Annotated in this window: 34 protein-coding genes, 3 tRNA genes and 1 other RNA gene (1 of these 38 only partly in view); 34 read left to right on the forward strand and 4 right to left on the reverse strand. The window is 40.7% G+C overall.

Annotated elements, in window-relative coordinates; all coding sequences use genetic code 11:
* Together HT696_RS09980 and HT696_RS09985 are read left to right on the forward strand one after the other, a co-directional pair.
* Positions 1–449: the 3' end of an ABC transporter permease gene (locus tag HT696_RS09980; RefSeq protein ID WP_023942990.1), read on the forward strand. It extends 610 nt beyond the left edge of the window; 449 of the gene's 1,059 nt are visible here — the last part of the coding sequence; its start codon lies beyond the left edge, outside the window; the stop codon is at positions 447–449.
* 2 nt (positions 450–451) lie between these two features.
* A complete protein-coding gene (locus HT696_RS09985) occupies positions 452–1,408 on the forward strand; it encodes an ABC transporter permease (protein WP_000029124.1) in 957 nt (318 codons plus the stop codon).
* 37 nt (positions 1,409–1,445) lie between these two features.
* Here HT696_RS09985 and plsY read toward each other — a convergent pair whose 3' ends face one another.
* Complete coding sequence (plsY, locus tag HT696_RS09990; RefSeq protein WP_173252870.1) at positions 1,446–2,087, reverse strand: glycerol-3-phosphate 1-O-acyltransferase PlsY; 642 nt, start codon at positions 2,085–2,087, stop codon at positions 1,446–1,448.
* 135 nt (positions 2,088–2,222) lie between these two features.
* Here plsY and parE point away from each other — a divergent pair, with 135 nt between their 5' ends.
* The 18 genes from parE to sufB all read left to right on the forward strand — a co-directional run bounded on the left by parE (position 2,223) and on the right by sufB (position 21,417).
* Entirely contained in the window at positions 2,223–4,166 is a 1,944-nt protein-coding gene (gene parE, locus HT696_RS09995; RefSeq protein ID WP_054392735.1) for a DNA topoisomerase IV subunit B, read from the forward strand.
* Positions 4,167–4,193: 27 nt separating this feature from the next.
* Complete coding sequence (locus tag HT696_RS10000) at positions 4,194–5,021, forward strand: aminoglycoside 6-adenylyltransferase (RefSeq protein WP_173217575.1); 828 nt, start codon at positions 4,194–4,196, stop codon at positions 5,019–5,021.
* Between the two features lie 29 nt (positions 5,022–5,050).
* Positions 5,051–5,611 carry a GTP pyrophosphokinase gene (locus HT696_RS10005; protein WP_173217573.1) on the forward strand — a complete coding sequence of 187 codons (561 nt, stop codon included), beginning with the start codon at positions 5,051–5,053 and terminating at the stop codon, positions 5,609–5,611.
* 481 nt (positions 5,612–6,092) lie between these two features.
* Entirely contained in the window at positions 6,093–8,564 is a 2,472-nt protein-coding gene (gene parC / locus HT696_RS10010; RefSeq protein ID WP_173283606.1) for a DNA topoisomerase IV subunit A, read from the forward strand.
* A gap of 134 nt (positions 8,565–8,698) precedes the next feature.
* Positions 8,699–9,721: a branched-chain amino acid aminotransferase gene (locus tag HT696_RS10015; protein ID WP_173253975.1), complete on the forward strand. Its 1,023-nt coding sequence runs from the start codon at positions 8,699–8,701 to the stop codon at positions 9,719–9,721.
* A 21-nt stretch (positions 9,722–9,742) separates the two neighbouring features.
* The gene (locus tag HT696_RS10020) at positions 9,743–11,710 is read left to right on the forward strand and encodes a peptide ABC transporter substrate-binding protein (protein ID WP_173283607.1); all 1,968 of its coding nucleotides are present in this window, start codon (positions 9,743–9,745) and stop codon (positions 11,708–11,710) included.
* Between the two features lie 97 nt (positions 11,711–11,807).
* The gene (locus tag HT696_RS10025; RefSeq protein WP_000037113.1) at positions 11,808–12,038 is read left to right on the forward strand and encodes a DUF2969 domain-containing protein; all 231 of its coding nucleotides are present in this window, start codon (positions 11,808–11,810) and stop codon (positions 12,036–12,038) included.
* 49 nt (positions 12,039–12,087) lie between these two features.
* Positions 12,088–12,168 (forward strand) — tRNA-Tyr (locus HT696_RS10030).
* Positions 12,169–12,177: 9 nt separating this feature from the next.
* Positions 12,178–12,249: transfer RNA gene (locus HT696_RS10035), tRNA-Gln, on the forward strand.
* Positions 12,250–12,410: 161 nt separating this feature from the next.
* A complete protein-coding gene (gene rpsA / locus HT696_RS10040; RefSeq protein WP_050142076.1) occupies positions 12,411–13,613 on the forward strand; it encodes a 30S ribosomal protein S1 in 1,203 nt (400 codons plus the stop codon).
* A gap of 85 nt (positions 13,614–13,698) precedes the next feature.
* Positions 13,699–14,196, forward strand: coding sequence for a GAF domain-containing protein (locus HT696_RS10045; protein WP_173252865.1), 498 nt, complete (start codon positions 13,699–13,701; stop codon positions 14,194–14,196).
* Positions 14,196–15,851, forward strand: coding sequence for a DNA polymerase III subunit gamma/tau (dnaX, locus tag HT696_RS10050; RefSeq protein ID WP_173282932.1), 1,656 nt, complete (start codon positions 14,196–14,198; stop codon positions 15,849–15,851). The genes HT696_RS10045 and dnaX overlap by 1 nt, the downstream gene beginning before the upstream one ends.
* A gap of 27 nt (positions 15,852–15,878) precedes the next feature.
* Positions 15,879–16,073 carry a DUF3272 domain-containing protein gene (locus HT696_RS10055; protein ID WP_173282933.1) on the forward strand — a complete coding sequence of 65 codons (195 nt, stop codon included), beginning with the start codon at positions 15,879–15,881 and terminating at the stop codon, positions 16,071–16,073.
* A gap of 149 nt (positions 16,074–16,222) precedes the next feature.
* Positions 16,223–16,993 carry a Fe-S cluster assembly ATPase SufC gene (gene sufC, locus HT696_RS10060; protein WP_000114489.1) on the forward strand — a complete coding sequence of 257 codons (771 nt, stop codon included), beginning with the start codon at positions 16,223–16,225 and terminating at the stop codon, positions 16,991–16,993.
* 27 nt (positions 16,994–17,020) lie between these two features.
* Entirely contained in the window at positions 17,021–18,283 is a 1,263-nt protein-coding gene (sufD, locus tag HT696_RS10065; protein WP_173282934.1) for a Fe-S cluster assembly protein SufD, read from the forward strand.
* 10 nt (positions 18,284–18,293) lie between these two features.
* Complete coding sequence (locus HT696_RS10070; RefSeq protein WP_173274855.1) at positions 18,294–19,520, forward strand: cysteine desulfurase; 1,227 nt, start codon at positions 18,294–18,296, stop codon at positions 19,518–19,520.
* The gene (gene sufU / locus HT696_RS10075; protein ID WP_023936697.1) at positions 19,507–19,947 is read left to right on the forward strand and encodes a Fe-S cluster assembly sulfur transfer protein SufU; all 441 of its coding nucleotides are present in this window, start codon (positions 19,507–19,509) and stop codon (positions 19,945–19,947) included. The genes HT696_RS10070 and sufU overlap by 14 nt, the downstream gene beginning before the upstream one ends.
* Positions 19,948–20,004: 57 nt before the next feature.
* On the forward strand, positions 20,005–21,417 hold the full coding sequence (gene sufB / locus HT696_RS10080; protein ID WP_000797047.1) for a Fe-S cluster assembly protein SufB: 1,413 nt from the start codon (positions 20,005–20,007) through the stop codon (positions 21,415–21,417).
* 83 nt (positions 21,418–21,500) lie between these two features.
* Here sufB and pbp3 read toward each other — a convergent pair whose 3' ends face one another.
* Positions 21,501–22,742 carry a D-alanyl-D-alanine carboxypeptidase PBP3 gene (gene pbp3 / locus HT696_RS10085; protein ID WP_173282935.1) on the reverse strand — a complete coding sequence of 414 codons (1,242 nt, stop codon included), beginning with the start codon at positions 22,740–22,742 and terminating at the stop codon, positions 21,501–21,503.
* A gap of 102 nt (positions 22,743–22,844) precedes the next feature.
* On the opposite strand from pbp3, the gene cozE reads away from it, so the two are divergent.
* The 3 genes from cozE to HT696_RS10100 all read left to right on the forward strand — a co-directional run bounded on the left by cozE (position 22,845) and on the right by HT696_RS10100 (position 26,491).
* Positions 22,845–23,954, forward strand: coding sequence for a cell elongation protein CozE (gene cozE / locus HT696_RS10090; protein ID WP_050079225.1), 1,110 nt, complete (start codon positions 22,845–22,847; stop codon positions 23,952–23,954).
* Positions 23,955–24,494: 540 nt separating this feature from the next.
* Positions 24,495–24,842: a transfer-messenger RNA gene (ssrA, locus tag HT696_RS10095) on the forward strand.
* A gap of 314 nt (positions 24,843–25,156) precedes the next feature.
* A complete protein-coding gene (locus HT696_RS10100; RefSeq protein WP_173282936.1) occupies positions 25,157–26,491 on the forward strand; it encodes an Nramp family divalent metal transporter in 1,335 nt (444 codons plus the stop codon).
* A gap of 78 nt (positions 26,492–26,569) precedes the next feature.
* Here HT696_RS10100 and HT696_RS10105 read toward each other — a convergent pair.
* Positions 26,570–26,657 (reverse strand) — tRNA-Ser (locus HT696_RS10105).
* 161 nt (positions 26,658–26,818) lie between these two features.
* Here HT696_RS10105 and HT696_RS10110 point away from each other — a divergent pair.
* The 4 genes from HT696_RS10110 to HT696_RS10125 all read left to right on the forward strand — a co-directional run bounded on the left by HT696_RS10110 (position 26,819) and on the right by HT696_RS10125 (position 32,808).
* On the forward strand, positions 26,819–27,559 hold the full coding sequence (locus HT696_RS10110) for a DeoR family transcriptional regulator (RefSeq protein WP_173282937.1): 741 nt from the start codon (positions 26,819–26,821) through the stop codon (positions 27,557–27,559).
* Positions 27,556–28,467 (forward strand): 1-phosphofructokinase, encoded by a 912-nt coding sequence (pfkB, locus tag HT696_RS10115; RefSeq protein WP_173282938.1) that lies wholly within the window; start codon positions 27,556–27,558, stop codon positions 28,465–28,467. The genes HT696_RS10110 and pfkB overlap by 4 nt, the downstream gene beginning before the upstream one ends.
* Positions 28,464–30,416: a fructose-specific PTS transporter subunit EIIC gene (locus tag HT696_RS10120; RefSeq protein WP_173282939.1), complete on the forward strand. Its 1,953-nt coding sequence runs from the start codon at positions 28,464–28,466 to the stop codon at positions 30,414–30,416. Before pfkB ends, HT696_RS10120 begins: the two co-directional genes overlap by 4 nt.
* Positions 30,417–30,504: 88 nt before the next feature.
* On the forward strand, positions 30,505–32,808 hold the full coding sequence (locus HT696_RS10125) for a DNA translocase FtsK (RefSeq protein WP_345789498.1): 2,304 nt from the start codon (positions 30,505–30,507) through the stop codon (positions 32,806–32,808).
* A gap of 44 nt (positions 32,809–32,852) precedes the next feature.
* On the opposite strand, the gene HT696_RS10130 is transcribed toward HT696_RS10125, so the two are convergent.
* A complete protein-coding gene (locus HT696_RS10130) occupies positions 32,853–33,281 on the reverse strand; it encodes a DUF6556 family protein (RefSeq protein ID WP_173282940.1) in 429 nt (142 codons plus the stop codon).
* 138 nt (positions 33,282–33,419) lie between these two features.
* Between HT696_RS10130 and HT696_RS10135 the strand changes: the two genes are divergently transcribed.
* From HT696_RS10135 to HT696_RS10165, 7 genes are all read left to right on the forward strand, one after another.
* On the forward strand, positions 33,420–34,562 hold the full coding sequence (locus HT696_RS10135; RefSeq protein WP_173282941.1) for a cysteine desulfurase family protein: 1,143 nt from the start codon (positions 33,420–33,422) through the stop codon (positions 34,560–34,562).
* Between the two features lie 8 nt (positions 34,563–34,570).
* On the forward strand, positions 34,571–35,785 hold the full coding sequence (gene thiI, locus HT696_RS10140) for a tRNA uracil 4-sulfurtransferase ThiI (protein WP_173282942.1): 1,215 nt from the start codon (positions 34,571–34,573) through the stop codon (positions 35,783–35,785).
* A gap of 135 nt (positions 35,786–35,920) precedes the next feature.
* Positions 35,921–36,745: an alpha/beta hydrolase gene (locus tag HT696_RS10145; protein ID WP_173282943.1), complete on the forward strand. Its 825-nt coding sequence runs from the start codon at positions 35,921–35,923 to the stop codon at positions 36,743–36,745.
* Between the two features lie 20 nt (positions 36,746–36,765).
* The gene (locus tag HT696_RS10150) at positions 36,766–37,506 is read left to right on the forward strand and encodes an esterase family protein (RefSeq protein ID WP_173282944.1); all 741 of its coding nucleotides are present in this window, start codon (positions 36,766–36,768) and stop codon (positions 37,504–37,506) included.
* Between the two features lie 12 nt (positions 37,507–37,518).
* Positions 37,519–38,688 carry an ATP-grasp domain-containing protein gene (locus HT696_RS10155; protein WP_173282945.1) on the forward strand — a complete coding sequence of 390 codons (1,170 nt, stop codon included), beginning with the start codon at positions 37,519–37,521 and terminating at the stop codon, positions 38,686–38,688.
* 355 nt (positions 38,689–39,043) lie between these two features.
* On the forward strand, positions 39,044–40,537 hold the full coding sequence (locus HT696_RS10160; RefSeq protein ID WP_173217543.1) for a class I SAM-dependent DNA methyltransferase: 1,494 nt from the start codon (positions 39,044–39,046) through the stop codon (positions 40,535–40,537).
* Positions 40,538–40,549: 12 nt separating this feature from the next.
* The coding region (locus HT696_RS10165; protein WP_173249606.1) for a restriction endonuclease subunit S at positions 40,550–41,069 on the forward strand (520 nt) is incomplete at its 3' end.

Here is a 41,069-nt window from a genome sequence, read left to right on the forward strand (position 1 = left end):
TTGCAGTTATTTGGTTCATGCTCAAGAAAACGACTCTTGGTTTTGAAATCCGTGCGGTTGGTCTTAATCCACATGCTTCAGAATACGCTGGTATTTCTGCCAAACGGACTATTATCCTATCAATGATTATCTCAGGTGCCTTGGCAGGTCTTGGTGGAGCTGTTGAAGGACTGGGAACCTTCCAGAACGTCTATGTTCAAGGGGCATCATTAGCTGTCGGATTTAACGGGATGGCGGTTAGTCTGCTTGCGGCCAACTCACCAATTGGTATTCTCTTTGCAGCCTTCCTATTTGGTGTTCTCCAAGTTGGAGCCCCTGGTATGAATGCGGCGCAGGTACCGTCTGAGCTTGTCAGCATTGTAACAGCGTCTATTATCTTCTTTGTCAGTGTTCATTACCTTATCGAACGCTTTGTCAAACCGAAAAAACAAGTTAAAGGAGGTAAGTAAAGATGTCTATTACAACCTTGCTCACCCTCTTGGTGTCTTCTATGCTGATTTACTCAGCGCCCCTCATCTTTACAAGTATTGGTGGTGTTTTCTCTGAACGTGGTGGTGTCGTCAACGTCGGCCTTGAAGGAATTATGGTTATGGGTGCCTTTTCTGGAGTTGTCTTTAACCTTGAATTTGCAGAACAATTTGGAGCAGCAACTCCATGGCTATCCTTGCTTGTAGCAGGATTGGTTGGTGGTCTCTTCTCTATCATCCACGCAGCAGCGACGGTTCATTTCCGTGCAGACCATGTTGTCAGCGGTACGGTATTGAACTTGATGGCGCCAGCCTTGGCTGTTTTCTTAGTGAAAGTCCTTTATAACAAAGGACAAACCGACAACCTAAGTCAGACTTTTGGACGCTTTGATTTCCCAGTCTTGGCAAATATCCCAGTGATTGGTGATATCTTCTTCAAGTCAACTAGTCTACTTGGTTATCTGGCGATTGCCTTCTCATTCCTTGCTTGGTTTATCCTCTTCAAGACTCGCTTTGGTCTTCGTCTCCGCTCTGTCGGTGAACATCCTCAAGCAGCAGATACTTTGGGAATCAATGTCTACAAGATGAGATATTTAGGGGTTATCATTTCAGGTTTCCTAGGTGGAATTGGCGGAGCGATTTATGCTCAATCCATCTCAGTTAACTTCTCAGTAACAACTATTGTTGGACCTGGATTTATCGCCCTTGCTGCGATGATTTTCGGAAAATGGAATCCAATCGGAGCCATGCTTTCTAGTCTATTCTTTGGGCTTTCACAAAGTTTGGCTGTTATCGGCTCTCAATTGCCATTCCTACAAGGAGTGCCTGCGGTTTACCTTCAAATCGCACCTTATGTCTTGACAATTCTTGTCTTGGCAGCCTTCTTTGGAAAAGCAGTTGCACCAAAAGCAGATGGTATCAACTATATCAAATCAAAATAAGCATACAAAAAAACGTCAGTTCTGTTCAAACTGGCGTTTATTTTTTAGAATTTTGATGGGTTAAGTTTAATCCCCAAGGGACAAGATTTTCAGTTTTATTTTTGATACGTGTGATATTATCCTTATGCCGAATGATAATCAAACTAGCCAGTGCTAGGATAATAGCGATGAAGAGAGGGTCATAGTGACTCAGGATAAAACCAAAAAGTGGAAAGAGTAGAACTCCGATGACAGCCGCAATCGATGCTGTGACACTAGAGAGTGAAATCATACTACCAAGATAGAGGGTTCCAAAGAAAACAACTGCTAGGTAGAGACAGAAGACCGGCGCAAATCCAAAAATCACACCTGCACTGGTTGCGACAGCCTTGCCTCCCTTAAATCCTGCAAAGATAGGGAAGGTATGACCAATAACAGCCAAAAGTCCAAAGATGAGAGGCGAAACGCCTTGCAGATGAAAAATAATCGGAAGAAGTGTTGCTAAGGTTCCTTTGAAAAAGTCAATCACAAAGGTTGCCATACCAGCTTTCTTACCTAAAATGCGGAAGGTATTGGTTGTTCCGGTATTTCCAGAACCATGTTCACGCAGATTGATTTGAAAGAATACTTGTCCAATCCAGAGACCAGACGGAATTGAACCCAGCAGATAGGCTAGGATTAATAAAACTATTGTAATCATACTCCTATTATATCATGAAATGGAGAAGAAAGGCAGAGAATCACTTCTGAAATTGTCACACCGGAGAAAGAAAAATTTTGCAAAATCCTTAGAAAACCTGTAGAATAGTAAAGATGAACGAATAGGAGGTTCCTTGTGTCAAAAAAGGAAATCAATATTAACAATTATAATGATGATGCCATTCAGGTGCTAGAAGGGTTGGATGCGGTCCGTAAACGTCCAGGGATGTATATCGGATCGACTGATGGTGCTGGTCTCCACCACCTAGTCTGGGAAATCGTCGATAATGCGGTCGATGAGGCCTTGTCTGGATTTGGTGACCGTATTGATGTGACCATTAATAAAGATGGCAGTTTAACGGTTCAAGACCATGGACGTGGGATGCCGACAGGTATGCACGCTATGGGAATTCCAACTGTTGAGGTTATCTTTACCATTCTTCATGCCGGAGGGAAATTCGGTCAAGGAGGCTACAAGACTTCTGGTGGTCTCCACGGGGTGGGTTCTTCCGTTGTAAATGCTCTATCTAGTTGGCTGGAGGTAGAAATCACTCGTGATGGTGCAGTCTATAAGCAACGTTTTGAAAATGGTGGAAAACCTGTTACGACCTTGAAGAAAATCGGTACAGCACCCAAGTCTAAGACAGGTACTAAGGTTACTTTTATGCCTGACGCGACGATCTTTTCGACGACAGACTTTAAATACAATACCATCTCAGAGCGCCTTAATGAATCAGCCTTCCTTTTGAAAAATGTGACCTTGTCCTTAACGGATAAGCGAACAGATGAAGCGATTGAGTTCCACTATGAGAATGGGGTACAAGACTTTGTTTCTTATCTGAATGAAGACAAGGAAACCTTAACGCCTGTCCTCTACTTTGAAGGTGAGGATAATGGTTTTCAAGTGGAAGTAGCTCTTCAGTACAATGATGGATTTTCAGATAACATTCTGTCCTTTGTCAATAACGTTCGCACCAAGGACGGTGGAACGCACGAGACAGGACTCAAGTCAGCCATTACTAAGGTTATGAATGACTATGCGCGTAAGACGGGGCTTCTCAAGGAAAAAGATAAAAATCTTGAAGGGTCAGACTACCGTGAGGGACTTGCTGCTGTTCTTTCTATCTTGGTTCCTGAAGAACATCTTCAGTTTGAAGGCCAGACCAAGGACAAACTGGGAAGCCCTCTTGCTCGTCCCGTTGTGGATGGCATTGTGGCTGATAAGTTGACCTTCTTCCTCATGGAAAATGGAGAACTAGCTTCTAACCTCATTCGCAAGGCTATTAAGGCCCGTGATGCTCGCGAAGCGGCACGTAAGGCGCGTGATGAGAGCCGAAATGGGAAGAAAAATAAAAAAGACAAGGGCTTGCTGTCTGGGAAATTGACCCCAGCCCAGTCTAAGAATCCTGCTAAGAATGAACTCTATCTGGTTGAGGGGGACTCTGCCGGCGGTTCTGCCAAGCAAGGTCGTGACCGCAAGTTCCAGGCCATCTTGCCTCTTCGTGGTAAGGTTATCAATACAGCCAAGGCCAAGATGGCGGATATTCTCAAAAATGAAGAAATCAACACGATGATTTATACCATCGGTGCAGGTGTGGGAGCAGACTTCTCCCTTGAAGACGCCAACTATGACAAGATCATTATCATGACCGATGCGGATACTGATGGTGCCCATATCCAGACCTTGCTCTTGACATTTTTCTACCGTTACATGCGTCCTCTAGTCGAGGCAGGTCATGTCTATATCGCCCTTCCGCCTCTTTACAAGATGTCCAAAGGCAAAGGCAAGAAAGAAGAAGTGGCCTATGCTTGGACGGACGGAGAGCTAGAAGAACTCCGCAAGCAGTTCGGTAAAGGCGCTACCCTCCAACGATATAAAGGACTTGGTGAGATGAATGCAGATCAGCTCTGGGAAACAACCATGAACCCAGAAACTCGTACCCTCATCCGTGTCACAATCGAAGACCTAGCCCGCGCCGAACGCCGCGTCAATGTCCTCATGGGCGACAAGGTCGAACCACGCCGTAAGTGGATTGAAGACAATGTCAAGTTTACGCTGGAAGAAGCGACAGTTTTTTAAGTTAGTTTTTAATGAATGGGTATAAACATGAGAACTGAAACAGAAATGCTCGATGTAATTTTAAAGACTGCTGAAACCTTACAAGTCGCGGCTGTCGCCATGTCTGGTTCACGGACTGATACAAAAGTCTCAAAAGATGAATTTCAAGACTATGACGTAGTCTATGTTATAGAGAATCTGGACGAGCTGATTACAGATTTATCTTGGTTGGACCAGTTTGGCAAACGCGTTATCGAGCAAGAGGTTGCTCTTGACCATCGTCGTCTAAATCTTATGCTTTTTGAAGATGGTAATCGCATTGATTTGACCCTCTGCCCTAAAGAACACATGAAAGAATGGGTAGATAGCGAGTCGAAATTCATAGTTTTAGAAGATGAGAAGAGCCTGTTTGAGTCATATTATCCCAGTCCAAAGCGTTTCTGGATACATCCAGCTACTGAGACAGATTTTAAAAATTCCTGCAATGAATTTTGGTGGGTGTCAGCCTACGTGGTCAAAGGAATCTGTCGTAAGCAAGTCATCTATGCCACTGACCATCTCTACGGCATTTGTCAACAAGAATTCTTGAAAATTTTGGCTTGGCAGGTAGCAAGTGATAAGGGAAAAGTAGACGTCGGCAAGAATTATAAATATCTCTTTAACTATTTACCTGCTGAGAAAGAAAAGGAATTCTCGAATCTGCTTGATTTTTCAAGTGTAGAGAAACTTACTAAGTCTTTGTTTGCTACGATGCAACTTTTCCACCAAGAAGCTCACTCCCTTGCTCACAAGATGGGCTTTGGCTACGATAAGGAAGTGGCTGAGAAGATGATTAAGTATGCTGAGGAAAGAGTGAAGAAGTTTGGGAATAACTAGAAAAATGAAAAAGCGAGAGGAGAAGACTCATGATTGAAAAAGTGGAACGCCTCATTACAGAGATTAATCGTATTCATCGAGAATATTCTAAAGATTATTTTAAAACGGGTAAGGTGGAAAAAATCAATCTCAAGCATACCTTTTCAAAAGTTCCGACGAAAGCGATTTTGGCCTACCGTCTGAATTTACATGAGTCAATTAATGATTATCTGATGAAAGCGGATGTCCAAGATATTGCCTATGTTTATCGTGTCAAAACTTCTGAGTCTATTTTAGATAAAATTACACGTTTTTCAGAGCGTCAAGAGGGCTATCCTGTGAATTCAATTCTTAATGATATTTTTGGTGCTCGTATGATTTTAAGTTCCAAAGAGATTGCTCAAGTCATGGAGGAATTAGATGATTGGCAAGAGCTGTACGGACTAAAAAACTGGTATTTACGTGATAAAGATGGCTATGTCGGTATTCATATCTATTTTAAAAATAAAAGTAATTTTCACTATCCATGGGAACTCCAACTTTGGGATAAGAAAGATGTAGATAGCAATATCGCTAGTCATATCAAGTATAAACGAGGATTTGTGAAGTAGACACTTCAAGTGGAAATGACGATACAGGAATTGGGTGAAACTCACTTACTCTATATTTTTTCTTTTTCCATAATATTTACTCTCCATTCTTCGAAAGGAGTTGAACACGCCCTAAATGCTATGTGAAAATTCCTTAATACTAACCGAATCAATAAATTTTAAACACTTTAAACTACAGAAAGGATAGTTTGGTTACTTATCGTAACTGAACACGGGACTAAGACTTAGGAAACAAGAGAAATCTACTTGGGTTCATTGAACCCTATATCGATTTCCTATTTTTCTACAGAAATTTTCGGCAAGCCGAATCGTCCCTTTATATCTTAACTGAACACCTTTTCTGTAAAAACCTACTCTATATTCTTTGAAAGGAGTTGAACACGCCCTAAATGCTGGGTGAAAAAGATAAATTCTCTTGTGAGCTTGCTTACTTCAAGAATTTTCTATTTTCACTTGGTATTTTACGGGCTCTGTATCCTATATGAGTAACATTCAAAACATGTCCCTTGAGGACATTATGGGAGAGCGCTTTGGTCGCTACTCCAAGTACATTATTCAAGACCGGGCCTTGCCAGATATTCGGGATGGCTTGAAGCCGGTTCAGCGTCGCATTCTTTATTCGATGAATAAGGATGGCAATACTTTTGACAAGAGCTACCGCAAGTCGGCCAAGTCTGTCGGGAATATCATGGGGAATTTTCACCCACACGGTGACAGTTCCATCTATGATGCCATGGTCCGTATGTCACAGGACTGGAAAAATCGTGAGATTCTAGTCGAAATGCACGGTAATAACGGTTCTATGGACGGTGATCCGCCTGCGGCTATGCGTTATACTGAGGCGCGTTTGTCTGAGATTGCAGGCTACCTTCTTCAAGATATCGAGAAAAAGACCGTTCCTTTTGCTTGGAACTTTGATGACACCGAAAAAGAGCCGACTGTTCTGCCAGCAGCCTTTCCAAATCTTTTGGTCAATGGTTCGACTGGTATTTCGGCTGGATATGCCACAGACATTCCTCCCCATAATTTGGCTGAGGTCATTGATGCGGCGGTTTACATGATTGACCATCCAACGGCCAAAGTTGAAAAACTCATGGAATTCTTGCCTGGGCCAGATTTCCCTACAGGAGCTATCATCCAAGGACGTGATGAAATCAAGAAAGCTTATGAAACCGGAAAAGGGCGCGTGGTTGTTCGTTCCAAGACCGAAATTGAAAAGCTAAAAGGTGGTAAGGAACAAATTGTTGTCACTGAGATTCCCTATGAGATTAATAAGGCCAATCTAGTCAAGAAAATCGATGAAGTCCGTGTCAATAACAAGGTAGCAGGAATCGCTGAGGTTCGTGATGAGTCTGACCGTGATGGTCTTCGTATCGCTATTGAACTTAAGAAAGACGCTAATACGGAGCTTGTTCTCAACTACCTTTTCAAGTACACTGACCTACAAATCAACTACAACTTCAACATGGTGGCGATTGACAATTTCACACCTCGTCAGGTTGGGATCGTTCCAATCTTGTCTAGCTATATTGCCCACCGTCGTGAAGTGATTTTGGCGCGTTCACGCTTTGATAAGGAAAAGGCTGAAAAACGTCTCCATATCGTCGAAGGTTTGATTCGCGTGATTTCGATTTTGGACGAAGTCATTGCGCTTATCCGTGCTTCTGAGAATAAGGCTGATGCCAAGGAAAATCTCAAGGTCAGCTATGATTTTACAGAAGAGCAGGCTGAGGCTATCGTAACCTTGCAACTGTACCGTTTGACCAATACCGATGTGGTTGTCTTACAGGAAGAAGAAGCCGAACTTCGTGAAAAGATTGCCATGCTTGCTGCTATTATCGGGGATGAACGGACTATGTACAATCTCATGAAGAAAGAACTTCGTGAGGTCAAGAAGAAATTTGCGACTCCACGTTTGAGTACTTTAGAAGACACTGCGAAAGCAATCGAGATTGATACAGCTAGTCTGATCGCCGAGGAAGATACCTACGTCAGCGTGACCAAGGCAGGTTACATCAAGCGTACCAGCCCACGTTCCTTTGCAGCCTCCACCTTGGAAGAAATTGGCAAGCGTGATGATGACCGTCTAATCTTTGTACAAGCTGTCAAGACAACCCAGCATCTCTTGATGTTTACGACACTTGGAAATGTCATTTATCGACCAATTCATGAATTGGCAGATATTCGCTGGAAGGATATCGGAGAGCATCTGAGCCAGACCATTACAAACTTCGAAACTAACGAAGAAATCCTTTATGTGGAAGTGGTGGATCAGTTTGATGATGCGACAACCTACTTTGCGGCGACTCGTTTCGGTCAAATCAAACGGGTAGAGCGCAAAGAATTCACTCCATGGCGGACCTACAAGTCTAAGTCTGTCAAGTATGCTAAGCTCAAAGACGAGACAGACCAGATTGTAGCAGTGGCTCCAATTAAATTGGATGATGTTCTCTTGATTAGCCAAAATGGTTATGCCCTACGTTTCAATATCGAAGAGGTTCCGGTTGTCGGTGCTAAGGCAGCAGGTGTCAAAGCTATGAACTTGAAAGAAGATGATGTCCTCCAAGCAGCCTTTATCTGTAATACCTCGTCCTTTTACCTCTTGACCCAGCGTGGAAGTTTGAAACGTGTTTCTATTGAGGAAATTCCAGCAACCAGTCGTGCCAAACGCGGACTACAAGTCTTGCGTGAGTTGAAAAACAAACCGCACCGTGTCTTCTTGGCAGGAGCAGTTGCAGAGCAAGGCTTCGTTGGTGACCTCTTTAGTACAGAAGTGGAAGAGAACGACCAAACTCTGCTTGTTCAATCCAACAAAGGAACAATCTATGAAAGCAGATTGCAAGACTTGAACTTGTCAGAACGCACTAGCAATGGAAGCTTCATTTCTGACACGATTTCAGATGAAGAAGTTTTTGACGCTTATCTTAAAGAAGTATTTACTGAAGCTAAATAAGTGAAATGAAGAATCAGTTCTAAGAGCTGGTTCTTTTTATTGAAGAAATTTTCTGAAAATTACAAAATATACTTGCTATTTTAGAAAAATAGTGTAGAATATAAGAAATAGGTTTTTAGAATAAGGAGTGGAATATGACAGTAACGATTGATTGGGAAAACCTTGGTTTTTCCTATATGAAATTACCTTATCGCTATATTGCTCATTTTAAAAATGGACAATGGAATCAAGGAGAGCTTACAGAGGATGCAACTTTGCATATTTCAGAGTCTTCTCCAAGTCTCCACTATGGACAACAAGCATTTGAAGGTTTGAAAGCTTATCGTACTAAGGATGGCAGTGTTCAACTGTTCCGTCCTGATGAAAATGCCAAACGCCTGCAACGTACATGTGACCGTCTCTTGATGCCACAAGTTCCGACAGACATGTTTGTAGAGGCTTGTAAAGCAGTTGTCCGTGCGAATGAAGAATACGTACCACCATACGGAACAGGTGGAACCCTCTATCTTCGCCCTCTTTTGATTGGTGTCGGAGATATTATCGGGGTAAAACCAGCAGAGGAGTATATTTTTACTATCTTTGCTATGCCAGTTGGAAATTACTTTAAGGGTGGTTTGGTCCCTACCAACTTCTTGATTCAGGATGAATACGACCGTGCTGCTCCAAATGGTACAGGTGCGGCAAAGGTTGGTGGAAACTATGCTGCCAGTCTCTTGCCAGGGAAATTGGCGAAATCACATCATTTCTCAGATGTTATCTACCTAGACCCATCAACTCATACAAAGATTGAAGAAGTCGGTTCAGCTAACTTCTTTGGAATTACAGCTGACAATGAGTTTGTAACACCATTGAGTCCATCTATCTTGCCATCTATTACTAAGTATTCTTTGCTTTATTTGGCAGAACACCGCTTGGGCTTGACTCCTATTGAGGGGGATGTCCCAATTGATAAGCTTGACCGTTTTGTAGAGGCAGGTGCCTGTGGTACAGCAGCAGTTATCTCTCCAATTGGTGGAATTCAGCACGGTGATGATTTCCATGTATTCTATAGTGAAACAGAAGTTGGTCCTGTGACTCGTAAACTCTATGATGAATTGACAGGTATTCAGTTTGGTGATATTGAAGCGCCAGAAGGTTGGATTGTAAAAGTAGATTAAAATAAACAAAAGGAGATTTTTATGAAATCGAAAAAGTGGCTCTTAACAGCAGGAGTGGTCCTGAGCACAACAGCTCTTTTAGCAGCCTGTGGAAAAGCTGATAAAGAAGCAGATGCACCGACAACATTTTCTTATGTTTATGCAGTGGATCCAGCATCCTTGGACTACAGCATAGCAACGCGTACATCCACAACAGATATTATCGGGAATGTCGTTGATGGTTTGATGGAAAACGACCAGTACGGAAATGTTATTCCTTCCTTGGCTGAGGATTGGTCTGTGTCAAAAGATGGATTGACTTATACCTATAAACTTCGTAAGGGAGTGAAATGGTACACTTCAGAAGGCGAAGAATACGCAGAAGTAACAGCCCATGACTTTGTGACAGGATTGAAACACGTGGCGGACGGTAAGTCAGACGGTGTCTCTCTCATCCAAAATTCAATCAAAGGCTTGGACGCCTATATGACTGGTGAAACTAATGATTTCTCTACAGTTGGTGTTAAAGCTCTGGATGACTACACAGTTGAGTATACATTGAATGCGCCAGAAAGTTTCTGGAATTCAAAAGTGACAACAGCGACGATGTTGCCTGTAAATGAAGAGTTTTTAAAGGCATCAGGAAAGAATTACGGAGAGGTTAGCCCAGCAGGTATTCTCTACAATGGTCCTTATTTCTTAAAAACATTGACTTCTAAATCGTTGATTGAATATGAAAAAAATCCAAATTACTGGGATAAAGAAAATGTTAAAATTGAGAAGATTAAATTGACCTACTACGATGGTTCAGATCAGGAGTCTTTGATCCGTAGCTTCTCCTCTGGTGCTTATACGACAGCCCGTCTCTTCCCAAGCAGCTCAAACTTTGCTTCAACTTTGGAACAATACGGAGATAAAATCACTTATAGCCCACAAGATTCAAGTAGTTATTACTTTACTTTTAACGTAAATCGTCAGTCATACAATAAAACTGCGAAAACAAGCGAAGAGCAAAAGACTTCTACAAAAGAAGCGATGCTCAATAAGGACTTCCGTCAGGCTATCAACTTTGCCTTCAACCGTCATTCGTATGCTGCCCAGCTAAACGGTGAAGATGGTGCGGACAAGATTATTCGTAACAGCCTTGTTCCAGATAACTTCGTACAAGCAGGTGGTAAGAACTTTGGTCAAATCGCTCAAGCAGAGTTGGTGAACTATGGTGACCAATGGAAAGGTGTTGAGCTAGTTGACGGTAAGGATTCTATCTACAACCCTGAAAAGGCTAAAGTTGCTTTCGAAAAAGCCAAGAAAGACTTGGAATCTAAAGGGGTAACCTTCCCAATTCACTTGGATGTCCCGGTTGAACAAACAGATACTATCGCCGTGCAACAAAGCAACTCTTTCAAACAGTCTATTGAATCAACTCTTGGTGCTGAAAATGTTGTCATCGATGTACTTCAAATGACAGATAATGAAAAAGAAACGATTACATCACAAGCGCGTGTTCCTTCTCAAAAAGACTATGATTTGAACAGTACAGGATGGGCTCCAAGTTATCAAGATCCAGCATCTTACTTGAATATCATGGACCCTAAATCAGGTTCTGCCATGAAACACCTTGGTATTACGAAAGGAAAAGATAAGGATGTTGTAGCTAAACTTGGTTTGGATCAATATAAGAAATTGTTAGAAGATGCTGTTTCTGAGACCACTGACCTAGAGAAGAGATATGAAAAATATGCTAAAGCTCAAGCTTGGTTGACAGATAGTTCATTATTGATGCCAACAGCTTCATCTGGTGGTTCTCCAGTTGTAAGTAACGTAGTACCATTCTCAAAACCATACTCACAAGTTGGTATTAAAGGTGACCCATATATCTTTAAAGGTATGAAATTGCAAAAAGATATCGTTACAACAAAAGAATATGAAGAAGCTCTTAAAAAATGGCAAAAAGACAAATTGGAATCTAATAGCAAGTACCAAAAAGAACTAGAAAAACACATTAAATAACGCAGAAAACTCTATGTCAGACAAGCCTGATATAGAGTTTTTTCTTGCTAGTTTTAGGATTTTCTTGTAAAATAGAAAAAGTGAAGAGAGGTATGAAATGAGTAAGAAAGATAAAAAAATCGAAATTCAAGTAGCAGATGCCAAAGTTAATGTAGGAAAAGACAGTTTTGAAGGCTATACCTTGACCATTGGTAAAAAAGTTATCGGAGAAATTGCCGAATTAGACGGACAATTTGCCATCATAAAGAATGGAAATGTCGATAGTTTTTATAAAAAATTGGAAAAAGCTGTGGAAATTTTGATTGAAAATTATAATTTAGCAAAATAAGTCTTGTTTTTTTGAAATTTTCATGATATAATAGTCCATGTTGATTGTAGGAGAGATAGCGAAGAGGCTAAACGCGGCGGACTGTAAATCCGCTCCTTCGGGTTCGGGGGTTCGAATCCCTCTCTCTCCATTTTATCAATGGGGTATAGCCAAGCGGTAAGGCAAGGGACTTTGACTCCCTCATGCGTTGGTTCGAATCCAGCTACCCCAGTTCTTAGGTAATAATCAAGATAAAAAGCAAAATATCTTAGGGTATTTTATTTTTATAATTGAAAGACGTGAATGATATGAACATGTCCTTGCGGGTGCTTAGGAAAAAAATTATAAGTATGTCAAGTTTAAGAAAAACTTGATTGTTGGAGGATTTTTTAGATGAACGAATTTGAAGATTTGCTAAATAGCGTTAGCCAAGTTGAGACTGGTGATGTTGTTAGTGCTGAAGTATTGACAGTTGATGCGACTCAAGCTAACGTTGCAATCTCTGGAACTGGTGTTGAAGGTGTCTTGACTCTTCGCGAATTGACAAACGATCGCGATGCAGATATCAATGACTTTGTTAAAGTAGGAGAAGTATTGGATGTTCTTGTACTTCGTCAAGTAGTTGGTAAAGATACTGATACAGTTACATACCTTGTATCTAAAAAACGCCTTGAAGCTCGCAAAGCATGGGACAAACTTGTTGGTCGCGAAGAAGAAGTTGTTACTGTTAAAGGAACTCGTGCCGTTAAAGGTGGACTTTCAGTAGAATTTGAAGGTGTTCGTGGATTTATCCCAGCTTCAATGTTGGATACTCGTTTCGTACGTAACACTGAGCGTTTTGTAGGTCAAGAATTTGAGGCTAAAATCAAAGAAGTTGACGCTAAAGAAAACCGCTTCATCCTTTCACGTCGTGAAGTTGTTGAAGCAGCTACAGCAGCGGCTCGCGCTGAAGTATTTGGTAAATTGGCTGTTGGTGATGTTGTAACTGGTAAAGTTGCACGTATCACAAGCTTTGGTGCTTTCATCGACCTTGGTGGTGTTGACGGATTGGTTCACTTGACTGAATTGTCACACGAACGTAACGTATCACCAAAATCAGTTGTAACTGTTGGTGAAGAAATTGAAGTGAAAATCCTTGATCTTAACGAAGAAGAAGGACGTGTATCACTTTCACTTAAAGCAACAACACCTGGACCATGGGATGGCGTTGAGCAAAAATTGGCTAAAGGTGATGTAGTTGAAGGAACAGTTAAACGTTTGACTGACTTCGGTGCATTTGTTGAAGTATTGCCAGGTATCGATGGACTTGTTCACGTATCACAAATTTCACACAAACGTATTGAAAATCCAAAAGAAGCTCTTAAAGTTGGTCAAGAAGTTCAAGTTAAAGTTCTTGAAGTTAACGCAGATGCAGAGCGCGTATCACTTTCTATTAAAGCTCTTGAAGAGCGTCCAGCTCAAGAAGAAGGACAAAAAGAAGAAAAACGTGCTGCTCGTCCACGTCGTCCAAAACGTCAAGAAAAACGTGATTTCGAACTTCCAGAAACACAAACAGGATTCTCAATGGCTGACTTGTTCGGTGATATCGAACTTTAATCAAATTGAAAATTCATAAAATCCTTTGTTTACTAAACAAGGGATTTTTCTTTTGTCTCTGCTCCTTTTTTGATATAATAGTTCTATGTTAAAATCAGAAAAACAATCACGTTATCAAATGTTAAATGAAGAATTGTCCTTCCTTTTGGAAGGCGAAACCAATGTTTTGGCTAATCTTTCCAACGCAAGTGCTCTTTTAAAATCACGTTTTTCCAATACGGTATTTTCAGGCTTTTATTTGTTTGATGGAAAGGAATTGGTTTTAGGTCCCTTCCAAGGAGGTGTTTCCTGCATCCGTATTGCACTAGGCAAGGGTGTTTGTGGTGAAGCTGCTGAGTTTCAGGAAACAGTCCTGGTTGGTGATGTAAGTACCTATCCCAACTATATTTCTTGTGACAGTCTAGCTAAAAGTGAAATTGTGGTGCCGATGATAAAGAATGGCCAACTACTTGGAGTTCTGGATTTGGATTCTTCAGAGATTGAGGATTACGATGCTATGGATCGAGATTATTTGGAACAATTTGTCGCTATTTTGCTTGAAAAGACAGAATGGGACTTTACAATGTTTGGGGAAAAATCTTAATGTATCAAGCACTTTATCGAAAATATAGAAGTCAAAACTTCTCCCAGTTGGTTGGTCAAGAAGTTGTGGCTAAGACTCTTAAACAAGCAGTAGAACAAGAGAAAATAAGTCATGCCTATCTTTTTTCTGGTCCACGTGGAACAGGAAAAACCAGTGTAGCTAAGATTTTTGCTAAGGCTATGAACTGTCCCAATCAAGTAGGTGGTGAACCTTGTAATAACTGCTATATTTGTCAGGCAGTGACGGACGGTAGTTTAGAAGATGTCATTGAAATGGATGCGGCCTCTAATAATGGGGTGGATGAAATCCGTGAAATTCGCGATAAATCTACCTATGCGCCTAGCCTTGCTCGTTATAAGGTTTATATCATAGATGAGGTTCACATGCTGTCTACAGGGGCTTTTAATGCCCTCCTAAAGACGCTGGAAGAGCCAACACAGAATGTAGTCTTTATTTTGGCCACTACTGAATTGCACAAGATTCCTGCTACTATTCTATCCCGTGTCCAACGTTTTGAGTTTAAATCAATTAAGACACAGGATATTAAGGAACATATCTACTATATTTTAGAAAAAGAAAATATCAGTTCTGAACCAGAGGCTGTGGAAATCATTGCCAGACGTGCTGAAGGTGGGATGCGAGACGCCTTGTCTATTTTGGATCAAGCCCTGAGTTTGACACAGGGAAATGAGCTGACGGCTGCCATTTCTGAAGAAATTACAGGCACCATTAGCCTATCAGCCTTGGATGATTATGTGGCTGCCTTGTCTCAACAGGATGTTCCAAAGGCCCTAGCATGCTTAAATCTTCTCTTTGACAATGGTAAGAGTATGACTCGTTTTGTGACGGATCTTTTGCACTATTTAAGAGACTTGTTAATTGTTCAAACAGGTGGAGAAAACACTCATCATAGTCCAGTCTTTGTAGAAAATTTGGCACTTCCTCAAGAAAATCTGTTTGAAATGATTCGCTTAGCGACAGTCAGTTTAGCAGATATTAAGTCTAGTTTGCAGCCCAAGATTTATGCTGAAATGATGACCATTCGTTTAGCGGAAATTAAGCCTGAACTAGCTCTATCAGGGGCAGTTGAACATGAAATTGCTTCGCTGAGACAAGAAGTGACACGTCTCAAACAAGAACTCGCAAATGTGGGAACTGTGCCCAAGCCAACAAATCCAGCTCCTAGTCGTCCAGCAGTAGGCAAGACAGTCTATCGTGTGGATCGAAATAAAGTGCAATCTATCTTACAAGAGGCCGTTGAAAATCCTGATTTGGCACGTCAAAATCTGATTCGTTTGCAGAATGCCTGGGGAGAGGTAATTGAAAGTCTAGGTGGGCCGGACAAGGCTCTGCTAGTTGGTTCTCAACCGGTTGCAGCTAATGAACACCATGCCATTCTTGCTTTTGAGTCTAATTTCAATGCTGGTCAAACCATGAAACGAGATAATCTCAACACCATGTTTGGTAACATCCTCAGTCAGGCAGCAGGTTTTTCACCCGAAATTTTAGCCATTTCCATGGAGGAATGGAAAGAAGTTCGCGCAGCCTTTTCAGCCAAAGCCAAATCTTATCAAACTGAAAAAGAAGTAGAAGAAAGCCTGATTCCAGAAGGATTTGAATTTTTGGCTGATAAAGTGAAGGTAGAGGAAGACTAAAGAAAGATTTCATGATACAATAAGTTTATGAATAAACAACAATTTATTATCATCGCGCTGTTCACAGCTGCTGAGACCTATTTTTTCAATGAAGCCTGGATGACTGGTCGTTATATTATGGCAGCCTTTTGGGCCATTTTGCTCTTTAGAAATTTCCGAGTTAGTTACTTGATGGGCAAGATTGTAGATGTCATTGACCAGCATTTAAAAGGAAAAGACTAGCCCTCAGCTTCCAGACAAAATCAAAGCCTTTTAGGCTTTTTTTTGTTATACTAGAAAAGTATATTTATAGACCTTTTACTCTATTTCTGGGGAAATCAGACGTTTTTCTAGTAAGCACTGTAAAGGTCTTGAAAAAGAAAGGAACTATCATGTCAGTATTAGAGATCAAAGATCTTCACGTTGAGATTGAAGGAAAAGAAATTTTAAAAGGGGTTAACCTGACCCTGAAAACAGGAGAAATCGCCGCTATCATGGGACCAAATGGTACTGGTAAATCGACTCTTTCTGCCGCTATCATGGGAAATCCAAACTATGAAGTGACCAAAGGTGAGGTCTTGTTTGATGGCGTAAACATCCTTGAGTTGGAAGTTGACGAGCGTGCGCGTATGGGACTTTTCCTTGCTATGCAATACCCATCAGAAATTCCTGGTATTACTAACGCTGAGTTTCTTCGTGCTGCTATGAATGCTGGTAAAGAAGATGATGAGAAGATTTCAGTTCGTGAGTTTATTACTAAGTTAGATGAAAAAATGGAATTGCTCAACATGAAAGAAGAAATGGCAGAGCGTTACCTCAACGAAGGCTTCTCTGGTGGTGAGAAAAAACGTAATGAAATTCTTCAACTCTTGATGTTGGAACCAACTTTCGCTCTTTTGGACGAGATTGACTCAGGTCTTGATATTGACGCTCTTAAAGTCGTATCGAAAGGTGTCAATGCCATGCGTGGTGAAGGCTTTGGTGCTATGATTATCACTCACTACCAACGTCTTTTGAACTACATCACACCTGATGTGGTACACGTTATGATGGAAGGTCGTGTTGTCCTTTCAGGCGGTCCAGAATTGGCTGCGCGTTTGGAACGTGAAGGATACGCAAAACTAGCTGAAGAACTTGGCTACGACTACAAGGAAGAATTGTAATTTCCTCGTATCTTTTAGGAGAAGTAAATGACTAAAGAAAACATTAAACTTTTTTCAGAAATGCACGCTGAACCAAGCTGGTTGGCTGACCTCCGTCAAAAAGCTTTTGATAAGATTGAGAGCCTAGAATTACCAGTTATTGAGCGTGTCAAATTTCACCGTTGGAATCTGGGTGATGGAACGATTACAGAAAGTGAGCCATCAGCAAATGTTCCAGATTTCACAGCTTTAGATAATCACTTGAAATTGGTTCAAGTAGGTACTCAAACAGTTTTTGAACAAATTCCAGTTGAGTTGGCTGAACAGGGTGTCGTCTTTACAGACTTCCACTCAGCTTTAGAAGAAATTCCAGAGCTTATTGAGGAATTCTTCATGTCATCTGTTAAGTATGACGATGACAAGTTGGCAGCCTACCATACAGCTTATTTCAATAGTGGTGCTGTCCTCTATATTCCTGATAACGTGGAAATTTCTGAACCAATCGAAGGAATTTTCTATCAAGACAGCGATAGCGATGTACCGTTTAACAAGCATATTATGATTATCGCTGGTAAAAATTCTAAGATTAGTTATCTGGAGCGCTTAGAGTCACGCGGTGAAGGAAGTGCCAAAGCAACTGCTAATATTACAGTAGAAGTGATTGCTCGTTCAGGTGCGCAAGTAAAATTTGCTGCGATTGACCGTCTAGGTGAGAATGTCACAGCTTATATTAGCCGTCGTGGTAAATTAGGAAACGATGCAAGTATTGACTGGGCAATCGGTGTCATGAACGAAGGGAACGTCGTTGCGGATTTTGATAGTGACTTGATTGGTAATGGTAGCCATGCCGACCTTAAAGTGGTAGCTCTTTCAAGTGGCCGTCAGGTTCAAGGGATTGATACGCGAGTGACTAACTATGGTTGCAACTCAATCGGAAATATCCTACAACATGGAGTTATTCTTGAAAAAGCAACCTTAACCTTCAATGGTATTGGCCACATTATCAAGGGTGCCAAGGGAGCAGATGCGCAACAAGAGAGCCGTGTTCTCATGCTTTCAGACCAGGCTCGTTCAGATGCTAACCCAATTCTTTTGATTGACGAAAATGACGTTACTGCAGGTCACGCGGCTTCTATCGGTCAAGTGGATCCAGAAGATATGTACTACCTCATGAGCCGTGGCTTGGATAAGGCAACTGCAGAACGTTTGGTTGTCCGTGGTTTCCTTGGCTCCGTTATCGTTGAGATTCCAGTCAAGGAAGTTCGTGATGAAATGATTGCGACTATCGAAGAAAAATTGTCAAAACGCTAAGGGGTAGCCTATGTTAGATGTAGAAGTGATTCGCAAGGATTTTCCAATTTTAGACCAGATTGTCAACGATGAACCTCTGGTCTATCTGGACAATGCTGCGACGACACAAAAACCACTAGCAGTTCTGGAAACAATCAACCGCTACTATGAGCAGGACAATGCCAATGTTCACCGTGGTGTTCATACTTTGGCAGAACGAGCGACAGCATCTTATGAAGCCGCTCGTGAAAGCATTCGTAAGTTCATCAATGCAGGTTCGACAAAAGAAGTTCTCTTTACTAGAGGAACGACAACCAGCCTTAACTGGGTGGCACGCTTTGCAGAGGAAATCTTAACTGAGGGTGACCAAGTCTTGATTTCTGTCATGGAACACCATTCCAATATCATTCCATGGCAAGAAGCCTGTCGCAAGACTGGAGCAGAGCTTGTTTATGTCTATCTCAAGGATGGAGCTCTGGATATGGATGATTTGCGAGCTAAATTGACTGATAGAGTCAAGTTTGTCTCCCTTGCTCACGCCTCAAATGTTCTTGGTGTGGTCAATCCAATCAAAGAAATCACTCAATTGGCCCACCAAGTTGGAGCCATCATGGTGGTGGATGGTGCTCAGTCTACTCCTCATATGAAGATTGATGTCCAGGACTTGGATGTGGACTTCTTTGCCTTTTCAGGTCACAAGATGGCTGGTCCGACTGGTATCGGTGTTCTTTACGGCAAAGAAAAGTATCTGGAACAAATGTCACCAGTTGAATTTGGTGGTGAGATGATTGATTTCGTCTATGAGCAATCTGCTAGCTGGAAGGAGTTGCCTTGGAAATTCGAGGCAGGAACTCCAAATATGGCTGGTGCAATCGGACTTGCTGCTGCAGTTGATTATCTGGAAAAGATTGGTATGGATGCCATTGAAGCCCATGAACAGGAATTGATCGCATACGTCTATCCAAAACTGCAGGCGATTGAAGGACTGACCATTTATGGTTCACAGGACTTGGCTCAACGTTCAGGTGTCATTGCCTTTAACCTAGGTGACCTTCATCCGCACGACCTTGCGACGGCTCTGGATTATGAAGGAGTGGCTGTTCGTGCTGGTCACCATTGTGCGCAACCCTTGCTCCAGTATTTGGAAGTCCCAGCAACAGCTCGTGTAAGTTTTTATATCTACAATACCAAGGCTGACTGCGACAAATTAGTGGATGCCTTACAAAAGACAAAGGAGTTTTTCAATGGCACTTTCTAAACTAGATAGCCTCTATATGGCAGTGGTAGCGGACCATTCGAAAAATCCACATCACCAAGGGAAGTTGGAAGATGCTGAGCAAATCAGTCTCAACAATCCGACCTGTGGGGATGTTATCAACCTCTCTGTCAAGTTTGATGCAGATGATCGTTTGGAAGATATTGCTTTTCTAAACTCAGGATGTACGATTTCAACTGCCTCTGCAAGCATGATGACAGATGCAGTTTTAGGAAAAACCAAACAAGAAATCTTAGAACTGGCGACTATTTTTTCTGAAATGGTTCAAGGGCAAAAAGATGACAGACAAGATAGTCTTGGTGATGCTGCTTTCTTGTCAGGTGTTGCCAAATTCCCTCAACGAATCAAGTGTGCAACCTTAGCTTGGAACGCCCTCAAGAAAACAATTGAAAATCAAGAAAATCAATAAGACAAGTTTCTTTTGTCTTATGAATCAGTAGAAATGAAGAATGAAAGAAAGGATATTATGGCTGAAGAAAGAGTAGAACCAAAACCAATTGATCTTGGTGAATATAAATTTGGTTTCCATGATGATGTAGAACCTGTCCTATCGACAGGAAAAGGATTGAACGAAGATGTCATTCGTGAACTATCAGCTGCCAAGGGAGAACCTGAGTGGATGTTAGAATTCCGTTTGAAGTCTTATGAAACCTTCAAAAAAATGCCCATGCAAACTTGGGGAGCAGACTTATCAGAGATTGATTTTGATGACTTGATTTATTACCAAAAACCATCTGATAAACCAGCTCGTTCTTGGGATGATGTGCCTGAAAAAATTAAAGAAACCTTTGAACGTATTGGGATTCCAGAAGCTGAGCGTGCTTATCTAGCTGGTGCCTCTGCCCAGTACGAGTCAGAAGTGGTTTACCACAACATGAAGGAAGAATTTGAGAAGTTAGGTATCATCTTTACAGATACGGATTCTGCCCTCAAGGAATACCCAGACTTGTTTAAACAATACTTCGCTAAGTTGGTACCGCCGACAGATAACAAGTTGGCTGCCCTTAACTCAGCAGTATGGTCAGGTGGAACCTTTATCTACGTACCAAAAGGTGTCAAGGTAGATATTCCACTTCAAACCTACTTCCGTATCAACAATGAAAATACTGGTCAGTTTGAACGTACTCTGATTATCGTTGATGAGGGAGCAAGTGTCCACTACGTAGAGGGCTGTACAGCGCCAACTTATTCAAGCAACAGCTTGCATGCTGCCATCGTAGAAATTTTTGCCTTGGATGGTGCTTATATGCGTTATACAACCATCCAAAACTGGTCTGATAACGTCTATAACTTGGTAACCAAACGTGCTAAAGCTCAAAAGGATGCTACTGTTGAGTGGATTGATGGTAACTTGGGTGCTAAAACAACCATGAAATATCCATCTGTTTACCTTGATGGAGAAGGGGCGCGTGGTACCATGCTTTCGATTGCCTTTGCCAATGCTGGGCAACACCAAGATACGGGTGCTAAGATGATCCACAATGCTCCACATACTAGCTCGTCTATTGTGTCTAAATCCATCGCTAAAGGCGGAGGAAAGGTTGACTACCGTGGACAGGTAACCTTTAACAAAAACTCTAAGAAGTCTGTTTCTCACATCGAGTGTGATACCATTATCATGGATGACTTGTCAGCATCAGATACCATTCCGTTTAATGAAATTCACAACTCGCAAGTAGCTTTGGAACACGAAGCTAAGGTATCTAAGATTTCTGAAGAACAACTCTATTATCTCATGAGCCGTGGATTGTCAGAATCTGAGGCAACTGAGATGATTGTCATGGGATTTGTAGAACCCTTTACAAAAGAACTTCCAATGGAATACGCCGTTGAGCTGAACCGTTTGATTAGCTATGAGATGGAAGGATCAGTTGGGTAAAATTTGATTTTAGATTTACCCAAGGTCAAGAACTTTGAAGATTAACTTGTAATAAAAAAATCGCGGTTTAAAATCGCGATTTTTTATAATTTTTCGTTGATGAAGCGGATAAACTGATTCCACCAAACTTTTAAGAAGAAGGCTTTTTCAACTTTCTTTTCTGCAACCATTTCGAAACTAGGGCGCTCTGTGGTGATGTAACCTTGACCAATCAAGTCCTTGTCTTCATAAGTCAAATGGCCAACCACTGTTCCAGCTTCAAGTGGTGCTGGGATTGCTTTGGAATCAGGTGTGAATTGAACAGATTGGGAAGATTGATTCCCAACACGTTCAATTAGATAGATATCCTCTGGAGCCACTGCAGTGACCGTATCTTCTTTTCCATCTTGTACAGGTGCTTTGCTATCTTGATAGGCATCGCCTTGCTGAACGATTTTGCGAAGTGTAAATGTAGAAGAAATATAATCCATTAGGGAAGATGTAGCTGTAAATCGAGCGTAAGGATTATTATCTTGATGGTCTGCATTTAAAACAACTGTGATGACTCTCATGCCTTTTTCGACAGTAGTACCAACAAAAGACTCTCCAGCCTTATCTGTTGTTCCTGTTTTCAGTCCATCAAAACCACCACGGTAAGCAGGCATACCTTCTAACATGTAGTTGGTTGAAGTGATTGTTATCCCATCAAAAGTAGAAGAAGGTTTTTTGGTGATTTCCAAAACTTGTGGGTACTTTTTGATGAGGTTGCGGGCAACGATGGCAACATCATAAGCACTGAGCTTATTTTCATCATCTTTATTAGATCCTGGGTAAATATTATCTCCTAGAGTCTCGTTGTTAAGACCAGTTGTATTGACAACCGTGGCATCTTTGATTCCCCATTCCAAGAGTTTTGCTCGCATCATATCAACGAAGTTTTTTTCAGAGCCAGCAATTTTCTCAGCTAGGGCAATAGCGGCGCTGTTGGCACTAGATACTAGGGTTGCTTCAAGCAGTTGTTCGACGGTATAATTACGAGCCTCCATAGGAACGTTACTGGCTTCAGAATTTGTCGTCAATTGATAAGGATAATCAGAAATATCTACTGGGGTGGAGAGTGTGATACTTCCATTTTCTAGAGCCTCATAGACAAGATAAACTGTAAGTAGTTTTGTAATAGAAGCAATTTCGACAGGTTGGGTTGCATCTTTCTCATAGAGAATTTTACCAGTATTTGCCTCAACAGCAATGGCATGTTTTGCAGCAATATTAAAATCTTGAGCAGCAACAGTAGAAGCGCCTCCTAAAAGGGAGACAGTTAATAAAGTTAAACATATTTTTTTCATAGTAGTTTTATTCTATCATAAAGAAAAAAAATATTCTTGCTTTAATAATTCATCCGTTAAGCTTTTTGAAAATATGGTAAAATAGAGTGAGGGAGGTAACTCATGTTTCGTAGAAATAAATTATTTTTTTGGACCACAGAAATTTTACTCTTAACCATCATCTTTTACCTATGGAGACAGATGGGGTCTTTGATTAACCCTTTTGTTAGCGTGCTTAATACAATTATGATTCCATTTTTATTAGGGGGCTTTCTTTATTATTTGACAAACCCTATTGTTACTTTCTTAAATAAAGTCTGTAAACTCAATCGTTTACTTGGTATTTTAATTACCTTGTGTGCTTTGGTCTGGGGAATGGTCATAGGTGTTGTCTATCTCTTACCTATTTTGATTAATCAGTTATCTAGTTTGATTATATCTAGTCAAACTATTTATAGTCGAGTACAAGACTTAATCATAGACTTATCTAATTATCCTGCACTCCAGAATTTGGATGTAGAAGCTACAATTCAGCAACTAAACTTATCCTATGTTGATATTCTTCAGAATATCCTAAATAGCGTATCAAATAGTGTGGGGAGCGTCTTGTCAGCTCTTATCAGTACTGTTTTGATTTTGATTATGACTCCAGTTTTTTTGGTTTATTTCTTATTAGATGGACATAAATTCTTGCCCATGCTTGAAAGAACGATTCTAAAGAGGGATCGCTTGCATATTGCAGGCTTATTAAAGAATTTAAATGCGACGATTGCTCGCTATATTAGTGGAGTTTCGATTGACGCAATCATTATAGGTTGTTTAGCTTATATTGGCTATAGTATTATTGGTTTAAAATATGCTTTAGTTTTTGCTATTTTTTCTGGTGTAGCCAATTTAATTCCTTATGTGGGGCCAAGTATTGGTCTGATTCCTATGATCATCGCAAATATATTCACTGATCCCCATAGAATGCTGATTGCAGTGATTTATATGCTTGTTGTTCAGCAGGTAGATGGTAATATCTTATATCCTCGAATCGTAGGAAGTGTTATGAAGGTTCATCCAATCACGATTTTAGTTTTACTTTTGTTGTCAAGCAATATCTATGGTGTAGTTGGAATGATTGTCGCAGTGCCAACCTATTCTATCTTAAAAGAAATTTCTAAGTTCTTATCCCGTTTGTATGAAAATCATAAAATAATGAAAGAACGAGAAAGAGAATTAGCTAAGTAAAAGTCAGGAGAACCCTGATTTTTCTTTACTGGAAGTGGCCTTTAGATTAGAAGATTGAAAATAAGTTAAAGTCCTAAACTAATTTTCACAGCTAAGAATAGTAGAAGTTAATCTGATAAAAATCGAAAAACCAGTGGAATTCCGTGTCAGGGTAAGTTCCACTGGTTTTCATAGTCTATTAAAGTTTGAATGAAATTTATTTATTTTAGCACAACAAGTAAAACGTAGTCCGAATAATATAAGGATTGATTTTATAGTTTTTAAACTCAAATGAATTGAAATAAAGAGAGTAGGAAAATTCTCATCTGAAAGTATTTTAGAATAATTTTCTTAGTGAATTTCTTCAAAACAGATAGCTTTATCTTAGGTATGTGTTAATTGGATTTCGTAAGTTCTATTCACAATCGTAAAGTTATGCACTGAGAAAGTTGTAGTTAGTCTCCCAGTTTGCTAAATTTCTCGAATAGTATCTTTTTTAGGTAAGTGATTTCCTTTTTGCATTTTTGAGTTAGATAAGGTATAATGGTTTTATTGTCTTTTGGGGTCGTTACGGATTCGACAGGCATTATGAGGCATATTTTGCGACTCGTGTGGCGACGTAAACGCTCAGTTAAATATAACTGCAAAAAATAACACTTCTTACGCTCTAGCTGCCTAAAAACCAGCAGGCGTGACCCGATTTGGATTGCTCGTGTTCAATGACAGGTCTTATTATTAGCGAGATACGATTAAGTCTTGTCTAGCGGCTTGATAAGAGATTGATAGACTCGCAGTTTCTAGGCTTGAGTTATGTGTCGAGGGATTGTTAAAATAATACATAACCTATGGTTGTAGACAAATATGTTGGCAGGTGTTTGGACGTGGGTTCGACTCCCACCGGCTCCATTATTCCTTTGCATTCTTTTGCATTCCTTGGTAAAACGTTGTTAAATCAACGTTTTTTATTTTTATCTTTGGTATTCCTTGGTATTCTTTTGCAAAAAAAGATACAACATTTTGTTGTATCCTAAATATTAAATCAAGTCCTGAATTTTCTTAAGTTTTTATCATATTTTCTGTTATAATTAAGGTGCCTTAAGAAAAATAATGAAAAAACTAAATGTTTTTCATATAGTTTTCATTGTTTTAATAGTTTAAAGTCAATCTTATTTTTCTCTAATAGAAAATAATGAAAAAGTAGGTTTAGAAAGAGGTAAGTATCTATGTCTTCTCATAAAAAAGTGTCACTCTCTGAGATTAATCAATCTATCGATACTCCAAATAACAATCATTTCTGGCAAAATTTAAATGCCTTTTTAGGTCCGGGTGCTCTTGTCGCAGTTGGTTATATGGATCCAGGAAACTGGATTACCAGTGTAGTCGGTGGTGCTTCCTATAAGTATAGTCTCTTGTTTGTTATCTTGATTTCATCTCTCATTGCCATGCAACTTCAGCAGATGGCAGGAAAGCTTGGTATTGTAACCCAGATGGACCTGGCTCAAGCAACGGCTCATCATTCACCTAAATGGCTTCGTTATAGTCTATGGGTGATTTTAGAATTAGCCTTGATGGCGACAGATCTGGCAGAAGTTCTAGGTTCAGCGATTGCTCTCAATCTTCTCTTTAAGATTCCGATTATGATAGCAATTCTCTTGACCGTGTTGGATGTTTTTCTCTTATTGCTTCTGATGAAATTTGGCTTTAAGAAGATTGAAGCTATTGTGACAACACTGATTTTAACCATTCTAGCAATTTTTACCTATCTGGTAGCTTTGTCACATCCAAGCTTCCAAGGAATCGTTGAGGGTTATCTACCGAATGCAACCTTATTTGAAAGTCCCTTGCCAGGGCATAAAAGTCAATTAACCTTGGCACTAGGGATCGTGGGAGCAACGGTTATGCCCCATAACCTCTATTTGCATTCTTCCTTGTCACAAACTCGGAAAATCAATCACAAGGACAAGAATGATGTTCGAAAAGCCGTGCGCTTTATGACCTGGGATTCAAATCTCCAATTATCCTTGGCCTTTGTGGTTAACTCCCTTCTATTAATTCTCGGGGCGGCTCTCTTTTTCGGCCATGCATCTGAGATTTCTGCCTTCTCTCAAATGTATAATGCCTTGCAGGATTCTACTATTGCAGGAGCTATAGCTAGCTCGACCTTATCAACCTTGTTTGCCTTGGCTTTATTAGCCAGTGGTCAAAATTCGACAATTACGGGTACCTTGACTGGACAAATCGTTATGGAAGGTTTCTTGCATATGAGATTACCTCAATGGTTCATTCGTTTGGCAACTCGTCTCTTTGCTTTGTTGCCTGTCATGATTGTAGCGGTTCTGTTTGGTCATCAGGAAAAAACATTGGATCAGTTATTGGTTTATTCACAAGTCTTTCTTTCGATTGCTCTTCCATTTTCAATCTTCCCACTGATTTATCTAACTTCTAAGAAATCACTGATGGGAGAATTTACCAATGCCAAATGGAATACCATCCTTGGTTATATTGTTTCCATTATCTTAACAATTCTCAATGTGAAATTGTTATTTGATATTTTCTAAGAAATTCACCCGAGTTATAAAACAAGCATATAAGAAAAAAGATACCCAAGATTTCTTGGGTATCTTTTTTAAAATAAACGGAAGACATGGGATTCGAACCCACGCACGCTGTTACACGCCTACCGCGTTTCCAACACGGCCTCTTAAGCCTCTTGAGTAATCTTCCAATACTTACTCAAATAGTCTACCATAAAGGCTCTTATCTTGCAATAAAAATTCTGGAAATAAGAAAAATGATAGAATTTGAAAGAAAATGATAAAAAATGCTTGACTTTGAAAGAAAGTATGATAGAATGAATAGTGTAAACGATAACAGGAGGTGATTCAGTGTTAAAAACAGAGCGGAAGCAGCTGATTTTAGAGGAGTTAAATCAACATCATGTAGTTTCTCTAGAAAAATTAGTTAGTTTGCTAGAAACGTCAGAATCAACGGTTCGAAGAGACTTGGATGAGTTGGAAGCGGAAAACAAGCTTCGTCGCGTGCATGGTGGAGCAGAATTGCCCCATTCCTTGCAGGAAGAAGAAACCATTCAAGAAAAATCTGTCAAAAACCTTCAAGAGAAAAAGCTACTTGCTCAGAAAGCAGCCTCTCTCATCAAGGAACAAGATGTCATCTTTATCGATGCTGGAACAACAACTGCTTTTTTGATTCATGAATTGGTCAATAAGAATGTTACAGTTGTGACCAACTCGATTCACCATGCTGCTCAGTTGGTTGAAAAGCAGATTCCAACTGTCATGGTTGGAGGAAGTGTCAAGATGGCGACAGATGCTAGTATCGGGGGAGTTGCTCTTAACCAGATTAACCAATTGCACTTTGACCGTGCCTTTATCGGGATGAATGGTGTGGACGATGGCTATTATACGACTCCTGATATGGAGGAGGGAGCTGTGAAGCGTGCTATTTTAGAGAATGCCAAACAGACCTATGTCTTGGTGGATTCGTCTAAGATTGGACAAACTTGCTTTGCCAAGGTAGCTCCACTCAAACGAGCTGTTGTTATCACAAGTCAAGGGCATGAGCTCTTGCAGGCTATTAAGGAGAAAACGGAGGTAATAGAAATATGATTTATACAGTCACACTCAATCCATCCATTGACTATATCGTTCGTTTGGACCAAGTCCAAGTCGGTAGTGTCAATCGAATGGATAGTGATGATAAGTTTGCTGGTGGGAAAGGAATCAATGTCAGTCGTGTCTTGAAACGCTTGGATATTCCAAATACAGCGACTGGATTTATCGGAGGTTTTACTGGTAAATTTATCACAGATACTTTGGCTGATGAAGCAATCGAGACACGTTTTGTCCAAGTGGCAGAAGATACTCGTATCAATGTTAAAATCAAAGCAGACCAAGAGACAGAAATCAACGGAACGGGTCCAAATGTGGAACCAGCCCAGTTAGAAGAATTGAAAGCTATTTTGTCTAGTTTGACTGCAGAAGACACGGTTGTATTTGCGGGTTCAAGTGCTAAAAATCTAGGCAATGTTATCTATAAGGATTTGATTGCCTTGACACGTCAGACAGGTGCGCAAGTCGTTTGTGACTTTGAAGGACAGACCTTGATTGATAGTTTGGACTATCAGCCACTTTTGGTCAAACCAAACAATCATGAACTTGGAGCTATCTTTGGAGTGAAACTCGAAAATTTAGATGAAATCGAGAACTATGCTCGTGAGTTACTGGCTAAAGGTGCTCAAAATGTTATTATCTCTATGGCTGGTGATGGTGCCCTTCTTGTCACATCTGAGGGAGCTTACTTTGCTAAACCGATCAAGGGAACAGTGAAAAATTCAGTTGGGGCTGGTGATTCTATGGTCGCTGGATTTACAGGTGAATTTGTCAAATCAAAAGACGCAGTAGAAGCCTTCAAATGGGGAGTGGCTTGCGGAACAGCAACGACATTCTCAGATGACTTGGCAACAGCAGAATTTATTAAAGAAACATATGAAAAAGTTGAGGTAGAAAAACGATGAAAATTCAAGACCTATTGAGAAAAGATGTCATGTTGCTCGATTTGCAGGCGACTGAAAAAACAGCTGTCATTGACGAGATGATTAAAAGTTTGACAGATCACGGTTATGTAACAGATTTTGAAACATTTAAAGAAGGAATTTTGGCGCGTGAAGCTCTCACTTCAACTGGTTTGGGTGATGGAATTGCAATGCCTCACAGCAAAAACGCTGCTGTCAAAGAAGCGACTGTTCTCTTTGCTAAGTCAAACAAGGGTGTTGATTATGAGAGCTTGGATGGACAAGCAACTGACCTCTTCTTCATGATTGCAGCTCCAGAAGGCGCCAATGATACTCACTTGGCAGCCTTGGCAGAATTGTCTCAATACTTGATGAAAGACGGTTTTGCTGATAAACTTCGCCAAGCAACATCAGCTGACCAAGTTATCGAACTTTTTGACAAAGCTTCAGAAAAAACTGAAGAGCCTGTTCAAGTACCTGCCAATAACTCTGGTGACTTTATCGTAGCTGTTACAGCTTGTACAACAGGTATTGCCCACACTTACATGGCTCAAGAAGCCCTTCAAAAAGTGGCTGCTGAAATGGGTGTTGGAATCAAGGTCGAAACCAACGGTGCTAGCGGTGTTGGTAACCAACTAACTGCGGAAGACATTCGTAAGGCTAAAGCTGTTATCATCGCAGCAGACAAGGCTGTTGAAATGGATCGTTTCGATGGCAAACCATTGATCAATCGTCCAGTTGCTGACGGTATCCGTAAGACAGAAGAGTTAATTAACTTGGCTCTTTCTGGGGATGCTGAAATTTACCGTGCTACAAACGGTGCAAAAGCTGCAACAGCCTCTAACGAAAAACAAAGCCTTGGTGGTGCCTTCTACAAACACTTAATGAGTGGTGTATCGCAAATGTTGCCATTCGTTATTGGTGGTGGTATCATGATTGCCCTTGCCTTCTTGATTGATGGTGCTTTGGGTGTTCCAAATGAAAACCTTGGTAATCTTGGTTCCTACCATGAACTAGCTTCTATGTTCATGAAAATTGGTGGAGCTGCCTTTGGTTTGATGCTTCCAGTCTTTGCAGGTTATGTTGCTTACTCTATCGCTGAAAAACCAGGCTTGGTAGCAGGTTTCGTGGCTGGTGCTATTGCCAAAGAAGGTTTTGCCTTTGGTAAAATTCCTTATGCCGCAGGTGGTGAAGCAACTTCAACTCTTGCAGGTGTCTCATCTGGTTTCCTAGGTGCCCTTGTTGGTGGATTTATCGCAGGTGCTTTGGTTCTTGCTATCAAGAAATACGTTAAAGTTCCTCGTTCACTTGAAGGTGCTAAATCAATCCATCTCTTGCCACTTCTTGGAACAATCTTGACTGGATTTGTCATGCTAGCTGTTAACATCCCAATGGCAGCAATCAACACTGCTATGAATGATTTCCTTGGCGGTCTTGGAGGCGGTTCAGCTGTCCTTCTCGGTATCGTTCTTGGAGGAATGATGGCTGTTGACATGGGTGGACCAGTTAACAAAGCGGCTTATGTATTTGGTACAGGTACGCTTGCAGCAACTGTTTCTTCAGGTGGTTCTGTAGCTATGGCAGCAGTTATGGCTGGAGGAATGGTGCCACCACTTGCCATCTTTGTCGCAACTCTTCTTTTCAAAGATAAATTTACTAAGGAAGAACGCAACTCTGGTTTGACAAACATCATCATGGGCTTGTCATTTATCACTGAGGGAGCGATTCCGTTTGGTGCAGCTGACCCAGCTCGTGCGATCCCAAGCTTTATCCTTGGTTCAGCAGTAGCAGGAGGTCTCGTTGGTCTTACTGGTATCAAACTCATGGCGCCACACGGAGGAATCTTCGTTATTGCCCTTACTTCAAATGCTCTCCTTTACCTCGTTTCTGTCTTGGTAGGAGCAATCGTAAGTGGTGTAGTTTATGGTTACCTACGCAAACCACAAGCATAAAAATTAGATATAAAATGAAAAGATTGTACCGTTTGGTGCAGTCTTTTTCTCTTTCCGAAATGCCTGTGAAATATGGTATAATAGAAGAATGGCAAACAAGAATACAAGTAAAACAAGACGGAGACCGTCTAAAGCAGAACTCGAAAGAAAAGAAGCGATTCAACGAATGTTGATTTCGTTGGGAATCGCCCTTTTATTGATTTTAGCAGCCTTTAAATTAGGGGCTGCAGGTATAACCCTTTACAATCTAATTCGCTTGCTAGTAGGTAGCCTAGCTTATCTGGCAATATTTGGCACCCTGCTCTACCTCTTCTTTTTCAAGTGGATACGAAAACAGGAAGGACTCTTATCTGGCTTTTTCACCATATTTACAGGTTTACTCTTGATTTTTGAGGCCTACTTAGTTTGGAAATATGGTTTGGACAAGTCGGTCTTGAAAGGGACCATGGCTCAGATTGTGACGGATTTGACTGGTTTTCGAACAACCAGTTTTGCTGGAGGGGGCTTGATTGGAGTTGGTCTCTATATGCCAACCGCCTTTCTCTTTTCAAATATCGGCACCTACTTTATTGGTTCAATCTTGATTTTAGCAGGCGCTCTCCTAATCAGTCCTTGGTCTGTTTATGATATTGCTGAATTCTTCAGTAGAGGATTTGCCAAATGGCGAGAAGGGCATGAGCGTCGAAAAGAGGAACGCTTTGTCAAACAAGAAGAAAAAGCTCGCCAAAAGGCTGAGGAAGAGACTAGATTAGAACAAGAAGAGACCGAAAAAGCCTTACTCGATTTGCCTCCTGTTGATATGGAAACGGGTGAAATTCTGACTGATGATGTTGTGCTTGACGTTCCACCTGTTCCAGAAGAAGACTGGGTGGAACCAGAAATCATCCTGCCTCAACCTGAACTTGAATTCCCTGAACAGGAAGATGGCTCTGATGATGAAGATGTTCAGGTCGATTTTTCAGCAAAGGAAGCCCTCGAATACAAACTTCCAAGCTTACAACTCTTTGCCCCTGATAAACCTAAAGACCAGTCTAAAGAAAAGAAAATCGTTCGTGAAAACATCAGAATCCTAGAAGAAACTTTTGCTAGTTTTGGTATTAAGGTAACGGTTGAACGGGCTGAAATTGGGCCGTCAGTGACCAAGTATGAAGTCAAGCCAGCAGTGGGTGTAAGGGTCAACCGCATTTCCAATCTAGCAGATGACCTCGCTCTAGCCTTGGCGGCCAAAGATGTCCGGATTGAAGCACCTATCCCAGGGAAATCCTTAGTCGGAATTGAAGTACCTAACTCTGAGATTGCCACTGTATCTTTCCGCGAACTATGGGAACAATCTCAAACGAAAGCAGAAAATCTCTTGGAAATTCCTCTAGGAAAGGCTGTCAATGGCACTGCAAGAGCTTTTGACCTTTCTAAAATGCCCCACTTGCTAGTCGCAGGTTCAACGGGTTCAGGGAAGTCGGTAGCAGTTAACGGTATTATCGCTAGCATTCTCATGAAGGCGAGACCAGACCAGGTCAAGTTTATGATGGTGGACCCTAAGATGGTTGAGTTGTCTGTTTACAATGATATTCCCCACCTCTTGATTCCAGTTGTGACCAATCCACGTAAGGCTAGCAAGGCTCTGCAAAAAGTTGTGGATGAAATGGAAAATCGTTATGAACTCTTTGCCAAGGTGGGAGTTCGGAATATTGCAGGTTTTAATGCCAAGGTAGAAGAGTTCAATGCCCAGTCTGAGTATAAGCAGGTTCCGCTACCGCTCATTGTCGTGATTGTGGATGAGTTGGCTGATCTCATGATGGTGGCTAGCAAGGAAGTGGAAGATGCCATCATTCGTCTTGGACAGAAGGCGCGTGCTGCCGGCATCCACATGATTCTTGCAACCCAGCGTCCATCCGTTGATGTCATCTCTGGTCTGATCAAGGCCAATGTCCCATCTCGAGTGGCTTTTGCGGTATCATCAGGTATAGACTCGCGCACCATCTTGGATGAAAATGGAGCTGAGAAACTGCTTGGACGTGGAGATATGCTCTTTAAACCAATCGATGAAAATCATCCAGTTCGTCTGCAAGGATCCTTTATCTCGGATGATGATGTTGAACGCATCGTAAACTTCATCAAGGCTCAGGCGGATGCAGACTACGATGAGAGTTTTGATCCAGGTGAGGTTTCTGAAAATGATGGAGAATTTTCAGATGGTGAATCTGGTGGTGATCCGCTCTTTGAAGAAGCCAAGTCTTTGGTAATCGAAACTCAGAAAGCCAGCGCATCTATGATTCAGCGTCGTTTGTCAGTTGGATTTAACCGTGCGACTCGCCTTATGGAAGAGCTTGAGATGGCAGGTGTCATTGGTCCAGCTGAGGGGACCAAGCCAAGAAAAGTATTGCAACAATAAAAAAATAGCTTCTTTCCAAGTTTGGAAGGAGGCTATTTTAGTGATTATTGATTAGTTTTATTTTCTGAAGTTGGAGTATTGGTCTGTTTTTCATTTTCAGTGGCAGATTTACTTGTAGCAGGTGTAGTAGAGTCCTGAGTTGCTGTTTTTTGCTCTTCTTTCTTCTCTTCCTTGACGCTAGATTTTGGTGTTTCCTCTTGTTGTGTTTTTTCTTGAGAAGTGTTGTTTTCTTTATTGGGACTAGTATTTTCCTGAGGGGATTCTTTTTGAATTTCTTTGACAATGGTTGTCGTCTGTGTTGTTGTGTTTTCTTTTTTAGTATTTTTATTATTATCCAAGGCATTCATGATAGTGATACTTGCGGTAATTAAGCCGAGGATACTAGCGATAGTAGCAACGGTTTTTTGAAAGACCGTAAAGCCTTTTTTGATGTGTTCTGTTTTTGGTTTTGAAGTTCTACGATAATTAGACATACATTCTCTCCTTTGATTAAAATTTATTATACCGCAATTCTTTAAAAAAATCTTAAAAAAAGAGGAATTGCCCTTTCTTGTCGCAAGCTCCGTTTCATGATACAATAGAAGGAGTGATTTTAGAAAGCGTGAGAAAATATGATTTACTTTGATAATTCGGCGACGACCAGGCCCTATCCTGAATCCCTTGAAACCTATATGCAGGTCGCTTCAAAAATTTTAGGAAATCCATCTAGTCTCCATCGTTTGGGAGACCAGGCAACACGAATTTTATCTGCTTCCCGTCAACAGATTGCAGATTTAATCGGTAAGAAAAGTGAGGAAATCTTCTTTACTTCTGGTGGAACAGAAGGTGATAACTGGGTTATCAAGGGTGTGGCCTTTGAAAAAGCTCAATTTGGCAAGCACATCATCGTATCAGCCATTGAACATCCAGCAGTCAAGGAATCAGCTCTTTGGTTGAAATCTCAAGGTTTTGAAGTGGATTTTGCTCCAGTTAATGAGAAAGGATTTGTGGATGTTGAGGCTCTAGGAGCTTTGATAAGACCTGATACGACCCTCATCTCTATCATGGCAGTAAACAATGAAATTGGCTCTGTTCAGCCCATTGAGGCTATTTCAAAACTATTGGCAGATAAGCCGACTATTTCCTTCCACGTTGATGCGGTTCAGGCACTTGCTAAGATTCCAACTGAAAAGTATCTGACAGAACGAGTGGATTTCGCGACTTTCTCTGGTCACAAGTTCCACGGAGTTCGTGGTGTTGGTTTTGTCTATATCAAGTCTGGTAAGAAAATTACGCCACTGTTGACTGGTGGTGGTCAGGAGCGTGATTACCGTTCGACAACTGAAAATGTGGCAGGGATTGCAGCGACAGCCAAGGCCCTCCGTTTGTCTATGGAGAAGCTAGATTTCTTTACAAGCAAGACTGGACAGATGAAGGCAGTGATTCGCCAAGCACTTCTGGACTATCCAGATATTTTTGTCTTTTCAGATGAGGAAGACTTTGCCCCTCATATCCTGACTTTTGGAATCAAGGGTGTTCGTGGTGAAGTCATCGTTCACGCCTTTGAAGACTATGATATTTTCATCTCAACGACCTCTGCTTGTTCGTCCAAGGCAGGGAAACCTGCAGGTACCTTGATTGCCATGGGAGTGGACAAGGATAAGGCCCAGTCAGCTGTGCGTCTTAGTCTAGACCTTGAAAATGATATGAGTCAGGTCGAGCAGTTTTTGACCAAGTTAAAATTGATTTACAATCAAACTAGAAAAGTAAGATAGGAGCATTCATGCAGTATTCAGAAATTATGATTCGCTACGGTGAGCTGTCAACCAAGGGTAAAAACCGTATGCGTTTCATCAATAAACTTCGCAATAATATTTCAGACGTTTTGTCTATCTATCCCCAAGTTAAGGTAACGGCAGATCGCGATCGTGCCCACGCTTACCTCAATGGAGCAGATTACACAGCAGTAGCAGAATCACTCAAACAAGTATTTGGGATTCAAAACTTTTCCCCTGTTTATAAGGTTGAAAAATCTGTAGAAGTTCTGAAGTCTTCTGTCCAAGAGATTATGCAGGACATCTACAAGGAAGGCATGACCTTTAAAATCTCTAGTAAACGTAGCGATCACAACTTTGAGTTGGATAGTCGTGAACTCAACCAAACCCTTGGAGGAGCTGTTTTCGAAGCTATTACAAATGTGCAAGCTCAAATGAAAAGTCCTGACATCAATCTTCAGGTGGAGATTAGAGAAGAGGCAGCCTACCTTTCTTATGAAACTATTCGTGGGGCTGGTGGTTTGCCAGTTGGAACTTCAGGTAAAGGGATGCTTATGTTGTCAGGAGGGATTGACTCACCTGTAGCAGGTTATCTTGCTCTTAAGCGTGGGGTGGATATTGAGGCTATTCACTTTGCCAGCCCACCTTATACTAGTCCTGGTGCCCTTAAAAAAGCCCAAGATTTGACCCGTAAATTAACCAAGTTTGGAGGAAATATCCAGTTTATCGAAGTTTCTTTTACAGAGATTCAAGAGGAAATCAAGGCTAAAGCGCCAGAAGCCTACCTCATGACCTTGACGCGTCGTTTTATGATGCGTATTACGGACCGTATTCGTGAGGTACGAAATGGTTTGGTTATCATCAATGGGGAAAGTCTTGGTCAAGTAGCAAGCCAAACCCTCGAAAGCATGCAGGCTATTAATGCTGTTACCAACACTCCTATCATCCGTCCAGTTGTGACAATGGATAAGTTGGAAATCATTGACATTGCTCAGGAAATTGACACCTTTGAAATTTCTATCCAGCCTTTTGAAGACTGTTGTACCATTTTTGCGCCAGATCGTCCAAAGACCAATCCTAAGATTAAGAATGCAGAGCAGTATGAAAAACGGATGGATGTTAAGGGCTTAGTTGAGCGAGCAGTGGCAGGGATTATGATTACTGAGATTACACCTCAAACTGAAAAAGATGAAGTAGATGACTTGATTGACAATCTCCTCTAATCAGAAAATCCAAAAGAATTTAGATAAATAAATGAAAAAGTTAGTTTTTAATCCAAAAATGGAAGCAAAACTAACTTTTTTTCTATTTTTATGGTATAATGAGATAAAATTTTGAATATAGAGAGTTTTCTGACAATGAATCAATCCTACTTTTATTTAAAAATGAAAGAACACAAACTCAAGGTTCCTTATACAGGTAAGGAACGCCGTGTACGTGTTCTTCTACCTAAAGATTATGAGAAAGACACGGACCGTTCCTATCCTGTGGTTTACTTTCATGATGGGCAAAATGTCTTTTATAGTAAAGAATCCTTTATTGGTCACTCATGGAAGATTATCCCAGCCATCAAACGAAATCCCGATATCAGTCGCATGATTGTCGTTGCCATTGACAATGATGGTATGGGGCGGATGAATGAGTATGCGGCATGGAAGTTCCAAGAATCTCCTATCCCAGGGCAGCAGTTTGGTGGTAAGGGTGTGGAGTATGCCGAGTTTGTTATGGAGGTGGTCAAGCCATTTATAGATGAGACCTACCGTACCAAAGCTGATCGCCAGCATACGGCTATGATTGGGTCTTCACTAGGAGGGAATATTACCCAGTTTATCGGTTTGGAATACCACGACCAAATTGGTTGCTTGGGCGTCTTTTCATCTGCCAACTGGCTCCACCAAGAAGCCTTTAACCGCTATATCGAGCGTCAGCAACTATCGCCTGACCAGCGCATCTTCATCTATGTGGGAACGGAAGAAGCGGATGATACAGACAAGACCTTGATGGCTGGCAATATCAAACAAGCCTATATTGATTCGTCTCTTCGGTATTACCATGATTTGATAGCAGGTGGAGTACACTTAGATAATCTTGTTTTGAAAGTTCAGTCTGGTGCCATCCATAGTGAAATCCCTTGGTCGGAGAATTTACCAGACTGTCTGAGATTTTTTGCAGAGAAATGGTAAGTTAGAAAAGGAGAAAGCCAATGCATATTGAACATCTTAGCCACTGGAGTGGCAATCTTAACCGTGAAATGTACCTTAATCGTTATGGACATGCTGGGATTCCAGTTGTGGTCTTTGCTTCATCAGGTGGTAGTCACAACGAATACTATGATTTTGGCATGATTGAGGCTTGTGCTTCCTTTATCGAGGAAGGCCGTGTTCAGTTCTTTACCCTATCCAGTGTAGATAGTGAGAGCTGGTTGGCCACTTGGAAAAATGGGCACGACCAAGCAGAGATGCATCGTGCCTACGAGCGCTATGTGATTGAGGAGGCCATTCCTTTTATCAAGCACAAGACAGGTTGGTTTGATGGAATGATGACGACAGGTTGCTCTATGGGAGCCTATCATGCAGTCAATTTCTTCCTTCAGCATCCAGATGTCTTTACCAAGGTGATAGCTCTTAGTGGTGTTTACGACGCACGTTTCTTTGTTGGTGATTACTACAATGACGATGCTATTTACCAAAACTCGCCAGTAGATTATATCTGGAACCAAAACGACGGCTGGTTTATTGACCGTTACCGTCAGGCAGAGATTGTGCTTTGTACGGGTCTCGGTGCCTGGGAACAAGATGGCTTGCCATCCTTCTACAAGCTTAAAGAAGCCTTTGATCAGAAACAAATTCCAGCCTGGTTTGCTGAATGGGGACACGATGTCGCCCACGACTGGGAATGGTGGCGCAAACAAATGCCTTATTTCCTTGGAAATCTCTATTTATAAAAGGAGTTATCTATGAATTACCTTGTTATTTCTCCCTACTATCCACAAAACTTTCAACAGTTTACAATTGAACTAGCTAATAAAGGCATAACCGTCTTGGGAATTGGTCAGGAACCATACGAGCAATTGGATGAGCCTTTACGCAATAGCCTAACCGAATATTTCCGTGTGGACAATCTTGAAAATATAGATGAAGTCAAACGAGCAGTTGCTTTTCTATTTTATAAACATGGTCCAATTGATCGCATCGAGTCTCATAATGAATACTGGCTTGAGTTAGATGCAAGTCTTCGTGAGCAATTCAATGTTTTTGGTGCCAAACCAGAGGATCTCAAAAAGACGAAATTTAAGTCTGAAATGAAGAAACTCTTCAAAAAAGCAGGCGTACCCGTGGTACCTGGAGCTGTTATCAAGACGGAAGCAGATGTGGATCAAGCTGTGAATGAAATCGGCCTTCCAATGATTGCCAAACCTGACAATGGAGTGGGAGCAGCCGCAACCTTTAAACTTGAGACAGAAGACGATATCAATCACTTCAAGTCTGAGTGGTGGGATCATTCAACTGTTTATTTCTTTGAGAAATTTGTCACTTCCAGCGAAATTTGCACCTTTGATGGTCTAGTGGATAAGGATGGAAAGATTGTCTTTTCAACAACCTTTGACTACGCCTATACACCGCTTGATCTCATGATTTACAAGATGGACAATTCTTATTACGTTCTCAAGGATATGGATCCTAAATTACGTAAATATGGTGAGGCAATTGTCAAGGAATTTGGCATGAAAGAACGGTTCTTCCATATTGAGTTCTTCCGTGAAGGGGATGATTACATCGCCATTGAGTACAATAACCGTCCTGCAGGTGGTTTTACAATTGATGTTTATAATTTTGCTCATTCCTTGGACCTCTATCGTGGCTATGCGGCTATTGTCGCGGGAGAAGAGTTACCAGTGTCAGAGTTTGAACCGCAGTATTGTTTGGCTACTTCTCGCCGTGCAAATGCCCACTATGTTTATTCAGAAGAGGATTTGCTTGCCAAATACAGTCAGCAGTTCAAGGTTAAAAAAATCATGCCAGCTGCCTTCGCAGAACTTCAAGGAGATTACCTTTATATGCTGACAACTCCGAGTCGACAAGAAATGGAGCAGATGATTAAGGACTTTGGTCAGCGTCAGGCTTAAGAGACTATCGGATTAAGGAAATTCACTCCCTTAATCCTTTTGTTTTGTCTGATAAAAAATAAGAGCATCCTAACAAGGTAGCTATCATAAAACTTGTTCGATAACTATTTGAAGCAGGATTAGGTGGTCAGAAATTGAATTTTAACATTTCAATTTAGTCATAGTATTGTGTTTTCGTATCCGTAAATCAGCTAAAAGGATCCATGACGACACCTATACGATATAGTTTTCAAGATACTAAACAAGTCTATTAAAATATTCAGGTGACGCATAGATATAGTTAATTGAAGCTTTGTTTGAAATCTGATAAAATAATGATATTACTAAGTTTTAAAAACTAAAGAAAAGGGAAGATATGATTACAGGCGAATTAAAAAATAAAATCGATCAGTTGTGGGAAATTCTTTGGACAGAAGGAAATGCAAATCCTTTAACAAATATTGAACAGTTGACTTATCTCTTATTTATGAAAGATTTGGATAGTGTCGAGCTTGGACGTGAAAGTGATGCTGAATTTTTAGGGATTCCTTATGAGGGAGTTTTTCCAAAAGATAAACCTGAATACCGTTGGTCAACTTTTAAAAATATAGGAGATGCTCAGGAAGTTTATCGTTTAATGACTCAGGAGATTTTTCCGTTTATTAAAAATCTCAAGGGGGATACAGATGATACAGCCTTTTCACGATATATGCGAGAAGCTATTTTTCAAATAAATAAACCTGCTACGCTTCAAAAGGCAATTTCTATCTTAGATGCATTTCCAACTAGGGGATTAGATGTAGATTTTGATAATGACAAACAAAGTATTACTGATATCGGGGATAACTATGAATATCTGTTATCAAAATTGTCGACCGCAGGTAAAAATGGACAGTTTCGTACACCTCGTCACATCATCGATATGATGGTTGAATTGATGCAACCGACCATCAAAGATATCATCTCAGATCCCGCTATGGGTTCTGCTGGCTTCTTAGTATCTGCTAGCCGTTACTTAAAGCGTAAGAAATATGAATGGGAAACCAATACAGATAATATCAATCATTTTCATAATCAGATGTTTCATGGAAATGATACGGATACGACTATGTTGAGACTTGGGGCGATGAACATGATGCTACATGGAGTAGAAAATCCACAAATCAGTTACCTGGACTCGCTGTCTCAAGATAATGAAGAAGCCGATAAATATACCTTGGTTTTAGCAAATCCTCCTTTTAAGGGCTCACTTGACTACAATTCAACCTCTAATGACCTTCTTGCAACCGTAAAAACCAAAAAAACAGAATTACTCTTTCTTTCTCTTTTCTTGCGAACTTTAAAACCAGGTGGACGAGCAGCAGTTATCGTACCTGATGGTGTTCTTTTTGGTTCGTCTAAAGCTCATAAAGGAATTCGTCAGGAAATTGTAGAGAACCATAAGCTTGATGCTGTAATCTCAATGCCTAGTGGTGTTTTCAAGCCTTATGCTGGAGTTTCAACTGCCATTCTCATCTTTACAAAAACTGGCAATGGTGGTACTGACAAGGTCTGGTTTTACGATATGAAAGCGGATGGTTTAAGTTTGGATGATAAGCGACAACCGATTAGCGACAATGATATTCCAGATATTATCGAACGCTTTCATCATCTTGAAAAAGAAGCAGAACGTCAGAGAACGGATCAATCTTTCTTTGTTACAGTTGATGAGATAAAGGAAAATGATTATGATTTGTCTATCAATAAATATAAAGAGATTGAGTATGAAAAAGTTGAGTATGAACCAACAGAGGTCATCTTAAAGAAAATCAATGATTTAGAAAAAGAAATTCAAGCTGGCTTGGCTGAATTAGAAAAATTACTCAAGTAGGGAGGTGGCTGTATGAAAAAAGTGAAGTTGGGGGAAATCTTATCTCTAAAAAAAGGAAAGAAAGCCACTGTACTTGCTGAACAAACAACTCTAAGCCAACGTTATATTCAAATAGATGATTTAAGAAATAATAATAATTTAAAATTCACTGAAAGTTTAAATATGACTGAAGCACTCCCAGATGATATTCTGATAGCATGGGATGGTGCTAATGCAGGAACAGTTGGTTATGGGTTATCGGGAGCTGTTGGTAGTACAATTACGGTCTTAAAAAAGAATGAGCGATACAAAGAAAAAATTATATCAGATTACTTGGGAGTCTTTTTGGAAAGTAAATCGCAGTATTTACGAGATCATTCAACAGGGGCAACAATTCCTCATTTAAACAAGAATATATTACTTGATTTACAATTAGAATTGCTAGGTATCGAGGAACAAGAGAACATTATCTGTATTCTTAATACGATTAAAAGGCTTATTACTAAAAGAAAATTGCAGTTAGATGAACTAAACTTGCTCGTCAAATCCCGAT

This window comes from Streptococcus sp. 9903 (genome assembly GCF_013276625.1).
Lineage (GTDB): Bacteria > Bacillota > Bacilli > Lactobacillales > Streptococcaceae > Streptococcus.

What these genes read in the sequence shown, in the direction of transcription:
- HT696_RS09985 (WP_000029124.1), top strand. Translation starts at nt 452, where the DNA reads ATGTCTATTACAACCTTGCTCACCCTCTTGGTGTCTTCTATGCTGATT.
- plsY (WP_173252870.1), bottom strand. Translation starts at nt 2,087, where the DNA reads ATGATTACAATAGTTTTATTAATCCTAGCCTATCTGCTGGGTTCAATT.
- HT696_RS10000 (WP_173217575.1), top strand. Translation starts at nt 4,194, where the DNA reads ATGAGAACTGAAACAGAAATGCTCGATGTAATTTTAAAGACTGCTGAA.
- HT696_RS10005 (WP_173217573.1), top strand. Translation starts at nt 5,051, where the DNA reads ATGATTGAAAAAGTGGAACGCCTCATTACAGAGATTAATCGTATTCAT.
- parC (WP_173283606.1), top strand. Translation starts at nt 6,093, where the DNA reads ATGAGTAACATTCAAAACATGTCCCTTGAGGACATTATGGGAGAGCGC.
- HT696_RS10015 (WP_173253975.1), top strand. Translation starts at nt 8,699, where the DNA reads ATGACAGTAACGATTGATTGGGAAAACCTTGGTTTTTCCTATATGAAA.
- HT696_RS10020 (WP_173283607.1), top strand. Translation starts at nt 9,743, where the DNA reads ATGAAATCGAAAAAGTGGCTCTTAACAGCAGGAGTGGTCCTGAGCACA.
- HT696_RS10025 (WP_000037113.1), top strand. Translation starts at nt 11,808, where the DNA reads ATGAGTAAGAAAGATAAAAAAATCGAAATTCAAGTAGCAGATGCCAAA.
- rpsA (WP_050142076.1), top strand. Translation starts at nt 12,411, where the DNA reads ATGAACGAATTTGAAGATTTGCTAAATAGCGTTAGCCAAGTTGAGACT.
- HT696_RS10045 (WP_173252865.1), top strand. Translation starts at nt 13,699, where the DNA reads ATGTTAAAATCAGAAAAACAATCACGTTATCAAATGTTAAATGAAGAA.
- dnaX (WP_173282932.1), top strand. Translation starts at nt 14,196, where the DNA reads ATGTATCAAGCACTTTATCGAAAATATAGAAGTCAAAACTTCTCCCAG.
- HT696_RS10055 (WP_173282933.1), top strand. Translation starts at nt 15,879, where the DNA reads ATGAATAAACAACAATTTATTATCATCGCGCTGTTCACAGCTGCTGAG.
- sufC (WP_000114489.1), top strand. Translation starts at nt 16,223, where the DNA reads ATGTCAGTATTAGAGATCAAAGATCTTCACGTTGAGATTGAAGGAAAA.
- sufD (WP_173282934.1), top strand. Translation starts at nt 17,021, where the DNA reads ATGACTAAAGAAAACATTAAACTTTTTTCAGAAATGCACGCTGAACCA.
- HT696_RS10070 (WP_173274855.1), top strand. Translation starts at nt 18,294, where the DNA reads ATGTTAGATGTAGAAGTGATTCGCAAGGATTTTCCAATTTTAGACCAG.
- sufU (WP_023936697.1), top strand. Translation starts at nt 19,507, where the DNA reads ATGGCACTTTCTAAACTAGATAGCCTCTATATGGCAGTGGTAGCGGAC.
- sufB (WP_000797047.1), top strand. Translation starts at nt 20,005, where the DNA reads ATGGCTGAAGAAAGAGTAGAACCAAAACCAATTGATCTTGGTGAATAT.
- pbp3 (WP_173282935.1), bottom strand. Translation starts at nt 22,742, where the DNA reads ATGAAAAAAATATGTTTAACTTTATTAACTGTCTCCCTTTTAGGAGGC.
- cozE (WP_050079225.1), top strand. Translation starts at nt 22,845, where the DNA reads ATGTTTCGTAGAAATAAATTATTTTTTTGGACCACAGAAATTTTACTC.
- HT696_RS10100 (WP_173282936.1), top strand. Translation starts at nt 25,157, where the DNA reads ATGTCTTCTCATAAAAAAGTGTCACTCTCTGAGATTAATCAATCTATC.
- pfkB (WP_173282938.1), top strand. Translation starts at nt 27,556, where the DNA reads ATGATTTATACAGTCACACTCAATCCATCCATTGACTATATCGTTCGT.
- HT696_RS10120 (WP_173282939.1), top strand. Translation starts at nt 28,464, where the DNA reads ATGAAAATTCAAGACCTATTGAGAAAAGATGTCATGTTGCTCGATTTG.
- HT696_RS10125 (WP_345789498.1), top strand. Translation starts at nt 30,505, where the DNA reads ATGGCAAACAAGAATACAAGTAAAACAAGACGGAGACCGTCTAAAGCA.
- HT696_RS10130 (WP_173282940.1), bottom strand. Translation starts at nt 33,281, where the DNA reads ATGTCTAATTATCGTAGAACTTCAAAACCAAAAACAGAACACATCAAA.
- HT696_RS10135 (WP_173282941.1), top strand. Translation starts at nt 33,420, where the DNA reads ATGATTTACTTTGATAATTCGGCGACGACCAGGCCCTATCCTGAATCC.
- thiI (WP_173282942.1), top strand. Translation starts at nt 34,571, where the DNA reads ATGCAGTATTCAGAAATTATGATTCGCTACGGTGAGCTGTCAACCAAG.
- HT696_RS10145 (WP_173282943.1), top strand. Translation starts at nt 35,921, where the DNA reads ATGAATCAATCCTACTTTTATTTAAAAATGAAAGAACACAAACTCAAG.
- HT696_RS10150 (WP_173282944.1), top strand. Translation starts at nt 36,766, where the DNA reads ATGCATATTGAACATCTTAGCCACTGGAGTGGCAATCTTAACCGTGAA.
- HT696_RS10155 (WP_173282945.1), top strand. Translation starts at nt 37,519, where the DNA reads ATGAATTACCTTGTTATTTCTCCCTACTATCCACAAAACTTTCAACAG.
- HT696_RS10160 (WP_173217543.1), top strand. Translation starts at nt 39,044, where the DNA reads ATGATTACAGGCGAATTAAAAAATAAAATCGATCAGTTGTGGGAAATT.